At 58.9% G+C, this 43,442-nt stretch carries 40 protein-coding genes and 1 pseudogene (1 of these 41 only partly in view); 18 read left to right on the plus strand and 23 right to left on the minus strand.

What is annotated here, in order from left to right:
* Positions 1 to 959 carry the final stretch of a polysaccharide biosynthesis tyrosine autokinase gene (locus AC5DB9_RS04605; protein WP_272989115.1) on the plus strand. 1,291 nt of this gene lie to the left of the window's left edge, so only the last 959 of its 2,250 coding nucleotides appear in the window; the start codon falls outside the window, past its left edge; the stop codon is at positions 957 to 959.
* Positions 960 to 1,074: 115 nt separating this feature from the next.
* Entirely contained in the window at positions 1,075 to 1,890 is an 816-nt protein-coding gene (gene mutM / locus AC5DB9_RS04610; RefSeq protein ID WP_272989118.1) for a bifunctional DNA-formamidopyrimidine glycosylase/DNA-(apurinic or apyrimidinic site) lyase, read from the plus strand.
* A 264-nt stretch (positions 1,891 to 2,154) separates the two neighbouring features.
* Here the strand turns inward: mutM and ggt are convergent, their stop codons facing one another.
* The 7 genes from ggt to AC5DB9_RS04645 form a co-directional block, all read right to left on the minus strand.
* Positions 2,155 to 3,888 carry a gamma-glutamyltransferase gene (gene ggt / locus AC5DB9_RS04615; protein WP_272989121.1) on the minus strand — a complete coding sequence of 578 codons (1,734 nt, stop codon included), beginning with the start codon at positions 3,886 to 3,888 and terminating at the stop codon, positions 2,155 to 2,157.
* Between the two features lie 476 nt (positions 3,889 to 4,364).
* Positions 4,365 to 4,655 (minus strand): GIY-YIG nuclease family protein, encoded by a 291-nt coding sequence (locus AC5DB9_RS04620; protein WP_272989123.1) that lies wholly within the window; start codon positions 4,653 to 4,655, stop codon positions 4,365 to 4,367.
* A gap of 293 nt (positions 4,656 to 4,948) precedes the next feature.
* On the minus strand, positions 4,949 to 5,200 hold the full coding sequence (locus AC5DB9_RS04625; RefSeq protein ID WP_022959092.1) for a YfhL family 4Fe-4S dicluster ferredoxin: 252 nt from the start codon (positions 5,198 to 5,200) through the stop codon (positions 4,949 to 4,951).
* Between the two features lie 5 nt (positions 5,201 to 5,205).
* Entirely contained in the window at positions 5,206 to 5,688 is a 483-nt protein-coding gene (gene coaD / locus AC5DB9_RS04630) for a pantetheine-phosphate adenylyltransferase (RefSeq protein ID WP_272989131.1), read from the minus strand.
* Positions 5,689 to 5,804: 116 nt separating this feature from the next.
* Entirely contained in the window at positions 5,805 to 6,896 is a 1,092-nt protein-coding gene (locus AC5DB9_RS04635; protein ID WP_273010046.1) for a prenyltransferase/squalene oxidase repeat-containing protein, read from the minus strand.
* Positions 6,893 to 7,606, minus strand: coding sequence for a class I SAM-dependent methyltransferase (locus AC5DB9_RS04640; RefSeq protein ID WP_272989138.1), 714 nt, complete (start codon positions 7,604 to 7,606; stop codon positions 6,893 to 6,895). The genes AC5DB9_RS04635 and AC5DB9_RS04640 overlap by 4 nt, the downstream gene beginning before the upstream one ends.
* The gene (locus AC5DB9_RS04645) at positions 7,593 to 8,912 is read right to left on the minus strand and encodes a glycosyltransferase family 4 protein (protein ID WP_272989141.1); all 1,320 of its coding nucleotides are present in this window, start codon (positions 8,910 to 8,912) and stop codon (positions 7,593 to 7,595) included. Before AC5DB9_RS04645 ends, AC5DB9_RS04640 begins: the two co-directional genes overlap by 14 nt.
* 208 nt (positions 8,913 to 9,120) lie before the next feature.
* Between AC5DB9_RS04645 and AC5DB9_RS04650 the strand changes: the two genes are divergently transcribed.
* Entirely contained in the window at positions 9,121 to 9,567 is a 447-nt protein-coding gene (locus AC5DB9_RS04650) for a hypothetical protein (RefSeq protein WP_272989143.1), read from the plus strand.
* Positions 9,568 to 9,890: 323 nt separating this feature from the next.
* Here AC5DB9_RS04650 and AC5DB9_RS04655 read toward each other — a convergent pair whose 3' ends face one another.
* From AC5DB9_RS04655 to tfpB, 3 genes are read right to left on the minus strand one after another with little or no spacing between them, the layout of a single operon-like run.
* Positions 9,891 to 10,817, minus strand: a complete 927-nt coding sequence (locus AC5DB9_RS04655) for a branched-chain amino acid transaminase (protein WP_022959086.1) — start codon at positions 10,815 to 10,817, stop codon at positions 9,891 to 9,893.
* 25 nt (positions 10,818 to 10,842) lie between these two features.
* Positions 10,843 to 13,755: a bifunctional [glutamate--ammonia ligase]-adenylyl-L-tyrosine phosphorylase/[glutamate--ammonia-ligase] adenylyltransferase gene (gene glnE, locus AC5DB9_RS04660; protein WP_273010048.1), complete on the minus strand. Its 2,913-nt coding sequence runs from the start codon at positions 13,753 to 13,755 to the stop codon at positions 10,843 to 10,845.
* A gap of 23 nt (positions 13,756 to 13,778) precedes the next feature.
* Positions 13,779 to 15,566 (minus strand): type IV pilus assembly ATPase TfpB, encoded by a 1,788-nt coding sequence (tfpB, locus tag AC5DB9_RS04665; RefSeq protein WP_272991217.1) that lies wholly within the window; start codon positions 15,564 to 15,566, stop codon positions 13,779 to 13,781.
* A 158-nt stretch (positions 15,567 to 15,724) separates the two neighbouring features.
* Here tfpB and AC5DB9_RS04670 point away from each other — a divergent pair, with 158 nt between their 5' ends.
* The 3 genes from AC5DB9_RS04670 to argE all read left to right on the plus strand — a co-directional run bounded on the left by AC5DB9_RS04670 (position 15,725) and on the right by argE (position 18,970).
* Entirely contained in the window at positions 15,725 to 16,402 is a 678-nt protein-coding gene (locus AC5DB9_RS04670; RefSeq protein ID WP_022959083.1) for a TIGR00153 family protein, read from the plus strand.
* 33 nt (positions 16,403 to 16,435) lie between these two features.
* Entirely contained in the window at positions 16,436 to 17,701 is a 1,266-nt protein-coding gene (locus tag AC5DB9_RS04675) for an inorganic phosphate transporter (protein ID WP_022959082.1), read from the plus strand.
* Positions 17,702 to 17,815: 114 nt separating this feature from the next.
* A complete protein-coding gene (gene argE, locus AC5DB9_RS04680) occupies positions 17,816 to 18,970 on the plus strand; it encodes an acetylornithine deacetylase (RefSeq protein WP_272991214.1) in 1,155 nt (384 codons plus the stop codon).
* Between the two features lie 7 nt (positions 18,971 to 18,977).
* On the opposite strand, the gene ybaK is transcribed toward argE, so the two are convergent.
* On the minus strand, positions 18,978 to 19,448 hold the full coding sequence (gene ybaK, locus AC5DB9_RS04685; RefSeq protein WP_272991212.1) for a Cys-tRNA(Pro) deacylase: 471 nt from the start codon (positions 19,446 to 19,448) through the stop codon (positions 18,978 to 18,980).
* Between the two features lie 139 nt (positions 19,449 to 19,587).
* Between ybaK and AC5DB9_RS04690 the strand changes: the two genes are divergently transcribed.
* Positions 19,588 to 20,331, plus strand: coding sequence for a pteridine reductase (locus AC5DB9_RS04690; RefSeq protein ID WP_272991211.1), 744 nt, complete (start codon positions 19,588 to 19,590; stop codon positions 20,329 to 20,331).
* A gap of 2 nt (positions 20,332 to 20,333) precedes the next feature.
* On the opposite strand, the gene AC5DB9_RS04695 is transcribed toward AC5DB9_RS04690, so the two are convergent.
* Positions 20,334 to 20,693: a group I truncated hemoglobin gene (locus AC5DB9_RS04695; protein ID WP_272991210.1), complete on the minus strand. Its 360-nt coding sequence runs from the start codon at positions 20,691 to 20,693 to the stop codon at positions 20,334 to 20,336.
* A gap of 88 nt (positions 20,694 to 20,781) precedes the next feature.
* On the opposite strand from AC5DB9_RS04695, the gene AC5DB9_RS04700 reads away from it, so the two are divergent.
* Entirely contained in the window at positions 20,782 to 21,204 is a 423-nt protein-coding gene (locus AC5DB9_RS04700) for an Rrf2 family transcriptional regulator (RefSeq protein ID WP_022959077.1), read from the plus strand.
* On the opposite strand, the gene AC5DB9_RS04705 is transcribed toward AC5DB9_RS04700, so the two are convergent.
* The 6 genes from AC5DB9_RS04705 to rpmB form a co-directional block, all read right to left on the minus strand.
* Positions 21,205 to 21,930 carry a YebC/PmpR family DNA-binding transcriptional regulator gene (locus AC5DB9_RS04705; RefSeq protein WP_022959076.1) on the minus strand — a complete coding sequence of 242 codons (726 nt, stop codon included), beginning with the start codon at positions 21,928 to 21,930 and terminating at the stop codon, positions 21,205 to 21,207.
* Positions 21,931 to 22,015: 85 nt separating this feature from the next.
* Positions 22,016 to 22,630 carry a hypothetical protein gene (locus tag AC5DB9_RS04710; RefSeq protein WP_022959075.1) on the minus strand — a complete coding sequence of 205 codons (615 nt, stop codon included), beginning with the start codon at positions 22,628 to 22,630 and terminating at the stop codon, positions 22,016 to 22,018.
* Positions 22,623 to 25,946 carry a UvrD-helicase domain-containing protein gene (locus AC5DB9_RS04715; RefSeq protein ID WP_272991209.1) on the minus strand — a complete coding sequence of 1,108 codons (3,324 nt, stop codon included), beginning with the start codon at positions 25,944 to 25,946 and terminating at the stop codon, positions 22,623 to 22,625. Before AC5DB9_RS04715 ends, AC5DB9_RS04710 begins: the two co-directional genes overlap by 8 nt.
* Positions 25,943 to 28,588, minus strand: a complete 2,646-nt coding sequence (locus AC5DB9_RS04720; RefSeq protein ID WP_272991208.1) for a PD-(D/E)XK nuclease family protein — start codon at positions 28,586 to 28,588, stop codon at positions 25,943 to 25,945. Before AC5DB9_RS04720 ends, AC5DB9_RS04715 begins: the two co-directional genes overlap by 4 nt.
* A gap of 136 nt (positions 28,589 to 28,724) precedes the next feature.
* On the minus strand, positions 28,725 to 28,895 hold the full coding sequence (gene rpmG, locus AC5DB9_RS04725; RefSeq protein ID WP_022959072.1) for a 50S ribosomal protein L33: 171 nt from the start codon (positions 28,893 to 28,895) through the stop codon (positions 28,725 to 28,727).
* 11 nt (positions 28,896 to 28,906) lie between these two features.
* On the minus strand, positions 28,907 to 29,143 hold the full coding sequence (gene rpmB, locus AC5DB9_RS04730; RefSeq protein WP_022959071.1) for a 50S ribosomal protein L28: 237 nt from the start codon (positions 29,141 to 29,143) through the stop codon (positions 28,907 to 28,909).
* A 296-nt stretch (positions 29,144 to 29,439) separates the two neighbouring features.
* Between rpmB and AC5DB9_RS04735 the strand changes: the two genes are divergently transcribed.
* Positions 29,440 to 30,555, plus strand: coding sequence for an NADH:flavin oxidoreductase (locus AC5DB9_RS04735; RefSeq protein ID WP_272991206.1), 1,116 nt, complete (start codon positions 29,440 to 29,442; stop codon positions 30,553 to 30,555).
* Between the two features lie 32 nt (positions 30,556 to 30,587).
* On the opposite strand, the gene radC is transcribed toward AC5DB9_RS04735, so the two are convergent.
* Positions 30,588 to 31,262 (minus strand): RadC family protein, encoded by a 675-nt coding sequence (radC, locus tag AC5DB9_RS04740; RefSeq protein WP_272991205.1) that lies wholly within the window; start codon positions 31,260 to 31,262, stop codon positions 30,588 to 30,590.
* 102 nt (positions 31,263 to 31,364) lie between these two features.
* On the opposite strand from radC, the gene coaBC reads away from it, so the two are divergent.
* The 4 genes from coaBC (at position 31,365) to slmA (ending at position 36,688) form a co-directional block, all read left to right on the plus strand.
* Positions 31,365 to 32,570 carry a bifunctional phosphopantothenoylcysteine decarboxylase/phosphopantothenate--cysteine ligase CoaBC gene (coaBC, locus tag AC5DB9_RS04745; protein WP_272991204.1) on the plus strand — a complete coding sequence of 402 codons (1,206 nt, stop codon included), beginning with the start codon at positions 31,365 to 31,367 and terminating at the stop codon, positions 32,568 to 32,570.
* Between the two features lie 81 nt (positions 32,571 to 32,651).
* Positions 32,652 to 35,135 (plus strand): phosphomannomutase/phosphoglucomutase, encoded by a 2,484-nt coding sequence (locus AC5DB9_RS04750; protein ID WP_272991203.1) that lies wholly within the window; start codon positions 32,652 to 32,654, stop codon positions 35,133 to 35,135.
* Positions 35,136 to 35,176: 41 nt separating this feature from the next.
* A complete protein-coding gene (gene argB / locus AC5DB9_RS04755) occupies positions 35,177 to 36,094 on the plus strand; it encodes an acetylglutamate kinase (protein WP_022959066.1) in 918 nt (305 codons plus the stop codon).
* A gap of 9 nt (positions 36,095 to 36,103) precedes the next feature.
* A complete protein-coding gene (slmA, locus tag AC5DB9_RS04760) occupies positions 36,104 to 36,688 on the plus strand; it encodes a nucleoid occlusion factor SlmA (protein WP_022959065.1) in 585 nt (194 codons plus the stop codon).
* Between the two features lie 4 nt (positions 36,689 to 36,692).
* Here slmA and AC5DB9_RS04765 read toward each other — a convergent pair whose 3' ends face one another.
* On the minus strand, positions 36,693 to 37,355 hold the full coding sequence (locus AC5DB9_RS04765) for a hypothetical protein (protein WP_272994039.1): 663 nt from the start codon (positions 37,353 to 37,355) through the stop codon (positions 36,693 to 36,695).
* Between the two features lie 39 nt (positions 37,356 to 37,394).
* Entirely contained in the window at positions 37,395 to 38,048 is a 654-nt protein-coding gene (gene pyrE / locus AC5DB9_RS04770; protein WP_349676061.1) for an orotate phosphoribosyltransferase, read from the minus strand.
* A 360-nt stretch (positions 38,049 to 38,408) separates the two neighbouring features.
* On the opposite strand from pyrE, the gene AC5DB9_RS04775 reads away from it, so the two are divergent.
* Complete coding sequence (locus AC5DB9_RS04775; protein ID WP_272994040.1) at positions 38,409 to 39,191, plus strand: exodeoxyribonuclease III; 783 nt, start codon at positions 38,409 to 38,411, stop codon at positions 39,189 to 39,191.
* A 19-nt stretch (positions 39,192 to 39,210) separates the two neighbouring features.
* Here AC5DB9_RS04775 and rph read toward each other — a convergent pair whose 3' ends face one another.
* Positions 39,211 to 39,942: a ribonuclease PH gene (gene rph, locus AC5DB9_RS04780; protein WP_272994041.1), complete on the minus strand. Its 732-nt coding sequence runs from the start codon at positions 39,940 to 39,942 to the stop codon at positions 39,211 to 39,213.
* 81 nt (positions 39,943 to 40,023) lie between these two features.
* On the opposite strand from rph, the gene AC5DB9_RS04785 reads away from it, so the two are divergent.
* The 4 genes from AC5DB9_RS04785 to AC5DB9_RS04800 all read left to right on the plus strand — a co-directional run bounded on the left by AC5DB9_RS04785 (position 40,024) and on the right by AC5DB9_RS04800 (position 43,110).
* On the plus strand, positions 40,024 to 40,917 hold the full coding sequence (locus AC5DB9_RS04785) for a YicC/YloC family endoribonuclease (RefSeq protein WP_272994042.1): 894 nt from the start codon (positions 40,024 to 40,026) through the stop codon (positions 40,915 to 40,917).
* A gap of 92 nt (positions 40,918 to 41,009) precedes the next feature.
* Entirely contained in the window at positions 41,010 to 41,579 is a 570-nt protein-coding gene (locus AC5DB9_RS04790; protein ID WP_272994043.1) for a TetR/AcrR family transcriptional regulator, read from the plus strand.
* 46 nt (positions 41,580 to 41,625) lie between these two features.
* Positions 41,626 to 42,045, plus strand: a complete 420-nt coding sequence (locus AC5DB9_RS04795; RefSeq protein WP_272994044.1) for an MAPEG family protein — start codon at positions 41,626 to 41,628, stop codon at positions 42,043 to 42,045.
* Positions 42,046 to 42,198: 153 nt separating this feature from the next.
* Positions 42,199 to 43,110 (plus strand): DMT family transporter, encoded by a 912-nt coding sequence (locus tag AC5DB9_RS04800; RefSeq protein ID WP_272994045.1) that lies wholly within the window; start codon positions 42,199 to 42,201, stop codon positions 43,108 to 43,110.
* Between the two features lie 3 nt (positions 43,111 to 43,113).
* Here AC5DB9_RS04800 and AC5DB9_RS04805 read toward each other — a convergent pair.
* A pseudogene (locus AC5DB9_RS04805) lies at positions 43,114 to 43,442 on the minus strand (choline transporter); the annotation flags it as partial.

Here is a 43,442-nt window from a genome sequence, read left to right on the forward strand (position 1 = left end):
ATGCAGCGGTCGATGTTGAAGAGCCCGTTAAACCCAAAAAAGCTCTGATTGTGGTTGTTGCTACACTGTTGGGCGGCTTCCTTTCAGTCGCTTTGGTGTTGGTGCGAGCGGCACTGAATCGGGGCGTTACCAACCCAGATGATATCGAAGCGATTGGCCTGCCTGTGTATACCAGCGTGCCGCTGTCGGATGAACAGCGTAAACTGGATGGGCTTGGCCGCAGGCGCTCCGCGTTGCGTAAAAAGCAAAAAAACCAGCACCCCCACGATTTGTTGGCTCAGAAAAACCCCACCGATATTGCGATCGAAAGCCTGCGCAATCTGCGCACCAGCTTGCACTTTGCCATGCTGGAAGCTGACAACAATATCATGATGATTTCCGGTCCCAGCCCCAACGTGGGTAAGTCGTTTATCTCGGGGAACCTTGCTGCGGTAGTGGCCCAAGCCGGACAGAAAGTGCTCCTGATAGACATGGACCTTCGCAAAGGCTACCTGCATAAAATGTTCGGTGAAGAGCCCGAAGGGGGCGTCAGCGATGTGCTTGCCAAGCGCGTGAGTGTTGCGGACGCCATCCGCCCAACACGGGTTGGTGAGCTTTCGTTTATGTCTCGAGGAACCATTCCACCGAACCCATCGGAATTGCTGATGAGCAAAGGGCTGACGGAATTGCTGGAAGAAGTTAAAGACCAATTCGACCTGGTTATCGTCGACACACCACCCATTATGGCGGTGACCGATGCCGCGATTGTGGGCCGTCAGTGTGGCGTGACAATGTTGGTGGCTCGCTTCGGTCTGAACCCAGTTAAAGAACTGGAAGTGACCAAACAGCGCTTTGAACAAAACGGTATTGCAGTGAAAGGTGTCGTGCTGAACGCGATCGAGCGCCGGGCATCCGGTTACGGCTATGGCTACGGCTATGGCTACTACCACTACGAGTATAAATCGGACGGTAGCAAGTAAGCCTCTGCCTTCCCGCCCCGGCCTTCGAGCCGGGGCGCCACTCCACAACCACAATCCCCCTACTCGCTAGTGAGCTGAGCAGTGTAGAATTCCTCATTTTAAACCTGAGGTTCACGTGCCAGAGTTACCCGAGGTCGAAACGGTTTGCCGTGGCATTCGCCCACACCTGGAAGGCAAGCGCTTTACGCAGGTTACGGTTCGCCAGCCAAGTCTGCGCTGGCCTGTCCCTGCGGACCTTCCCACGCTGCTCAAGGGGCAGCGGGTCAAATCCATTACTCGCCGGGCAAAGTATGTGCTAGCAGAGCTGGATGAAGGGCATTTGCTCGTGCATTTGGGCATGTCCGGCCGATTGTATTTTGTTCCAAGTAATACTCCTGTGGGTAAACACGATCATGTCGACTTTCTCCTGGATAGTGGCCAGGTGCTTCGCTATACCGATCCGCGCCGTTTTGGTGCAGTTCTTTTTCTGGAAGGCGACACCACATCTCATTCGCTACTCAGCCACCTTGGTCCCGAGCCACTCTCATCCGATTTCAACGCGGAGTATTTGGTCGCCCGAGCAAAAGGGCGCAGTATGCCGATCAAGAGCCTGTTGATGGACGGCAGGATCGTCGTTGGTGTCGGCAATATCTATGCGAATGAAGCACTGTTTATGGCGGGAATTCGACCGGACCGTATGGCGGGAAAAATTAGTCCAGTGCGCTACGAGAGACTGGTAACCTGTGTAAAACAGGTGCTCCAGAAGGCCATTGCCGAAGGCGGAACCACCCTGAAAGATTTTGTAGGCGGAGATGGCAAACCGGGCTACTTCAAACAGGAGTTGCAGGTATATGGTCGTGCCGGCGAGCCGTGTTTGAAATGTCAGTCGACGTTACGCGAAATTAGGCAGGCGCAGAGAAGCACGGTGTTTTGCGGCCGCTGCCAGCGTTGATATAAGGGCTCTCCTGCTGTTCAGGCCGAGTTCAGGAATCTGACATAGCGCGGCGCCAACTTCAGGGCCTGCGGTACTGGACCCCGGCTCAAGGCCGGGGTGACGGAGTAGTAGCGTATCGACTATTGCTCCGTCGTCATGCCGGACTCGATCCGGCATCCAAGACCACGGAAAACTGACGTCTCACCGCGCCACTTTCAGGGTTAACGGTACCAGAGCCACCCGCTAAACGATCACAGGCTCAGGACCAACGACCCCACCCTGCTAAAAGCCGCGCACAACACCCTCGCGCCGGGGGTCAGCGCCACCAGTCAAACCCTGATCAGTAATTTGGATAACGTGGAGGCCGCTGGTCTGATCTCGCAGCACAATGTTGTGGCCTCTGCCTTCCATTCTCATCACTGTGGCGGTATCGGCCCGCCCCTGCTCCATTTCCACCCCATGTCCCATGGCAATGATGTGCCCCTCTGCGATGGCCTGCGCCACCGGCTCATTCAACGCGAGAATGCGGTAGAGACTGGCGGCGACGTAATCAATAATCCTGGCCCCGCCAGGGCTACCGATGGCGAGCTTGGCCTGCCCTTTTTCCATCACCAGCGTGGGCGCCATAGACGAACGCGGCCGCTTGCCCGCTTCCACGCGATTAGCGATAAGCTTGCCGCTGCTATTGCGTGGCGCAAAGGAGAAATCCGTAAGCTGGTTGTTCAACAGAAATCCACCCACCATAACTCGCGAGCCAAACGCAGTTTCGATGCTCGTTGTCATGCTGACCACATTGCCTTGAGGATCGACAACACTGAAGTGGCTGGTAGACGGCAGCTCCGGTGACGCCGCCGAGATTCGCGGCTCGGCCTCGGGAGGTAGCCCGGGTTTAGCATTGGAGATAACGGTCGAATTAGTGATTTGTGCCGCGCGCTTGTTGAGATAGCGCCGGTCAACCATCCCCGCCACCGGCACACTTACAAACGCCGGGTCACCCACGTAAGCATTTCGGTCGGCGAACGCCAGCTTGGACGCCTCAATAAACCCGTGTTGCCAGTCCGCCCGTATTCCATTCTGTTCTTCGTAGGCCTCCAACATACCGAGTATCGCCAACACCGTCGTGCCACCCGACGACGGTGGCGGCGCGCCACAAACGTCGTACTCCCGGAAACCTGCGCACACCGCAGCCCGTTTAACAGGGCTGTAGGCAGCCATATCCTCCATTGTCATCATGCCTTTGCGGTTTGGGTCTTGCTGAACTGCATTGACGATATCCTTCGCCAATTCACCGCGATAGAAATCCCTCGCCCCAAACTCCGCCAGGCGACGCAGCGTCTTCGCATATGCCCGATTTTTCAGAAGACTGCCCTGAGGTTTCGGCGCCCAACCGTCCTCTGTCTTTACAAAGAAGTAATCGCTGATCTGTGGATTGACGGCCACCTTGGGCATACGCTCCAGCAGGATGTGCAACCGCTCCGAGACAATAAAGCCTTGCTCTGCAAGCCGGATAGCCGGATCAAAAAGCTTGTTCCAGGGCAGCGCCCCATGCGCCTTGTGTGCAGCCTCCAGCATTGCAACAACACCGGGTACACCAACAGACTGCCCCCCGATAACGGCATCGAAGAAGTTCATCGGCTTGCCATCAGGAGTCAGAAAATACGCTTCCGTGGCAGCAGCAGGCGCCGTTTCCCGTCCATCCCACGACTGTAGCTCGCCACGAGCCTTGTCCCAATGCAACATAAAGGCACCGCCACCAATCCCGGAGGACTGCGGCTCAACTAAACCCAGCACCAACTGTGCTGCGATGGCGGCGTCCACGGCCGAGCCCCCCTGCTTCATAATGTTTACCGCCGCGTCGCTGGCATAGGGGTTTGCCGTCACGGCCATAGCATTGGGAAACGTCGCCGACTTTATTTCAGAAAAACCGCTGGCCGCTTCAGGCACGATAACGGGGTCGCTGGCCCAAGCAAAAGACGAGCTAATCAATAACAGTGCGAAAAACAGGCGTTGGCGCATGAGTCGGCTCCGCTGGAAGAATCAGGAGCACAGACTGCCACGACCATTAACAGCAGGCAAAGCGAATGAAAGAGAAAGACGCTTACTATCTAACACGATGCACTGTCTCAAACACCCGGCGCTGCCCCTCATGGCGCGATGAAGATCTAGGCCTCGGTGGTTTTGGATGCCGGATCAAGTCCGGCATGACGGGATAGCGAGGGCCGCTCAAGCCTGCCCCTACCAGCCGTCACCCCGGCCCCCGAGCCGGGGTCCAGAACCACAAAGCACAGACTTGGTAATGAGGAGAGCCAGGCCACGCTGGTTTTGGATATCGGATCAAGTCTGGCATGACGGAACAGTAGAGTAGTTCAAAGCTCGTAATCCGCCGCTCCGGCTTGGTATTTTGACCAGAGTCACGGAACGTTGACTTGGTATTTAGCGGGTCGTTTTCATGTGTTGTATGACGGTGCAGATAGGTTTGTCTCAGTCTTTCGTTAACTGGCAATGTCTTCCCAGAGGTCTTTCCATTCCGGGTTGTTCTCTTCTACAAGTTGAATTTTCCACGCTCGCCGCCAGCGTTTTAGCTGTTTTTCTCGGCTAATCGCAGAATACATATCGGCATATTGCTCGTAATAGACGAGCCGCTTAACCCGATACCTCTCAACAAAGCCCTCAATGCTTAAGTTCTTATGCTGCCATATTCGGCGTAGCAAGTTGCTGCTCACACCGATATAAAGCGTTCCTCTGTAAGCGCTTGCCAGGATATAAACACAGGGCTGCTTCATATATTCCCTCCTTGGACATATGTCACTTTAGAGTAGCTGCAGATTGGGCAAGCCGCGAGTCATAGTAACTGGCGCTTGCGGCCTAAACCTACAACCGCTCGCATCGACCTAGCGTCTGACGACAATTCGGCATAGCATTGGAATAGCCCAAGCCTCCCAGCTCGTCACCCCGGCCTCCGAGCCGGGGGCCAGTACCACTGGTCTTAAAATTGGCGCCTTACCGCGTCAGATCGCTGAGGTCTTGGATACCGGATCAAGTCCGGCATGACGGTTAGGAATTCGGATAGAGGGCTTCAGCCTTTAGCAATTAACTGCTGGTACTTCTCCAGCAGTTGCTCTTCGGTTTCCATGTGCTTGGGATCGAGGGGAATGCAGTCTACCGGGCAGACTTGCTGACATTGGGGTTCGTCGAAATGCCCCACACACTCGGTGCAGCGGTCGGGGTCGATCTCATAAATGACTTCGCCCATGTAGATGGCGTCGTTTGGGCACTCAGGCTCACAAACATCGCAGTTAATGCACTCGTCGGTGATTAACAGGGCCATTGAGTTTACTTGCCACCAAAGCGCGTATTAAGCGCAAGCATGACGTTATCGGGCACAAAGCGCGACACGTCACCGCCCATCGCGGCGATTTCACGCAGCAACGACGACGACACATAGGAAAGCGATTCACCCGGGGTAAGGAAGATGGTTTCCAGTCCCGGCGCCAGCGCGCGGTTCATATTGGCAAGCTGCAGCTCATATTCGTAGTCGGCAACGGTGCGCACGCCGCGCAGAATGCTGTGGCAGTTTTGCTCCTGAGCCAGCTCCACAGTCAGGCCGGTAAAGCTGCACACTTCGATATTGGGGAGGTGAGCCAGAGCTTCTGCACACAGATCCATACGCTGCTTTAGGTCGAACAGTGGCTGCTTTTTCTCGCTGTGGGCTACCGCCAGTACCACCGTATCGAAGAGCTTGCTGGCACGCTCTACCAGATCAATATGGCCGCGGGTAATAGGGTCAAATGTACCGGGGTAGACAATGCGCTTCATGGGTCACCGTTCCTTCACTGGGCGGCTGATGGTATCGAATTCACTGGCAGCGAACAACCGACAGGGGATGCCCTGCCTCCCATCAGCCCCGAGTCCAGACCCGCTTTCGGAACCCCTCAGCCGCGGTAGCGCTCGCTGGCTTCCGTCTCACGGCTTTCCGCTTCCCAGGGGTCGGGCAGCAGTCGCACTTCCTTAAACAGATGATGAGCCGGGGTGTATTCAGTCAAGGCATCGGCAGCAAGCAAAATCGCCGCGGCCGTCCAAGTGGGACGCTCGTCAGGCCACAGCAGGTCTTCAACAAACTGATAGCCGGTCCAATACTCGCCGTTGCTTTCCCGCCACTGATGTAACCAGCTATACACCGTTACGGCGCGGGCGTGATCGCCAGCGGCCAGCAGTGCCATGGTCAACTCGCAGGATTCCGCCACCGTCACCCAGGGCTCGTCAGACACGCAGCGACAACCCATGCCGGCTTCCACAAACTCGCCCCAGCGTTTTTGTAGATGAGCACTGGCTTTGGCGGTGGGAATAACCCCGGTAAGCACGGGATAAAACCAATCCATGGAGTAGCGGGCCTTGCTCTCCCAAGTACGATCGAAGCGCTCGGGCTTGTGGCGCATCGCCTCACCCAGCTTGTGACGCGCCTTGCACCAGTCTTTTCGCGGCTCGCCCAGTGTGACCGAAATATTCCAGGCACATTCGAGGCTTTTATAGATAGAAGCACAGCCGGTGACCAAGGCATCCACCATCGGTTTGCCATCGGCATCCACTGCCCAGTTAATCTCGCCGTGAGCGCTCTGTTGGCCTACGACAAACTCCATGGCGCGCTGTACACAGGGCCACATGCTTTTCAGGAAAGCGCGATTGCCACTGATCAGGTAGTGGTGCCAAACACCGGTGGCGATATAGGCCACGAAGTTAGTCTCGCGACGCTCGCGGTTATCGACTTCGCCCGCGCGATACGCTGCCCACCAGCTCCCGTCGGGCAACTGGCTGTCGCGCAACCAGCAGTAGGCGCGCTCTGCGGCGGGATACTCGCCGCCAATACTGAGCCCCATGGCGGACTCAACATGATCCCAGGGATCGGCATGACCACCATCAAACCAGGGAATACTGCCGTCAGCCTGCTGTTCTCTCAGCAGAAATTCGACGGTAGGCCGAAAAAAGTCTTCGGGATACAGTCCCTTGCTGAGAAACAGTCCACTCATGCCGCCTGCCCTTTCTGAAAGTACATCACTACGGATTTACCCATTACCGGGTTGAGCCCCCGCTCGATGGTGCGGGTCAGCAGCGGCCGGTCGAGCAGATCCCAGACCAGCAGCTTGTGATAACTCTTCACCAGCGGATTGTTGTCCTGCCCCCAGAAGGCGCATTTCAACCACCAGTAGGGGGAATGCAAAGCATGTGCCCAATGACGACGATAAAAGCGAAAACCAAGCCCCTGAATCTGTTTTCTCAGTTCAGAGGCCTTGAAGATACGCAGGTGACCGCCTTCGACCTCGTGGTAGGCATCGCTGAGTGCCCAGCAGATTTTCTCCGGCCAGGCACGGGGGACACTGGCGCAGAACAGGCCACCAGGCTTGAGAATCCGCTCGATTTCCACCAGTACCGCTTGATAATCGGGAATATGCTCCAGCACTTCAGAACAAATGATCTTGTCGAAACTGTTATCCGCAAAGGGCAGTTGCAGGGCGTTGGCATTGGCCAGACCGAAGGCTCGGTGGCCGTCATCCGCGTCCACGAAATCGGCGGCGCGCTCCTTCGCGGTCTGCAAATCCTTCAGGCAGAGGTCGACACCGACAGAGGTAATTTCTCCCTCCACGTAGGCAGCGATAACGTGGCGACCTTCGCCACAGCCGAGATCGAGCAGGCGATCGCCCGGCTTGAGTTGGAAATGTTTGAAATCAACCGTTTTCACTGCGTAATACCTGCTCGTAATAATCCAGCATCTGACCGGCAGCGCGCTGCCAGCAGAAAATATCTTCCATACGCTGGCGTCCCGCCAGCTCGTAGCGACGGCGCAAATCGGCATCGGCCAGCAAGGTATCAATCGCTTTTGCCATGGATGCACTGTCGCGCACCGGCACCTGAAGCGCTGCGTCGCCGGTAACCTCGGGCAATGCGCCACCATCGGTCGACACCAGCGCGGTGCCACAGGCCATGGCCTCGCCTGCTGGCAGGCCGAAGCCTTCATACACCGAGGGCACCACCGCCACTTCCGCTTCGTTGTAAAAATGTACCAGCTGCTCGGTACTGATACCTGACACGGTCACAATGTGTTCGCGCAGCTTGAGCCGCGAAATAAGCTGATCGACCTCACTGCCCTCGCGGATATTGCCCACCATCAGCAATTGCAGATCCGGGTAGCGCGGCAAGATTTCTGCCATCGCTTCCAGCAAATAGCGCATACCCTTCAGGGGTTGATCAGCAGACACTGTGGCCATCAGGCGTCGGGCAACCTTGGGCACATTGCCCAGCGGACGAAACTCATCGGTATCAATACCGCAGTGCACCAACTGAATCGCAGCAGGCTGCATCCCGAACGCAGCGGCGATATCTTCCCGGCTGCGTTCAGACACGGTCACCACATGGTGAAGCTGCGGGGCTACTTGGCGCTGCATCGCTATAAAACTGTGCCAACGTCGAATCAGTACGCGCTCACGCCAGTTCTTGGCCGCTTTAAGGGCAATATCGAGATCACTGGTGATGGGATGATGGATCGTGGTAATCAGCGGAAAGCCGAGCTTCTGCAGCGTCAACATGCCAAAGCTCAGGCTTTGGTTGTCATGAATGATGTCGTAGTGACGACCGTGGCGCTTGAGGTATTTCACCACACGGCGGCCGAAACAATAGGGCTCCGCAAACCCCCCGGTCAGTTTGCTGGTCCATTCAATCACGTTGGTCATCGACCGCAGGTGATGGGGGCGAATTGAGCCCAGTCCGGTCTCGAACAGATTCATACCCGGCATTTTTATCAGCTTGACCCGCGGGTCGAGGTGCGGATAGGGCTGGCCTGAAATGACATCGACCTGATGCCCCGCCTCCACCAGCGCCTTGCTGAGATACTTCAGATAAATGCCCTGACCACCACCAAAGGGCGCACTGCGGTACCCCAAAAGGCAGATGTGCAAGCGGCGATGAGGCCGTGCTTCATCGATAGGAATAACTTGGGCGGTACCGGTTGCCGCGGCATCCCGGGCCAGTACTGTCGGATCTGATGACATAGCCGTTATCGCTGTTTGTTAGGATTGTATCTGGCTTGCCCGGCGCCGATTCCGCAGCACCCCCGGCACCCCGGCCAGTGAAGACGCGGGCCATGGCGCCACCGCCGATTTGCGGGACATGTATTGCCACATTAAGTGATGGGATTCTAACCATCGCTTGTGGATAAATCCACCGAACCGCCCCCCTTGGGGGGATTAAGACTTTGTCATGTTACACTGCAAAATGCAGACATCTTGGGTGGATATTCCGGTAATGCGCAACTTTTCTCGCTACTCTTTACGCTTTGTCGTTGTGGCTTGGCTCGCTCTGCTGGCGGCCTGCAGTGGCGGGCCCGACCGCAAACCTCCCGCTCAGGGAGCCTTTACGCCGCTGGAACGGGGCGGTGGTCTGCGACTGTTTGAATACACATTGCGCGTTGCGCTGCCCCCTGCCCGCGCTATTCACCGCACCCCTGATGGCAACAACGCTCCCCAGCCACGTCAGCAGGATGATCGGGCTCTGCTCAAACAGGCGCATCGATTGCTGAACGACGACCCGCGACTGAACGACTACTGCCCCAATGGTTACATGACATTGGACGAGTATGCGCTGCTGGGCGAGTTAATGATCCGCGGAGAGTGCCGCTATGAACCGAGACAGGAAGCGAGCAAATAAGCCGGAGCCACCGTGCAGGGAAGAACGCGTCGCGCCTGTTTGAAGTATCGGGGATTTGGACCCCGGCTCAAGGCCGGGGCGACGAGCTAGAAGGTTTGAACTGTTCCATTGCCCCGTCATGCCGGACCTGATCCGGCATCCATAACCACCCAAATCTGCAGCACGAGCCGTGCTACATTCAAACACCGAGGGACTGGACCCCGGCTCAAGGCCGGGGTGGCCGGAATGCGGAGATCGGGCGACGAAAATGCGGGAAGCCCGATTGACGGAAATGCGGAGTTTGAGGTGAGAGAAAAGCGGGACACAGAGGTCCCGCTCAGCACTTAGGCGACGGGCGTCAGCCACTCTGGGAATTGCTCCCGGCGACCTTTTACCTGATCGAAGTAGCGGCTTTGCAGTTCGGTGGTGATGGGACCACGCACGCCACTGCCGATTTTGCGGCCATCCAATTCGCGGATCGGCAGAACCTCTGCGGCGGTGCCAGTGAAGAAGGCCTCGTCCGCGACATAGACTTCATCACGGGTAATACGCTTCTCGTGCAGCTCCAGCCCCAGCTCCTGACAGAAGGCGAAAATGGTGTTGCGGGTGATGCCATCGAGACAACTGGTCAGCTCGGGGGTGAACAGCTTGCCATCGCGAACGATAAAGATGTTCTCGCCACTGCCTTCAGCCACGTAGCCTTCGTTGTCCAACAGCAGGGCTTCTTCGCAGCCGCTGTCCAGCGCTTCACGCAGTGCCAGCATCGAGTTGATGTAGTGGCCGTTAGCCTTGGCCTTACACATGGAGATATTGACGTGGTGGCGGGTATACGAGCTGCAACGCACCTTGATGCCTTTATCTCGGGCTTCCGGGCTCATATAGCTCGGCCAGTCCCAGGCGGCCACAATCACGTGAGTGCGCAGATTGTCGGCGCGCAGCCCCATGCCCTCGGAGCCGAGGAAGACCATCGGGCGCAGGTAGGCTTCGTCGAGATTGTTGTCCCGTACCACCTGACGCTGGGCTTCGTTGATCACATCTTTGTCGAAGGGCATCGCCATATTCATGATATGGGCAGAACGGAACAGGCGATCGGTGTGCTCGTTCAGGCGGAAAATACAGGTGCCGCGATCAGCGGTTTTGTAAGCACGCACGCCTTCAAAGACGCCCATGCCATAGTGCAGTGTGTGGGTAAGAACGTGGACGCGAGCATCGCGCCAGGGAACCATTTCGCCGTCAAACCAGATTAGACCATCGCGGTCGGCCATGGACATTGTCATCTACTCCTGAAAATTGCTGTTATGCGCTTTGCTCACCGAAGATCTGCGTCCAGATCCGGCGCACAGCCGCGCGCTCCTCTACGAGGACCTCACCACTGAGTTGTCCCTTCTGCTCCTGCAGACTGGCCCGGTGCGACTGGCTGCGAAAAGCGATATAAGCCTCGATCAAGGCTCTGGCATCAGCCTCGGAAATCAGGCCTTCTTGTTGAAGGGATTCCAGGATCCGAATATTGTCGGTATAGGTGTGCAGTGGCGGGTGCTGATGCGACCAAGCTAAGACGGCATATTGCACCATAAATTCGATATCAACGATACCTCCCAGCCCCTGTTTGACATCAAATTCGCGGTTTTTTTCGCCACCGCCAGGCAGCAGATGTTTACGCATTTTATCGCGCATGTTCAGTACATCTTCGCGCAGCGCATCAGGGTCACGCTCACGCCCCAACACCTCGGCCCGCAGCGCGTCGAAATTGGCAGCCAGCACGGCATCACCCGCCACAACTCTCGCCCTGACCAGTGCCTGGTGCTCCCAAGTCCAGGCTTGGGCATTCTGGTACTCGGCAAACGCGTTGAAGCTGCTGACCAATAGACCGGAATTACCGGATGGTCGCAGACGCATATCCACTTCGTACAATGAACCGAGACGAGTCAGCGCCGTCAGGATATGGATGATGCGCTGGCCGAGGCGAGTAAAGAAAATATTGCCGTCCAAGGGCCGCTCACCGTCGGTGACCGCCCCGCCGGGCACGTCGTGCAGAAAGACCAGATCGAGGTCGGATCCATAGCCCAGTTCAATGCCCCCCATCTTGCCATAACCCAGAATGACAAAGTGGCGGCGCGGATCATCCACTGCCGGACTGCCGTGTTTTTCCACCATATTCTGCCAGGCGATATCCAGCACCGCTTCCAATACGACTTCGGCGATATAGGTGAGGTAGTCACTGACTTTCATCAGCGGCAAGGTACCACCAATTTCCGAGGCGGCAACCTTCAATACATGGGCCAGACGGAAGTAGCGCAGTGCATCCATCTGGCTTTCCAGATCATCCTGTGCAATGCGCAACAGGCGCTGACGCAATTCACTGCGCAGCCCCTCCTTATCCGGCACATTGAACAAGTTGTGGCCGTCCAGCAGCTCGTCCAGCAACGCCGGGTGCGAAGCTAGTTGCCGCGACACCCAAGGACTGGCATCACAGAGGGTCACAAGGCGCTGCAGGGCTGCGGGATTCTCCATCAAAAGCACAAGATAAGCCGTGCGCCGCAGCACCGACTCAATCAGCGGGATCAAGCGGATAACCGCGCGACCGCCGTCTTCGGCGTCCTGCGCCTGTTCGAGCAGACGCGGCAGGAAGTCATCCAGCCGTTCTCTCGCGGTGCCCTCCATGCGTTTAACCGCGCTGCTTTCCAGCAGGGCAACCAGTCGCCTGGCCAACTCCTCGGCATCACTGAACCCGACGTTCTGCAACTCATCCCTCAACGCCTCCTGTTCGGGCTGATCCAGCAGAGTCTCCCAGTGCGCCAGCGCCGAGTGATCGGTATTCGCCTCGTCCTCGGGGGCGGCAATCACATTGGCAAAGTGCTCGCTGACCCGCTCGCGATGCTGCTTCAGCACCGTGTGAAAATCGGCCCAACTGTCAAAGCCCATACTGTGCGCCAATCCCGCCTGCGGAAATGCGGAGTCAGGCAGTTGCTGCGTCTGTTCGTCGCGCCAGGCCTGAATGGCGTGCTCGGTGTTGCGCAGAAACACATAGGCCTCTTGCAGCTCCTGCACCACCGGCGCCGGCAGCAGTTCCATGTCGCGCAGCTCATTGAGAATGACCTGCAGCGGCCGCTGTTGCAGCGCGTCTTCCTGGCCACCGCGAATCAACTGAAAGCACTGGGCGATGAATTCGATTTCGCGAATGCCGCCCGCACCCAGTTTGATGTTGTCGTTCAGATTGCGACGCGCCACTTCCCGCTGAATCATCGCTTTCATATCGCGCAATGAATCGATGGCGGAAAAGTCGAGGTAGCGACGGTAGACGAAGGGTCGCAGGGTTTTCATCAGCACCTCGCCCGAGGCCATATCCCCGGCGATGCAGCGCGCCTTGATCAGCGCGTAGCGCTCCCAGTCGCGCCCCTGGTCCTGGTAGTACTCTTCCAGCGCATCAAAGCTGACGACCAGCGGCCCACTCTGGCCGTAAGGCCGCAGGCGCATGTCCACCCGAAATACAAAACCGTCCGCGGTGCGGGCATCCAGGGCCTTAATCAAGCGCTGGCCCAGCCGGATAAAAAACTGCTGATTGTCGACGCTGCGCGGACCACCCATGGTTTCGCCCGCTTCGGGATAGCTGAATACCAGATCGATATCTGACGACAGGTTCAGCTCGCCGGCCCCCAGCTTGCCCATGGCAATAACCAGCAACTGCTGCGGCACACCATCGTGGGAATGGGGCTCCCCCCACTCCTCGCAGAGTTCGCGATGCAGAAACGCCAGCGCCTCCTGAACACAGGCGTCGGCCAGCGCCGACAGTTCTGCCACCGTCTGTTGCATGGAGGCGAGTCGACTGAGGTCGCGCCAGACAATACGCAGCCAGTGACGATGACGGAAGCGGCGCAGACAGGCGGCCAGCTGATCGCGATTTTCACAGGCAGCACAGTCGGCGGCCAGGGCGGCGCGGAATTGTCCGGCGCTCAGTTCTGCATCGAGCTCACCGCTCTGCTGCAAGGCGGGTAACAGGCTGGGATAACGCTGACAGTAATCGAGAAAAATCGGGCTGCCCGCCAGCACGGTGAGCAGATGTGCGCGCGCCGATGACTGGGCGAAGTCGCGGTACCACAGCGCCTGCTCCTCGTCACAACGCTCCAGCAGTGTCTGCCAGCGCAGATCCAGCCCCTCAGCCAGCAGCGGGGGCAGTTCCTCGTGTTGAATATTCAGTTCGCTTGCGCTCATGGGATTCCTGAATTCGATTGGCATTATTGGCTGTGCACCGGCGGCGCAACGCGCAGAATTTCCGCAATGGTGGTCTCGCCCGCCGCGACTTTCCGCGCGCCGCTGAGACGCAGGGTGCGCATGCCTTTTTTCATGGCTAGCAGACGCATTTCATCCAGTGCGACGTCATCCTGTATCGCCGCCTGCAAATCCCCCTCAACGGTGAGGATTTCGTAGATGCCCTGACGCCCGTAAAAGCCAGTGTTGCGGCACTCAAGACAACCGGGAGCGTGATAATACTGCGCTGGCGGTGACAGTTTCCATGGCGCGGTCAGCGCCGCCCACTCGGTGCCGCTGGGATCCAGCTCATCGCTGGACTGGGGGGTTTTGCAGTGCGGGCACAGGGTACGCACCAGCCGCTGGGCCATCACGCCTAGCACCGTGGCACGGATCAAATACGCGGGCACCCCCAGCTCCAACAGGCGGGTAACCGCCGACGGGGCATCGTTGGTGTGAAGCGTGGAAATCACCAGATGGCCCGTCAGCGCGGCCTGAATCGCCATTTCAGCGGTTTCCAGATCGCGAATTTCGCCGATCATGATGATGTCCGGATCCTGTCGCAGCAGCGCGCGCACGCCGCTGGCAAAGTCCAGATTAATGTTGTGCTGCACCTGCATTTGGTTGAAGGCGTCTTCCACCATCTCAATGGGATCTTCGATGGTGCAGACATTCACTTCAGGACTGGCGATCTGGCGCAAGCTGGAATACAGCGTGGTGGTTTTCCCCGAACCAGTGGGGCCTGTGACCAGCACGATCCCGTGGGGCGCCCGAATCATCGACTGCCAGCGTTGCAGGTCTTCTCCGCGCAGGCCCAACTCATCGAAGCTGCGCAGCAGAACCTCGGGATCGAAAATCCGCATCACCAGCTTTTCGCCAAAGGCGGTAGGCAGAGTGGACAGACGCAACTCAATTTCCTGTCCGCTGGGATTCTTGGTTTTCAGCCGGCCGTCCTGCGGGCGCCGCTTTTCTGCCACATCCATGCGCCCCAGAATTTTCAGCCGGCTGACCACCGCCGTAAGCACGGGCGGCGGCAGCTGGTAAACTGTGCACAGCACGCCGTCGATGCGAAAGCGCACATTGCCCTGCTTGCGGCGGGGCTCAATGTGAATATCGCTGGCCCGCTGATCGTAGGCGTATTGCAGCAGCCAATCGACAATATTGACGATGTGGCTGTCGTTGGCATCCAGATCTTTGAGCTTGCTGATTTCCAGCAGCTGCTCCAGGTTTGTTCCCGCCCCACCGCGAGTATCACCACTGGCGCCCCGCACCGATTTCGCCAGACTGTAAAATTCGATGGTGTAGCGATCAATCGCCTCGGCATCGGCAATCACACGGCGAATTGGCCGGTTCAGCACCTGCTGCAGGTCTTCCACCCAGCCGTCGACAAAGGGCTCGGCGCAGGCAATCACCACCTCCTCCCGACTCGCCGACAGCGCCAGAATGCGGTGACGCTGGGCAAAGGCGAAGGACATGACTTCGGTGACCGACGGCACATCTACTTTCAATGGATCGATGCGCGCCGTCTGTAAATCGCAGTAAGCACTCAACCACCCCAGCAGGGTGTCTATACTCAGGGTTGCCCCCGGTCGCCGGGCATTGGCCAGTTGCTGACTGGCGAGGAAGTTGAGGGGGTGCTGCGGGCGGTCACCCTTGCGAGGCGGGTTGACGGCGGTGCGCCGGGCAAGCTCCGGCGCCAGAAGGCCGTCGTCGACTAACTGCCGGAGTACATTGGCGACATCCAAGGGACCGTGGCGGCTGAGCTGGCTGGGCATGCTGACTCCGAATTGTCATATTTATACCGCATCATTATGACAAGCCCCGGTGCCGCTATACCAGCGCGACATGCCATACCGCACAAAACTGGTGAGGGCGGCGATGCGTCCGTATAATCGCCGCATTTTAAACTCAAGCGCATGCAAGGAGCCCTGACGTGCCCCTCAACAAGCTGAATAACCTGTTTGGCAAGTCTCCCTTCGAGCCGATTCAGGATCATATCCAAAAAGCGGAACTCTGTGCGGCAGCACTCAAACCCTTTATCAGCGCCGTCATCGCCAAAGACTGGGAGGCAGCGGCGACAGCCCAGCAGGAAATCGTCAAGCTGGAAAACGAAGCCGATCAACTGAAAAAGCATATCCGCCTCAACCTGCCCAGCAACCTCTTCCTCCCCGTTCCCCGCTCCGACCTTCTCGACCTGCTCAGCATGCAGGACCGCATCGCCAACTGTGCCAAAGATATCGCCGGGTTGATGCTGGGCCGAAAAATGGAAATCCCTGATTCACTGGTCGACAACATGCGCACCTATGTCGACTTGGCGATTTCCACGTCCTCACAAGCAAAAAAGGCCATTGAGGAACTGGACGAACTGCTGGAAACCGGCTTCCGCGGCCACGAAGTGAAAGTCGTGGAAAAAATGATCGAGGAGCTGGACACGCTGGAATATGAAGCTGACCAGCTGCAGGTCACCATCCGCGCGGAGCTGTTTACCATTGAGCGCGACCTGCCACCCGTAGACGTGATGTTTCTGTACAAAGTCATCGAACTGATCGGCGAATTGTCAGATAAATCGCAAAAAGTAGGTTCACGCCTGCAAGTCATCATTGCCCGCTAAGCAGGGATAACCCGCATAATTTAAGGATTACACATGTCGATTATTGCTGAACACGGGCAGCTCCTGCTGTTACTTGCCTGTCTTTTCGGTTTCTTCATGGCATGGGGGGTCGGCGCCAACGACGTCGCCAACGCCATGGGGACATCGGTAGGTGCCAAGGCACTGACCATCAAACAGGCGATTCTCATCGCCATGCTCTTCGAATTCTGTGGCGCCTATCTGGCGGGCGGCGAAGTTACCGACACCATTCGCAAAGGCATCATCAACCCCGACTACCTGTCGGACCACCCCGACCTGCTGGTCTACGGGATGTTGTCAGCCCTGCTGGCCGCGGGCACCTGGCTGTTCGTTGCCAGCCTGATGGGCTGGCCGGTCTCCACGACGCACTCCATCGTAGGCGCCCTGGTCGGCTTTGCCGCCGTAGGCATCGATATGGACGCTGTAGCTTGGCCTAAAGTTGGACAGATCGTCGCCAGTTGGGTGGTCTCGCCGGTACTGGCGGGCACGATTTCCTTTGGTCTGTTTATCAGCGCACAGAGTTTAATCCTCCGAGCAGAAAAGCCCTTTGAAGCCGCCAAGCGCTACATCCCGTTCTATTTATTCCTCGTCGGTTTCATGATTTCCATGGTCACCATGGTCAAGGGACTGAAGCATGTCGGCCTGGGACTGAGCTTTGGACAAAGCCTGTTCTATGCGTTGCTGGCAGGTATCGTGATCACGGCGATCGGCCAATTCTTCCTCAATCGTATCAAGGATGTTCCCGACCCGACAGGCCAGTCCCGTTTTGCCAGTGTTGAGCGCGTATTTGCGGTATTGATGGTCTTCACTGCCTGCGCCATGGCCTTTGCCCACGGCTCCAACGATGTTGCCAACGCCATCGGCCCGGTAGCTGCGGTCGTCGCCGTGGTGCAATCTGGTGGCGAGATCGCCGCCAAAGCCGCGCTCCCCTGGTGGGTACTGCTGCTGGGCGCGGGCGGTATCGTCTTCGGTCTGGCCACTTACGGCTTTAAAGTCATCGCCACCGTCGGCACCAAAATCACCGAGCTGACCCCCAGCCGTGGTTTTGCTGCCGAACTGGGCGCGGCATCAACCGTCGTCGTCGCTTCGGCCACCGGTCTGCCGATCTCCACCACCCACACGCTGGTCGGTGCGGTGCTGGGTGTGGGTCTGGCACGAGGCATTGCGGCACTGAACCTCAGCGTTATCCGCAATATTTTCATGTCGTGGATCGTTACGCTGCCTGCAGGCGCGGGGCTGGCAATTGTCTTCTTCTACATTTTCAAAGCCACACTGGGCTGATTATAGATGGGCGTCGCCGAGCGGCGCCCATTTGCTCTACCCCTCCACTACCCGTCTGTTTTCTACCCACGTTCACGCCTACAATAGGGCCTCCTCCTGTTGTGAGCGGCGAGCATGAAGCAGCACCCCAAACTTGTTGAGATGATGCGTGAGCTCATCGCCATTCCCTCTGTCAGCGCCACCAGCCCACGCTGGGACATGGGTAACCGACGAGTGGTTGAGCAGCTCGGCAACTGGCTGGAAGCACTGGGCTTCAGCGTGCGCATCACTCCGCTGGCCAACCCCGACAAAGCCAATTTAATCGCGACCTACGGACGCGGTGAAGGCGGGCTGGTCTTGGCCGGACACACCGATACCGTGCCCTATGATGACAGCCGCTGGCAGTCCGACCCCTTTGCCCTGACTGAGCGAGACCAGCGCTTTTACGGTCTGGGGACTGCCGACATGAAAGGTTTTTTCGCGCTGGTCATTGAGGCCGTCAGCAACTTGCTCGACCAGCCGTTCAACGCCCCGCTGATTATTCTTGCCACCGCCGACGAAGAAAGCAGCATGGACGGAGCGAGGGCCCTGGTGCAGGCTGACGTGCTCGGCGCCCGCTACGCCATTGTCGGCGAACCCACCGGCCTGCAACCGGTGCGAGCCCACAAGGGCATCATTATGGAAGCCATTACCATTACCGGGCGCAGCGGCCACAGCTCAAACCCGGCACTGGGCAACAGTGCACTGGAAGCGATGCATGAGGTGATCGGCGAACTGATGGGGCTGCGCGGCGAGCTGCAAGCCCGCTATCACCACCCCGGCTTCGACATTCCCAGCCCCACGCTCAACCTCGGTTGTATCCACGGGGGTGACAACCCCAACCGTATCTGCGGCCAGTGTGAATTGCACTTCGACATTCGCGCCGTGCCGGGCATGGAAACCGATGCCGTGCGCCAACAAATAGAACAACGCCTGCAGCCCATCGCCGAACGCCGCCGCATCAATATCGGCCTGCGCTCACTGATTGGCGGTGTTGAGGCGTACGAGCAAGCTGAAGATTCTGAGCTGGTGAAGGTCTCCGAACAGCTGAGCGGCAAACGCTCGCGCACCGTTAACTTCGCTACCGAGGCGCCCTTCTTCCAAAAGCTGGGGATGCAAACACTGGTGATGGGGCCCGGATCGATTGATCAGGCCCACCAACCGGATGAGTTTATGGCTCTGGACCAGATCGAGCCGGGCGTGGAACTGCTGCGCAAACTGATCCAGCGTTTCTGCCTTGATGCAAAATAGCCGCTGACTAGTCCTGTGCAAGCGGCGCAAACCCGGCACGGGTCAGGCCCTGCAAATCCCGCGGCGAGAGGGCAATTTCCAAGCCCCGCCGCCCGGCACTGACATACATGACAGACAGGCGCTCTGCACTGCTGTCAATAAATGTGCGAAGCGCCCGCTTCTGGCCCAGCGGGCTGACACCGCCCAGCACATAGCCGCTGCTGCGCGAAACCGCTGATGCATCCGCCATCGCCGCTTTCTTCGCCCCCGCAGCTTTGGCCAGTGCCTTGAGGTTAAGCATCGACGAGACCGGCACGACAGCCACCACCAGCTCGCCGCCCTGCAATTCCGCCACCAGCGTTTTGAAGACCTCATCGGGATTCAGCCCCAGTTTCTCTACCGCCTCCATGCCATAGGCACTACTGCCCGGGTCGTGATCATATTCGTGAAGCGTAAAGGCGATCTTGGCGCGTTTGGCCATGTCTACAGCGGGGGTCATACTCAGTTCCGTCTTCAGTGATGCCTGGGCAGGCATTTTATCAAGTTCGCGGAGAACAGTGAGGCCGTATCGCGCTCACGGCTTTTGCCAGCGCGCCTCCCCTGCGATAATCCCCGCTTACCATCTTTCTGGAGTTCCCATGTCTCAGCCTCCCGTTGCTCTGGTCACCGGCGGCAGTCAGCGCATTGGCGCCGAGATCAGTCGGCAGCTGCATGCCCAGTCGTATCAGGTAATTGTGCATTGCCGACGTCATAACGACGCCGCGCAGTCTCTGTGCGATGAGCTCAATGCCCGGCGGGCAAACTCTGCGGCGGTATTGTACGCCGACCTCGAGGAACGCGGCGCCGCCGAAAAGCTGGCCACCGCAGCACTCGACACTTGGGGACGGATCGATGCACTGATCAACAATGCCTCCGGCTTCTATCCCACTCCACTGGGCACCGTGACTGACGCCGACTGGGACAGCCTGATGAACAGCAATGTCAAAGGCGCGTTCTTTCTGAGTCAGACCCTCTATCCGGCACTGGCAGAGCAGCGTGGCGCAATTGTGAATCTGGTCGATATCTACGGGGAACGGCCGCTGCCACAGCACCCGGTGTACAGCATGGCCAAAGCAGCACTGGCAATGATGACCCGCTCACTGGCCGTTGAAATGGCACCCGCTGTGAGGGTGAACGGGATCGCACCGGGGGCGATTCTACCACCCGTGGCGAGCGATGCCTTTGGTGAAGAGGAAGCGAAGAATGTTCGCGAGCGCGTGCCCTTGCAGCGCTGGGGCGGCGCGGCGGAAATCGCCGCCACCGTCCGCTTCCTGCTGCGAGAAGACAGCTACGTGACCGGGCAGATCATTGCCGTGGACGGCGGCCGCAGTCTGATGCTGTAAGCTCAGCGATTGAGCACATCACCCCGTACACTCTCCGCAATACCCGCCACCTCGGCAATGTCCGAGTCGGCAGCGCCCAGCTCCTTCAGCGTTGCCGCCAGGTCTTCCACTACCGCATCGAAGTGCTCGTCCCCCAATGCCAGATGGGCGTGGGCATTGCGCATATCCTGGCCGCTGTAGTCATTGGGACCACCGAATACCATCGTCAGAAACGCTTTCTGCTTTCTGGCCTGCGCGACCATGTCGATATTCTCGAAATAGTCGCGGATGCGCTCGTCAGCCAGCACTTTGTCATAAAAGATATCGACTGCCTTATCAACCGCCGCTTCACCGCCCAAACGTTCGTACAGTGTTGTCATCATTTTTCCTCTCTCTAATAGATGCATTTATTTTGCATGTTTGTGTGTGCTTATAATGTCCTCGATGAAAACCGATGTAAATAGGTAAAAGATGAAACTGAGTAAACAGACGGACTATGCCTTCCGCACACTGATCTTTCTGGCCGAGCAACCGGCGGGCGAGCGGGTCAGCATTCAGCAGATCTGCGATTTTTTCGAGGTATCCCCCAACCACGTATCAAAGGTGGTGATGCGTCTGGTGCGCCGCGGTGACGTGGAAGCCCTGCGCGGGAAAGGGGGCGGCATACGCCTCGCCAAACCGGCAAGTGACATTTCCCTGCTTGAGATTGTGAAGGAATTTGAAACCACGCTGCGACCGATCAACTGCGCGGAACAGCCCTGCCGCATTCTTAATGGCTGCCGCCTGAAGGGGCTGCTGGATGGCGCGGTGCGCGCCTATCTGGAGAGTCTGGCACCCTACAGTCTCGCCGACATAGCGGGCGGCGAGCTGCAGGTACTGCGCATCGGGGGCTGATCAGTCTTCCGGCAACTCAGCGCTGTGATAGACGTTCTGTACGTCGTCCAGCTCGTTGAGCATGTCCATGAATTTCTCGAACATCGGCAGGTCATCAGCACTGATTGGCGCAGTGTTCTGGGGAATGAACTGAATTTCTTCGACATCGAAATCGATGCCCTCAAAGGCTTCCTGCAGAGCCTGCTTGGCCTTGAAGAAATCAGTATTGGGCGCAAACACCGTGATTTTGCCGTCTTCACACTCGATATCACTGACATCGACATCGGCTTCCATCAAGGCTTCCAGCACTGCCTCTTCATCATCGCCGTCAAAGACGAAAATGGCGGAGTGGTCAAACATGTGACTGACACTGCCGGGGGTACCGATTTTGCACTTGGTCTTGGTGAAGGCCAGACGCACATCGCCAAAGGTACGGTTGGGATTGTCGGTCAGGCAGTCCACAATCACCATGCAGTTGCCGGGACCAAAGCCCTCGTAGCGTGCAGGAGAGAAGTCCTCACCGGCACCGCCCTGGGCTTTGTCGAGTGCGTTTTTAATGACATGGCTGGGCACCTGATCTTTCTTGGCGCGATCCATCAGACTGCGCAGGGCCAGGTTTCCATCGGGGTCAGCGCCGCCGGATTTGGCGACCACGTAGATCTCGCGACCGTATTTGCTGTAGACCTTGGTTTTTGCCGCGGCCGTTTTGGCCATGGAATCTTTACGGTTCTGATACGCTCTGCCCATTACCTGGCTCCGCCGTTCATACAAGAAATTAAAGGGTGGCGATTTTAGCCTGTCACAGCGGGCCTCGCCAAGGCCGCGTCCCCACTCAGAATTCGAACTTCAGCGGGGCTTCTTCCCGGCTTTCCAGCACCACTGGCAGACGGAAACTGTCGGGCATTTTCTTCATGGTATACACCCGGTCGTGGTCGAGGTGGCGATAGCGCATATGCGCGCTATTGAGCAGCTCAATACGGTAGGCATCGTAGTGACCGGGGTCGGTCGGGTCGGCGGGCTTCATGCCGTCCACCATGACCCAGCCGCGGAAAATACGGAAGTACACGTCGCCAGACAGCCCCCAAAAACCCACCTCGGACTGGCTGCTGATTTTGCCATCGGGCGAGGTGCTGCGGAAATCCGTGCGATAGGTACCATCGGCCGCGCGCTCTACCAGCCATTCCTTGCGCACACCGCTGCCTGTTTCATTGATGCCGTACCATTTACCCAACAGTGCCCGGCGGGCCTGGGCCTTTGACAGACCGGTGTCGATTTCCACACTCGGCTCGCTCAGTACCGGGGCATGATCAGCGAGCGTGCTGACCGGCATAGGCCGCGCCTGCAAGCGCTTATCGGCGTGGTCACCCACGCCCACGCAGGCGGTAAGAGGGGCCAACACCAGGAGGGCCATCGCAGCGCTGGCGCCGCGAAGTAGACGCTTAACCATTAATATCATCCAGACATAACAGGCGCTGATGAGCGGGAAAATACAGCGCCGCAGAAATCGGATATTCTAACCCAGTTGCCCGCAAAGCCTCCCGGTAAATCTGCATTTTATTTGCATAGCGCTCGACCTGCTGAGCGAAAAAGTCCTCCAGCGCTCCTTTGGCTTCGGCCGTTTTGTAATCCACAATCCAGCAGCGCGGCTGCCCCTCTGCCGGATCGACAAAGGCCCGGTCGAGGATCAGGGTCTGCCACTGTCCACCCATGCGGCGGCGAATAGTCTGTTCACTGGCCTGCCAGTCGTAGCTGCGCAAGATCCACTGCCCTTGCTCACAGTCCAGAGTGTTGTCCAGCAGCTTCAGCACCCTCGCCAAGCTGGCCTCCAGTCCGGGTTCCGGATGGCAGTGGTGTCGCAGGCGCTGACGCAGCGCCCCTTCCAGCCGGGCGCGGTCTTCAATCAGGCGTTTGCTGCCCTGTTGGCGGCCGAGGCGTTCCATCAATTCGTGGAAGACAACCCCCACTGCCCGCTCTTCAATGTTGTCCTCCAGCACCGCGTTTTCCGACTGTCGCTGTACCCTTTGGAGGGCCGACTCCTCAGTCAGCAGAGGCTGCCAAAGCGGATTCAGCGTCGCCGAAAACCCGCGCAGACGCGGCGCCAACGGCACCCGCATCGGCGCCTCTGCATCGCTCTCGTCAAGCAACTCTGCCGCTTCAAAGTCCGGCGCCACGACCGGCCACAATCGCTCAAGAAAACTTCCCGCGTCAGGCTTGAGATCGTCTTTGCTATTCATTTTCGCCACAGCAAACAGATGCAGCTCACCTTTGGCGCGAGTCAGGGCCACATAGAGCAGGCGGTCCAACTCTTCGCTCAGCGCCTGCTTTTGCACGCCGCAAAGATAGTCGTACAGACGCTGTTCATCGCCACCACTGCGCTGGGGCTTGGGGCCGAACAGCATATGCTGTTGCAGCCGCTGCCAGGCCAGCAGCGGGCGATCGTCGTTGCGACCGCGATTGCCCAACCCCGGCAGAATCACCACATCGAATTCCAGCCCCTTGGATTTATGGATCGTCATCAATTCAACCGTACTGCTTGGGGGCGCGGCGTAAAGCCTCGACAGTGCCGCTTCCAGCGCCGCGATATCTTCCAGCACACCCGACGGCGCGTGCTCATCCAGCACGGACAGCACCCGGTCAATATCCGCCTGCTGATGGGCTTCGATACAGGCCGGACCACCCAGCCGGTGCCAGAGACTGCGCAGCGCCCAGCGCAGGTCCCGACTTTCAGGGCGGGCATCAAGCCAGTTCAGCGCCTCAACCAGGTGGTCACAGGCCTTTCGCCCCTCCTCGCTCAGAGAACGGTGCAACTCCACCGTGAACAGCGCTTCGCGCAGCGGTAATCCGGTTTCACGCAGGCTGAGCAGATCATCCCAACTCAGTCCCACAAAGGGCGCCCGCAGCAGGCCGGACCAGGCCACATCATCGGCCTCGTGCCAGAGCGCCCGCAACATCGACAACACATCCATCACTGCCGGCAGCTCGGTGAGACTGTCGATATCCTGCCCGGAAAACGCAATATTGGCGGCCTTGAGCGCCGGGGTAATCTGCCGCAGATGACGGCGGCTGCGCACCAGAATGGCGATACTCGCGGCGGGATTTTCCTGCTGTGCGCGCTGGATAATGGCAACCACCGCCTCCGCCTCGCGCTGGGCGGCGCTGCCCGCGGCATCGACTCCTTTCGCCATGGCAATGGGATGGACTTGCACCCGACCGATGTTCTGCCGCTGGGGCAGGGCCTCCACATAGGCACTGTCACGCTCGGCAAACAGGCCCCGGAAACAATCGTTGACCCAGTTGACCAGAGTGGGCGAGGAGCGGAAGTTGGCACGTAACTGCAACAGACTCAGGGCCTTGCCCGCAAACCCCGCTGACTGCCTCAGCTCATCGAACAGGCTCACGAGGCTGCCCCGGAAGGCGTAAATGGATTGCTGCAAGTCCCCGCAGAAAAACACCGAGCGGTGATCATCCGGCGTCCAATCCTGACACAAGGCCTTGAGCAGCTCGATCTGGCTAACCGAGGTGTCCTGCATCTCATCCACGAGAATGTGCTCAATGCGATCTTCCAGCAGCATCGCCTCACTGACTTCACCGCCGCTCTCGGCGCGCAGAGCATGAATAGCGCGCAGAGCAATTTCGCCAAAGTCGACACCGCCGCGCTGTTCAAACACCAGCCGCAAATGCGCCAGCAGATAGCGCAGCGCGATACAGAAGTGGCCGACCAGCTCGCGGGAACCCTCAGGCAATACCGGCGGCGGCAGCACGGCGAGCGCCTGCCAGTCAGCGGCGATGGCATCGGGGTCATCGTCCTGCGCGCGCTTCAGCCAGTCTTTGGCCTGCTCCGTGCCCAGCTGGCCTTTCTTGAACTTGGCGTGTTGCACGGAGCCCGGCTTATAGAGCTGACCGTTGTTGTTACAGATACTTCGGCCTATCGCCGACAACAGGGGTAAATCCTCGACCGTCACCTGCTCAGGCACAGGCAGTTCCGCCGCCCAGCCGTGGTCGTCGCAGACGCCGGAAGAGTCGCGGTACGCGGCAAATAATTCCTCAACACCAAAGTCCTGCAAACGGGACCAGTGTACGTGGAAGGCCTCGCTGACCAGCGCCGTCAGTGCCGCATCCATCACTTCCAGATCGGCGCCGAGAATATCTTCCTGCCACTGGTCGCGCTTGGCGAGCAGCGCCGACAGCAGCGGCTGTAAAGTTTCGATGCGGTTGCTACCGTAGCGCAGCAAGCTTTCCAGTGCCTCGCGCAGCGGGGGTGGGCAACTGGGCTCATCGAGCTGGCGAAACAGCTCCAGAATCGCCTCCCGATACAGGGCTTCGCTATCGCTGACCGGTGCCGCCACGCCCAGCCCCGACAATAGCGGCAGCCGCCGCACCAGACTTCCACAAAAGCTGTCGAAGGTGGCGATGCGCAATCGCGCACTGTTTTCCAGCAGATTCCAGTTGAGCCGCGCCTGATGCTCACGCACGGCCAGCACTGCCTCGCGGATATCGCGATCAAACACGCTGTTGATCGGCATGGACTCCGCCGATTGCAGGGCGCCCATCACCCGCTCTTTGATTTCACCCGCCGCTTTGTTGGTAAACGTAATCGCCACCACATGTTCAGGGCGCTCAACACACAGCAGGCAACGCAGATAGCGCAGCAGCAGCACGCCGGTCTTCCCCGAACCTGCCGGGGCGCTCAGTAATACCGAGCGCGTCGGCTCCACCGCCTGTTCACGCTGGAGCTGATCGGGAGGGCTGAGTAATGCGCTCATGCCTCATCCTCCGCAGTAGCGGCATCACGCAGCAGCGGCAGCAGGTAAGCGCTGAAGCTGCGATCGAGCTGGGTGTTGTAGTCGTGGGCAATATTGCCCGCCAGAATGCCCTCGGCCATGCCCTGTAGCGCCCGCTCCCAAGCCCCCAGTTCAGCCTGCCATTTCTCGGGGCTGTCGACATCATTGTCATGGGCTCGCTTGGCAATCACACTGTTGGCCCAGTTGCTGCGCAGGTGCACCTTCAGGTCGTCGGGACTGCGCAACTGCGCCAGCATCACGCCATCGACCGGCGCCTCATCGTTGGCGGTCAGCGCGTAAATGGGCAACTGCGGCTCAGTTAACGAATCACTGTTCAGCGCCTTGCCGTCGATGCTGCCGGTTTTGTAATCAATGACCAGTCGCTTGTCGCCAATCCGATCAATGCGGTCGATACGAAGCTTGAGTGGAATCCCCATCAGCTGGGCATCCATCGCTGTTTCCAGCGCCTCAATTTCAAAATCCTGTAGCCTCGCTTTTTCCTTGTACTCCAGCCAGTGGCTGATCAGCGCAACGACCCGCGTTTTTTCCAGGCGCAGCAGGGATTCGCCAAAACGCTGGGGATTAATCTCTGAATGTTGCAGCGCCTCGTCGACACACTGCCCCACCAGCGCCTCAATACGCGGAAAATCCAGTGCATCCAGCGCCGCCTTGTTACCCAGCCGCTGCCAGACCTTTTCCAGACTGTCGTGAACGAGAATACCCTGCAGGCGGTGATCCAGCCCTTCTGCGGGCCGGGGAAACTCCTTCAGTCGCAAGCGGTATTTCAAAAAGGCGAGGAAGGGACTTTGGGCATATTCCTTGAACAGACCGCTGCCACCACGCAACTGACTGCGCTGCGCCACGGCTACCGGGCGCACATTGTCCTCCTCGGGCAGCGACAGGTCTCCCGCCAGCTGGCAAACCGCCGCTGGAGAAATACCGTCCGCCTGCGGCAACTCGGGCAGCAGGCTGCACGGCAATCTCGGGGTACCGCTGAGGTCTTCGGCGGCATAGCTGCACTGCAACTGCGGCGCGCTGCGCAGCAGGTCTTGCAGCAGGCGGCGGTCGCGCTGCAAACACAAACCGGCTTCACAACCTTCTACCCCGGCATTTCGCTGGAGTTGCTGGGGCAGAAATGCCGACGGCTCGGCGCGACGCGGCAAGGCAGCGTCGTCCAAACCGGCGATCCACACGCCGTCAAATTGCAGGGCAAGTGCGTCGTCATAGTTCATGATGCGCACCGGCGGCGGTTGGCGACGGCTGACCGCAAAGCGCTTGGTGGTAAGGATGTGATGCAGCCAGCGCAGGGCTTCATCCTGTGGAATCTCGCCAAGCTGGCGATCCAATGCGCGGAATACGTCCATCGCCTGACTGAAGCCGCGTCGGCAATCCGCTACCACCGGGTCGTCGCTATCCGCATTGGGCCAGCCTGCGGCCAACAGCATCTGATCAAAACGCCGTACCCAGGCCGAGGGTAATTGCCGCGGCGGCAGCGCCTGAAGCTGCTCCTGCAGCGCCTGCAACACGCCCACGCCCGCGTCATCGGAGAAGTATGGCGCCAACGCCAGCATTTCCCCGAGCTTGCACTGCGCTGCCAAACGGTCCCGGCAGAAGCGGTCAAACTCCGCGCGGGGCTGACGCAAGGCGGGCCAGTCAGCAACAAAGCGACTGCGCAACACCCGGCTCAACTGTTCCAGCGGCAGCGCCGTGTGCCGCAGAGAAATGACATCCCAGGCGGCGCGGATCAGCGGGTAGGCATAAAGACTTTCGCTGCCCTCAAAAACCCAGGGCTCTTCAAGCGCGTCAGCGCCCACGTAGAGTGACTGCGGATAGAGCTGGCGGCGCAGGGCGCGCTCCAGGGGGGGCCGGTAGGCGTTCATATCCGGCAGCAGAACCGCCAGGCTGGCTTGAGGTTCACGGGCAAGCTGAGCCGCCAACCAGTTGGCGATAGCTTCGCATTCGTCATCGCCATGGGTCGCAGCCCATAGCTGCGGTGAGGCAATCGGGCGCTCATCATCAAGCCTGTAGGACTGCACACCTTCGACCACGCACTGATCGACAAACTGCCGGGCAGCCGACGGCAGGCTGAGCGCAGGCGACAGAATCAATTGATCAGGCAGTTGCAGTTCACCTCGATTCAGCGCTTGGGAAAGCGCCGCCGGTAGTTGCTCACTGCTCAGCGCATGCAGCTCATCAAAGGCCTGTTGCATGGCCTCACGCCAGTGGAAGAACGCCAAATATTCGGAGGAAAACAAATAGTCATCACGGTCACTGCCGAGCTGGTAAGCGGCGTGAAGCTGAAAAGCATCGACAAACTGACGGACGATAGCGAGGCTGTTGAGGCAATCACCGGGAAACAGTTCGCTGCCTTCAATAATCCGCCGTGCGATAGCCAGCAATTGAATCGGACGCAGCACCTGCTGACTGGGCAGGCTGGCATCCCAGAGTTCGGCCAACCATTGCCCGAGAGGCATTACGGTGATGGTTTCCAGAAAGGCCTGATCGTGCTCACCGCGCTGGGTGGCGATCCGGTCCCGCAGTTGGCGCGCGCTGGCATCGCTGGGCATCAGCACCACACTGTGGCCGGGCAAAGCCAGCAGTGCCTCTAGGCGAAGGTGACGCATTCAGCCTCCCTGTGTTGTCAGCCAGTCTCGCAAAGCCGCTATTCTGCCATGAATTCCCAAACCGGGCCGGAACAGAAACCGCGGCCATAAAAAAAGCCGCGACCAGCGCGGCTTTTCGCAATCGGGCAAAGCAGCCTTACTTGATTTTGGCTTCTTTGTAGATCACGTGCTTGCGAACCACCGGATCGTATTTCTTGAATTCGAACTTGTCGGGGGTGTTACGCTTGTTTTTAGTGGTCGTGTAGAAGTGACCAGTACCCGCGCTGGAGACCAGACGGATTTTATCGCTAGCGCCTTTCTTCGCCATGACGGTTCTCCTTAGTATTTCTCGCCGCGGGCACGCAGATCAGCCAGAACAGCATCAATGCCCTTTTTGTCGATGATACGCATACCCTTTGCAGACACGCGCAGGGTTACGAAACGTTTTTCTGCCTCAACCCAGAAACGGTGGCTGTGCAGGTTCGGCAAAAAACGACGACGGGTGCGGTTTTTTGCGTGAGATACATTGTTTCCGGTTACCGGACGCTTGCCAGTAACTTGACATACTCTGGACATGGTTTTCCTTCGCCTCTTGAGGCTTTTTACGCAAAAAAGCCCGATGAATTCTGCAAACTTCGCCTAAAAATTCTGGGTCTCAGCACCGAAAATCGGCGCCGGCAGCAGGCTTGCACGACACTCGGCCGAGGTCGGACCCAAATAGAGCGCGACTTTATACCAGAAGCCCGCCCCCTAATCAACGAAACTGGCGAAAATTCCATCATTCCGATCCGGCAGCCCTTCTGGTAGCCTTGCTGTTTTTATCGCGCGCGATATAAACCACAGCACATCGCCGCCCAAGGAGACTTTCCAGCATGTCACGTGAAGCTCTGTTCCACGCGTTTTCCTGTAAATCACTGACCGTGCGCAACCGCATTGCCATGGCCCCGATGACGCGCTCCCACTCCCCCGGCGGCATTCTGTCTGACGCCATGTGCGCTTATTACCAGCGCCGCGCCGAGGGCGGCGTCGGCCTGATTATTTCCGAGGGCACCGGCATCAACCGTCCCGGCGCGCTGCACGACAACAAGGTGCCACGCTTTCATGGCGAGGCGGAACTGGCTGCCTGGAAACGCGCCGTCGACGCCGTTCACGCTGCCGGGGGCGCCTTTGCCCCGCAGCTTTGGCACGTGGGGTCAATGCACACGACCGGTGACAGCGATGTGATTCCGGATGAACAACTGGAAAGTCCATCGGGACTGGCCATGCCGGGCAAACCACGGGGTAAGGTGATGAGTGACAGCGACATTGCCGACACGATTGCCGCCTATGCCGACGCCGCCCGCAACGCCAAAGCCATTGGCTGCGATGCCGCCGAATTTCACGGTGCCCATGGCTATCTGATCGACGAGTTTTTTTGGCCCGCCACCAATGAACGCAGCGACCGCTTTGGCGGCAAGACACTGGTCGAACGCAGCCGTTTTGCGGTCGAAATCCTCAAGGCCGCCCGGGCCGCTGTGGGTGAGGACTTCACGCTGATTATTCGCCTCTCCCAATGGAAGCAGCAGGAGTACACGGCGCGGCTGGCAGAAACACCGGAAGAGATGCAGTGTTGGCTGGGCGCCCTGAGCGACGCAGGTGCCGATATCTTCCACTGCTCTCAGCGCCGCTTCTGGGAGCCGGAGTTCGAGGGATCTTCGCTGAATTTTGCTGGCTGGGCGAAAAAGCTCACCGGCAAGCCCAGCATCAGCGTCGGCTCTGTCGGCCTTGCCAGCGACTTCATAGAATCACTGGCACAGGGCAAATCGTCAGAGCTGGCGGCGGAACAGAGTCTTGAAAACCTTGCCAAGCGGGTGGCCGATGGCGAGTTCGACCTGATTGCCGTGGGCCGCGCCCTGCTGCAAGACCCCAACTGGGTCGCCAAGCTGGAGCAGGGGCGCGACGACGAGTTCGAGCCCTTTGACGTGCGCAGTATGATGAGCCTGAGCTAAGCCTTCTTCATTTCCGCAAATGGCGGGGCGGCTTACAGCAAACCGCGCTCCGCCAACGACACCACCTCCGGTCCGGCCACCACGCAATGATCCAACAGGCGCATGTCCAACAGCGACAAGGCCTCGCGGATACGTGCCGTAATTCGCACATCGGCATCGCTGGGTTCGGCCACCCCGCTGGGATGATTATGCGCCACGATCAGCGCAGCCGCGTGCAGCTCCAGCGCACGTCGGGCAATCTCTCGCGGGTAAACGGCCGCCCCGTCAATCGTGCCGTAAAACAGAGGTTCGTAGGCAATCAGCCGGTGCTGATTATCGAGGTAGAGGGCGGCAAATACTTCGCGATGTTCGCCGCGCAGCTGGGCACAAAGGAACTGCTTGGTGGCCGAGGCACTGGCAAACACCGCATCGCGCTGCAGGGCCTCACCCAGATAGCGGCGGGACATTTCGATCACCGCCTGCAGCTGCACATATTTCGCATCGCCCAGTCCCTTAGAGGCACAGAACTGAGACTGGGACGCCGCCATCAGAGCCGTCAATCCACCGTGCTCGGCCAACAGCTCTCTGGCGAGGTCCACCGCCGACTTGCCGCGCACGCCGGTACGGAGAAATATCGCCAACAGTTCGGCGTCGGAAAGGGCTTCGGCGCCGCGCGCCAGCAGTTTCTCACGGGGGCGCTCGGCCTCCGGCCAGTGATTAATCGCCACATCACCCTCCTTGGCGTGGCAAACGCAGATCGCAGGCGGCGGTAGTCCCCACCGCCCTGAACGTTCATAATAGCTGCTTGATTTGCAATATCGAGCCCCGGCATGAAGCAGCTCAGTAACCGACATATTCTCCTCGGCATCAGCGGCGGGATCGCCGCCTATAAAAGTGCCGAGCTGGTGCGCCGCCTGAAAGACCACGGCGCCGACGTGCGCGTCGTCATGACCGCCGCCGCCATGGAGTTCATCACTCCGCTGACCCTGCAAGCACTGTCGGGCAATCCGGTGCATACCACGCTGCTCGATCCGGAGGCTGAAGCGGGCATGGGGCATATCGAACTGGCGCGCTGGGCCGACCTGATTCTGGTGGCCCCTGCCAGCGCCGATCTGATGGCGAGGCTGGCCAGCGGTCGAGGCGACGACCTGCTGACCACCTTGTGTCTTGCCACCCCGGCGCCCGTTGCCCTGGCACCGGCCATGAATCAGGGTATGTGGCGCGACCCGGCCACGCAGGCCAATGTCGAGATTCTGCGCGAGCGCGGCATTGCGCTGTTTGGACCAGCGGCCGGCGAGCAAGCCTGTGGCGATGTCGGGCCGGGGCGGATGCTGGAAGCCGAGCAACTGGCCGAACTGGCGGCGGGGCTATTTCAAAGCCGTGCGCTGGACGGCGTAAAATTGTGTATCACTGCCGGGCCAACGCGCGAAGCGATTGATCCGGTGCGTTACATCAGCAACCACAGCTCGGGAAAAATGGGCTATGCCCTGGCCGAAGCGGCCGCCGATGCAGGGGCGCAAGTCACGCTGATCAGTGGCCCCACACAGCTTCCCTGCCCGGAGCGCGTCACCCGTATCGACGTCATCAGCGCGCAGCAGATGTACGACGCCAGCCTGGAAAAAATGGGTAACTGCGACATTTTCATCGCCTGCGCCGCGGTGGCTGACTACCGGCCCGCGAACGTGGAAGAACAGAAGATCAAGAAGCACAACGACGCCATGCGCATTGAGCTGGTACGCAACCCCGACATCGTCAGTGCGGTTGCCAGCCATCCCAAACGCCCCTTTACGGTGGGCTTTGCCGCAGAAACACAGGATGTGGTGAGCTATGCGCGGGACAAGTTGCAACGCAAAAAGCTGGACCTGATCGTGGCCAACGATGTGTCGGACAGCCGCATCGGCTTCAATACCGACGACAACCGCGTGACCGTGATCGGCGCCGATACCGAGCAGCACATCGAACAGATGAGCAAGCGCCAGCTCGCCCGGCAACTGATCGCCTTGATTGCCCAGCAGCACAGAGAACCGGCAGACTGAGAGCCGCGTTCTGGACAGCCGCCTCAAGGCCTTCCATGATAATGCAACGCCCAACTGGCAGGGATTACCGATAACACCATCATGCTTACGTCGCGCCGCTCACCGAAGAACACCGCCACAAAAGTCTCACTGACACCCGCCCGGCGGGACATTCTGCTTTCCGGACTGGCCTGTGTGGCACTGATCATGGCGGCTTTTTACTGGATTCAGAACATCGAGTTGCCGCGCAGCACCAGCCAGCGCGTCGCCGCGGTCACCAGCGACATCGCCGACAAAGAGAAACGGGTGCTCGACGACCTGCTTGCTGGTATCGGCGAGCGAGTCACCGCCCAGTCCAGCAAACCCGACATTATCGCCGCATTTGACCAGGGCGATGCTGCAGCGCTGAGCAAAGAAGCGCTGGATCTGCGTCGCAGCTTTCCCGCAGCCACCGACAGCAAGCTGATCCGTATCGGCCCTCAGGGTATCGCCGACGAAAGCACTGAAACCAAGCGCCTGCGCAACCATATTGAAATCGACATGTTGCGCAAGGCCATCGACAGTCAGCAGCTCATTATCGAGGCCTACCAGCACGACAAGCGCTGGCTGATTTCGCTCTTGCAAGTCGCCGGTGACCAAGGGGCGATCATCGTCAGCTTCGATGCCGAATTCTTCGCCCGGATTCTGCGCAATATCGCGGGGAACTCCGTCAGTAACCAGCTGGTGCAACGCTACAAGGGCAGCGAAAGCGTGGTCATTGCCGCCAATGGCCAGCAGTACAAGCAATACATGGTCAGTCGCGCCCTCACCATCCCCGGCTGGTCACTGGAAGTCTTTCCACAGCAGGTAACGGTCAATGCGCTGACCATCGACAGCACCCTGATCTGGCTGGTTTGTCTGCTGTGCCTGGCACTGATTACTGCCAGCCACAGCATCTTTTTCCTGCGCGCCAGCGCCGCGCCCCTGCGTAAAGCCCTGAGCAACGAGAGTACCGCCTCACCGGATATTCCCGATATCGACAGCTTGATGGGCAAGGACAAAACCGTTGAGAAGAAACCGCTGCAAAGCCAGCACGGCGGACGCTTTGATCCCACCGCCGACCTGCGGCCACCGCTGCCTGAGGCCAAACCCCTGACGTCCAAGAAAACCGCCTCCAAACCCGACAAGCCAGCGCCGCAATCGAGCGCCAAAGAACCCGCCGCCGATACTCCGCCACCCAATCGCCGCAACTGCTTCCGCGCCTATGACATTCGCGGGATTGCCGATCGCGACCTGGACAGCGATTACTGCCGCCACATTGGCCGCGCCCTGGGCAGCGAAGCCCTCGCCCGTGGCCAGCAGAAAATCTTGCTGGGGCGCGATGGCCGGGAGAGCAGCCCGCGTATTCGCGAGGCGCTGATCGAGGGCTTGCTGAGCTGCGGCGTTGATGTTGTCGATCTTGGACTGATCGCCACGCCCATGCTGCACTTCGCCTGCCACGACCTGAATATCGGCAACGCGGTGATGATTACCGGCAGTCACAATCCCGCCGAATACAACGGCATGAAAATGTTGCTGGGCTTTGAAAGCCTGAGCAGTGAAGAGATTCAGGCCCTGGCCGACCGCGTTGCCGAGCAACGCTACGAGCAGGGCGAAGGACAACTCAGCAGCGACAGTATTGAACAGCGCTATATCGACCGCATCTGCGGCGACGTGGTTATTGCGCAGACGCTGAAAGTGGTTATCGATGCCGGCAACGGCGCTACCTCAAATATCGCCGTTCCACTGTTTGAGGAGCTGGGCTGCGAGGTCACGCCACTGTTCTGTGAGGTGGACGGCCGCTTCCCCAACCGCAACCCCGACCCTACGATTCCCGAAAACCTCGACGCGCTCGCCGCTGCGGTGGCCGAGCAAGGCGCCGATATCGGCATTGCCTTTGACGGCGACGGTGACCGAGTGGCGGTGGTCAGCGCATCCGGACGCCGCCCCCGCGCCGACCAGTTACTGATGGTGCTGGCCGACGACATGGTGAGCCGCAATCCCGGCTGCGAAGTGCTGTTCGACGTAAAATGCAGTCGCTTGCTCGGCCAGCTGGTGTTGGACCGTGGCGGCCGCCCGGTGATGTGGAAATGTGGCCACTCGCATATGAAACGCAAGATCGCCAGCAGTGACGCACTGCTCGCAGGCGAGTTCAGCGGCCATATCTTCTTCAAAGAACGCTGGTACGGCTTCGACGACGGCCTGTATGCCGCCGCCCGCCTGCTGGAAGCCCTGACACTGGCCGGCACCACACTGGACGAAGAGCTGGTCAGCTATCCCAAGCTGTTCAGCAGCCCGGAGATTCTGCTGCCCGTGGATGACGAGCGGAAATTTGATGTGGTGAATGCCTTTGCCCAGCAGAACGATTTTCGCGATGCCAAGCTGATCGATATCGACGGTCTGCGCTATGAATTCCGCAACGGCTGGGGCCTGCTCCGGGCCTCCAACACCGGCCCGGCGATCACCCTGCGCTTTGAAGCCGAGAGCGAAGCCGCCCTGGACGGAATTCGTGAAAGCTTCGCACAAACGCTGGCGAAGATTGATCCCAACTTGGCAGATAGTCTTTAATACCGCCTTTTCACCTGCGAACCCAGAGCATGAGACCAGCTATGTCACTAAGCCGCGACGCTGCGGGCGATATCGCCCGCGTTCTGACCGAAGCCCTGCCTTACATCCAACGTTTCACCAATAAAACGATTGTGGTGAAGTTTGGTGGCAATGCGATGATCGACGACGAACTGAAAGAGCATTTCGCCCGCGATATCGTACTGATGAAGCTGGTCGGCATGAACCCGATTGTGGTGCATGGCGGCGGCCCTCAAATCGGCGACCTGCTCAAGCGATTGCAGATTGAGTCCCATTTTGTAGAGGGCATGCGCGTTACCGACAGCGATACCATGGACGTGGTGGAAATGGTGTTGGGCGGCAGCGTGAATAAGGAAATCGTCTCGCTGCTGAATCATAACGGTGGCAAGGCCGTGGGCCTGACCGGCAAAGACGGCCAGCTCATTCGCGCGCGCAAACTCAAGGTTCGCCACAAGACGCCAGAGATGTCGGCCCCGGAAATTATTGATATCGGCCATGTTGGCGAAGTCGCCAGCATCAGCACTGATGTGCTCGAAATGCTGATCAACAGCGATTTCATCCCGGTGATTGCACCGATTGGCGTCGGCCCGGATGGCGCGTCATATAACATCAATGCCGATCTCGTGGCCGGCAAAGTGGCCGAAGTCCTGAAAGCCGAAAAACTGATGCTGCTGACCAACATCGAAGGGCTGAAAAACAAGGAAGGCAAAGTCCTGACAGGACTGAGCACCGAGCAGGTAGATGCGTTGATCGAAGACGGCACCATCTACGGCGGTATGCTGCCCAAGATCGGCTGCGCCTTGGACGCAGTAAAAGCGGGCGTGAACAGTGCCCATATTATCGATGGCCGCGTGCCCCACGCCGTACTGCTGGAAATCTTCACCGATACGGGTGTAGGCACCCTGATTACCAACCAGAGCCTGCAAGCCGAAGACGCATAAGGATTTTTCATGAACAAGCGTCCCTCGCGTCGCGACGATATTCTGCAGGCGCTGGCTACCATGCTGGAAACACAGCCCGGCAGCCGGATCACCACGGCCAAACTGGCGGCAGAAGTGGGTGTCTCGGAAGCCGCGCTTTACCGCCATTTCCCCAGCAAGGCGAAGATGTTTGAGGGCCTGATTGAATTTGTGGAAGACGCGGTATTCAGCCGTGTAGCCCAAATTGTCGAGCACAGCGACCAAGCCGACGACGCCATCGCCAAGCTGCTACACCTGCTGCTGGCCTTCACCGAGCGCAACCCCGGCATTACCCGCATTTTCAATGGCGATGCCCTGGCGGGAGAACACGAGCGTCTACGCGGCCGCGTGCAACAATTTTACGACCGTCTGGAAATGCAGTTGCGACAAATTCTTCGCGAGGCTGAACTGCGTGAAGGCAAACGTACCCGCGCCACCGCGAATGCCACTGCGAATCTGCTCATGGCATTTGCCGAAGGGCGTATCGGGCAATTTGTGCGCAGTGATTTCAAGCGCGCGCCAACGCAGGACTGGGAAGAACAGTGGGCCCTGTTACAGGACATGCTGTTCCGCTAGGACATCAATCGCGCGGCTCTGACTGCCGGGAATAGCTGCGGCGACGCAGCACCGTTTCCAGCTGAGAGAAGCGCTCTTTATCCCGCTCATAGGCGGCATCGACGTCATCCAGCTCCACCAGCCGCCGCCCGATCTGCTGCTCGGTAGTACTGACTTCGTGACGCAAATCCGCCAGCGTTTTACTCAGCGCCGCAGGCACCGCCTGACCACGGCGCTCCAGCTCTGCGGCTTCGGCCTGATTGTTCAGCACCTGCTGTTTCACGGTGGAAAGATTACTTTTCAATATGGAGATGCGCACCCGAATGTCGGTCAGCGCGCGCTGCTTGGCGTGCTCAATATCATCGATATTGCTGTAGCGCAGCAGCAGGGATTCGTCCCAGGCCCGCAACTTTTCCTCAGCCTCTGCCCGGGCGCGGGCCACCGCCTTTTCTCGGCGAAGGGCTTCACGCTCTTCTTCAGTCAGCTGCGGGGCAACGCTTTTCACCACACTGCCGTCGGCACGAATCACATCGTAGCCGCGCGGCACCACATCGGGTGGCAGGCGATCGAGAATCACCACTTTATTGCTGGCATCCACATAGCGGTAGAACAGTTTTTCCGCCGCCTGCGCTGAAACAGCGCCAACAGACAGGAAAATGCCCAACAATACTGCGACTCGCTTTAACAAATCTGCCTACCCTCGTTGCTGCCCTACTTACCTTTTAACTTACAGTGTAACGCCGTATTGGGTCCGGTAATCACTGACCCTGCTCAGCAGCGCCGGGTCGTTGGCGGCACTGCGCAGATACTCGATGATATCCGCCAGACCGACAATGCTTATGACCTGCAGTTGGCGCTCCTGTTCCAGTTCCTGTATGGCCGAGAGCTCGCCTCGCCCACGCTCCTGGCGATCCAGACCGATCGCTACCGCCGCGACGTCTGCGCCAGCCGCTTCGATCATGGTGATGGCCTCGCGAATGGCGGTACCGGCCGTGATCACATCATCAATAATCAGTACTCGGCCCTTCAGCTCCGCACCCACGATGGTGCCACCCTCGCCGTGATCCTTGGCTTCTTTGCGGTTGTAAGCGAAGGGGACGTCGCGCTGGTGGCGCTGCGCCAGCGCACAGGCCGTTGCCGCAGCAAGTGGAATGCCTTTGTAGGCCGGCCCGAACAGCAGATCGAATTCGACACCCGAATCCACGATCGCATCGGCATAACAGGCCGCCAGCGCCGCCAGTGATGCCCCGCTGCTGAACCGCCCCGCGTTGAAAAAATAGGGGCTGATGCGGCCAGATTTAAGCGTAAACTCGCCAAAACACAGCGCGTTGCTGTCGATGGCCTGGGAAATAAACTGCTGCTGATACGGTTTGATGCTCATGAAAGGCGATGACTCACTGACAAAAACGTTGGCATATTGACGGTATTGTACGCCCCGGAACTTCGTCGTCACAGCCACTGGCCCGCTTTATGCAGAGCAATATGTGGGAATATGAAACGAAAAAGCGGATTTTGGCGGTGTTTTTACGGACATTCACCGCTTGCAGATTGTTGTCCAATGGGTTTCATTGTAGTCTAACATGCTGTTTACAGTGGGAATTGCCGACCGGATACGGGCAAGATAACTACCCGCCCTGCCAGCGGCAAAGTACAACCTCCCTCTGCCAAGACCGTAATTGGCGGACAGTTTCAATACACATAGCCTGGGCGACTTTGCCCACACCAGACGTACGAGAACCGCATGAGAATCATCAGCTTTTGCGCTGACAGCATCACTGATGCCGCCGAGAAAGGCTTTTTTGACTGGGTCGTGAAGCAGGATGCCGACATCATCTGCCTGCAGAACCTGGGCATTGCCGAGTACAAACTCCGCGACGACGTGTTCTTTCCCCGTGAATACAACCCCTACTTCTTCGATGCCGCCGATGGCAAGAGCAACGGCGTTGCTATCTACTGCCGTCAGCTCCCCAAAGCGATTATGACCGGGCTGGGCTTTCTCGATTTCGATATGGAAGGCCTCTACATTCAAGCCGACTTTGACAACATCAGCATCGGCAGCCTGTTGTCACCCTCAGTACCGGACGGCGATGCCGAGGCGCAAATTCGCAAGAGCCAGTTTTTTGAGCAGTACTACAACCACCTGCACAAAGTGCGCAACAAGCGCCGCGATTTCATCATTTGCGGCAACTGGGGCATCGCCCACAAAAGCATCGATATTCAGGATGTGAAAGGCAATCACGGCGTTTCCGGCAGCCTGACCGAAGAGCAGCAGTGGATGGAACGCCTGTTCCACGACGAGCACTACGCCGACGCCTTCCGGCTGGTCAACAGCGATGCCGACGAGTTCAGCTACTGGCCCGACGGTGAGCCGGGTAAAAACGGCTGGCGGGTTGACTACCAGGTGGTATCAGAACGCCTGCAAAGCCGCGTTGAGCATGGCGCCATCTACAAGGTTCAGCAGTTCGGCAAGCACGCCCCGCTGATTATGGATTACGACTACGAACTGCCGGAGAGCGCCTTCTAAAAAGGCGCCCTCCGCTGGCTTACTCGACCAGCGCGGCCCGCTGTGCAGAGATCAGCTCAGCAATACCCTGCTCAGCCAAATCCATCATCGCATTCATTTCTGAGCGACTGAACGTCGCTCCTTCTGCAGTGCCCTGCACTTCAATCATGCCGCCACTTTCGTCCATCACCACGTTCATATCCGTCTCGGCACTGGAGTCTTCCAGATAATCCAGGTCCAGCACGGGCTGCCCCTGATAGACGCCGACCGACACAGCAGCCACCATCTGCTTCAGCGGATCACCGGCAATCGCGCCGCTGCGCTGCAGTGAACGGATGGCATCGACCATGGCCACACAAGCGCCGGTGATCGACGCGGTGCGCGTGCCGCCATCGGCCTGAATGACATCGCAGTCCAGCGTAACGGTGTGTTCGCCGAGCAAGGTCAGGTCGACAGCCGCGCGCAGCGAGCGGCCAATCAGTCGCTGAATTTCCTGCGTCCGTCCGGACTGCTTGCCTCTCGCCGCTTCTCGCGCCATACGAGACCCGGTAGAACGCGGCAGCATTCCGTATTCCGCCGTCACCCAACCTTGGCCCTTGCCGCGCAGAAACGGGGGCACACTGGCCTCAACCGAGGCGGTACACAGCACTTTGGTGGCGCCGGTTTCCACCAGTACCGAACCCTCAGCGTGACAGGTGTAATGGCGGGTAATACGGGTTTCGCGCTTTTCGTTACCGGCGCGACCGCTGGGTCGAACAACAGTCATAATCATCTCCTATGTCTCAGCCGCAAAGTATACCGGCTAGGGAGGGCCTGAAGCGAAGGCCGTTTACCGATACAATGGCTGTTCAACATGAAGCTATTGAGCACTGAGGTTACCGTGACCATTTCCAGCATGACCGCCTTCGCCCACCGCCGCAGCGAACACCCCTGGGGCACCGCCATCTGGGAGCTGCGTTCGGTCAATCATCGCTACCTGGAGTTGTCATTCAAGCTACCTGAAGGCTGGCGGCAACTGGAACCCGAATTGCGCGACCGCCTGCGCAACGCCCTGCAACGCGGCAAGGTCGAATGCTCATTGCGATTGAGCCTGCAGGATCATAACCAACAACTGCAGCTCAATAAGACCCTTGCTCAGCAACTGCTGGACACCGCCCACCAGCTGCGCACCGATATCGCTCACGCCGCACCGATTGATGTGCTGGACATCATGCGCTGGCCTGGCGTCATGCAAAGCGGCGAACTGGATGGCGACACCATTACCAAAGACCTGCTGGCCGCCTTTGTCGACGCCCTCGACGACCAGCGCGCCAACCGCCAGCGCGAAGGCGACGAACTCGCGCTGCTCATTGAACAGCGCCTCAGCAGTATCAGCGAGATCGTCACCGACCTGCGCGCCCGCATGCCAGAGATCGTCAGCGGTCAGCGCGACAAACTGCGCAGCCGCCTGGCCGAACTGCAGGCTGAACTCGACGCGGAACGCCTCGAGCAGGAAATGGCACTGATCGCTCAAAAGGCCGATGTCGACGAAGAGCTGGACCGCCTCGACACCCACGTAAAAGAAGTGCGCCGCGTCCTCAAGAAAGGCGGCGCGGTCGGCCGACGCCTCGACTTCCTCATGCAGGAACTCAACCGCGAAGCCAACACCCTGTCCTCCAAAGCCGTCGTTGCCGAAAGCACCCAAGCCGCCGTTGAGCTGAAAGTACTGATCGAACAGATGCGCGAGCAGATCCAGAATATCGAATAAATCTTCTAGCACGCGAGTTCAGCGTCGGCTTGCCTCGCCTACCTACCAAATGGTAGGCTCTCCAGTAACAAGCCAATGAGAGCACACGCGAGATGAACACCCGGGAGCAATTACTGAATCAGGCTGAATTTCTGCTCAGGGAACGCGGCTATGCGGCATTCAGCTATGCCGATCTCGCCAGTGCGGTGGGTATTCGCAAGGCGAGCATTCATCACCATTTCCCAACCAAGGAAGCCCTCGGCATCACAATCGTGGAGTCTCACCTGGCGGAACTGACGTCCCGCCTGCAACAGATTCAAACGGAACAGCCGACGCTGGCAATGCAGATTATGGCCTTCAGCACACTGCTCAGCGAGAAATCCGCAGACCGCACACTGCCGCTGTGCGCCGCCCTCGCCGCCGAGGTCACCGTGCTGCCGGAGCGCCTGCAAACACTGACCCGGCGCTTTTTCGATATTCAACTTCAGTGGTTACAGACGGCCATTGCCAGCGCAATAGCTCGCGGCGAATGCACGCTGGACGCCCAGCGCATCGGCGTGGAGGCGGAACATCTGATGGCACTGATTGACGGTGTGGCGCTGGTTGCGCGCGGAACCGGAACGGCTTATGCCCTCGACAGCGAGATCGTAAACCGGCTGCTGGGCATCTCTGCAAACCGCTAACCGCTCTAACACCAAGCTTCTAATCCTGCCTGAAAAGGACGCCACTATGAGTATTCCCGTTGCCTCGGCCCTCGGCTTCGCCCTGTGGACACTGGTCATTCTGTTTTCGACTGTAGGTGTTTACCGCTGGAGCCGCATTTTCACCGGACGCGCCAGCATCAGCCAATGGACCGCGAATCCCGACGATGGCTCAGCCTGGTATGGCCGGGCAATGCGTGCACACATGAACTGCATTGAAAACCTGCCAGTGTTCGCCTGCATTGTCTTTGCCGTGGAAAGCGCCGGCGTCGCATCCGCCACGCTCGACACGCTGGCGCTAACGGTTCTGGGAACCCGCGTAGTACAGAGTACGGTGCACATTGCCCTGCCACAGAGCGAGCGCATCGCGACCCTGCGTTTTCTCGCCTTTTTTTCCCAGATTCTGGCAATGTTCGCGATGGTGGGCAGCTTGCTGGTGTCGCTGTAGCACCCTCACCCCACTATTTCTCGCGACCGCGGAGCCGTATCGTAAATCGAGAGTAGCTGCCGGAAGGGCTGAGGGGGAGTATACTGGCGCGATGCATGCCGTTAATTCTCAGCGCGGTCGTCGCCCTGTTCATTCAGTCGTAGTAGGCAACACGTGAACGCTCGCCAAAACTCCTCCGCTTTTCAAGCCGACCTACTCCTGCTGCTGGTAACGATTGTTGCGTCCACTGGCTGGATTTTTTCGCGTGAAGCGGTCGCCGGACTCCCGCCACTCACGTTTATGGCACTGCGTTTCGGCGGCGCGTCGTTGATCCTCGGCGCCCTGAGCTATCCCAGCCTGAAAAAACTGACCGCAAAACAGTGGCGCGCCGCCAGCCAGGTGGGCGGCCTGTTTGGTATTTCAATGATTTTCTGGGTACTCGGCCTGAAGCTGACCTCGCATGTGGGCATTGGCGCCTTTCTTACCAGTTTGGGTTTACTGCTTGTGCCACTGATCAGCCGCCTGTTTGGCGAGCGCCCCGGCCCCTATGTGTATTTTGCCCTGCCTTTTGCCATGGCCGGACTGGCCTGTCTGTCGCTGGATGGTGAGTTCCACATCGGTATTCCGGAGCTGTGCTTCCTCACGTCGGCGTTAATCATGAGCCTGATGTTTGTGCTGAACAGCCGCGCCGCGACGTATATCTCGGCCATGCCGCTGACCGCCATTCAGCTGTTTTGGACGGGCATCATCACCGGTCTGTGTGCCGTATTCTTTGAGCCACCCGCCTTCCAGCAACCCGCGGCGATCTGGGGCTGGTTTGCCGCCAGTCTGTTTATCGCCACCTGTCTGCGTTTTGTATGGCAAACCCACGCGATGGGCAAAACCCTGCCCAGTCACAGCGCCATTATTATGATTCTTGAGCCAGTCTGGGCTGCCGTATTGGCAACCCTGTGGCTGGGTGAGCGCATGAGTGGACTGCAACTGGCCGGTTGCGGACTGATTTTTACCGCCATGCTGGTCAACCGCTGGCCGGCACTGCAGCAGTCCATCAAGGGAGCGCTGAAGCGCCGTCACGCGGCAAGCTGATCGCTAGTCCTGCTCTGGCGGCGCCAGCATGTCATCGTGCTCGTCCATCTCCCAGGGCAGATGTCCCGGCGACACATGCACAAAGTGCAGATATTTCTCAAAGTGATCGAGAATGTCCGTCGCGATCTCGTGCTTGTTGAAACCGTAAATGTCGTAGGACTGGCCACCGCGCCGTAAGAACACCTCAGCGCGGCAGTAGTGCAGATCATCGCTTTCCTCTCGACGCATTTCCGGATAGGCATACCCCGGCAGCTCGTGCTCCACCAGGCGAATTTCATAGATGAAATTCACGTCGCCCTGCCGCTGAACCTCCAGGCAGATCCGCGGCATAG

The organism is Spongiibacter sp., from assembly GCF_984394615.1.

Coding starts and splice junctions, on each gene's coding strand:
- AC5DB9_RS04710 (WP_022959075.1), bottom strand. CDS start 22,630: ATGGTTAAGCGTCTACTTCGCGGCGCCAGCGCTGCGATGGCCCTCCTG.
- argB (WP_022959066.1), top strand. CDS start 35,177: ATGTCACTAAGCCGCGACGCTGCGGGCGATATCGCCCGCGTTCTGACC.
- argE (WP_272991214.1), top strand. CDS start 17,816: ATGAAGCAGCACCCCAAACTTGTTGAGATGATGCGTGAGCTCATCGCC.
- AC5DB9_RS04705 (WP_022959076.1), bottom strand. CDS start 21,930: ATGGGCAGAGCGTATCAGAACCGTAAAGATTCCATGGCCAAAACGGCC.
- AC5DB9_RS04645 (WP_272989141.1), bottom strand. CDS start 8,912: ATGTCATCAGATCCGACAGTACTGGCCCGGGATGCCGCGGCAACCGGT.
- AC5DB9_RS04625 (WP_022959092.1), bottom strand. CDS start 5,200: ATGGCCCTGTTAATCACCGACGAGTGCATTAACTGCGATGTTTGTGAG.
- AC5DB9_RS04650 (WP_272989143.1), top strand. CDS start 9,121: ATGTTACACTGCAAAATGCAGACATCTTGGGTGGATATTCCGGTAATG.
- AC5DB9_RS04690 (WP_272991211.1), top strand. CDS start 19,588: ATGTCTCAGCCTCCCGTTGCTCTGGTCACCGGCGGCAGTCAGCGCATT.
- AC5DB9_RS04655 (WP_022959086.1), bottom strand. CDS start 10,817: ATGTCCATGGCCGACCGCGATGGTCTAATCTGGTTTGACGGCGAAATG.
- ybaK (WP_272991212.1), bottom strand. CDS start 19,448: ATGACCCCCGCTGTAGACATGGCCAAACGCGCCAAGATCGCCTTTACG.
- tfpB (WP_272991217.1), bottom strand. CDS start 15,566: ATGCCCAGCCAGCTCAGCCGCCACGGTCCCTTGGATGTCGCCAATGTA.
- coaBC (WP_272991204.1), top strand. CDS start 31,365: ATGAAGCAGCTCAGTAACCGACATATTCTCCTCGGCATCAGCGGCGGG.
- AC5DB9_RS04785 (WP_272994042.1), top strand. CDS start 40,024: ATGAAGCTATTGAGCACTGAGGTTACCGTGACCATTTCCAGCATGACC.
- AC5DB9_RS04715 (WP_272991209.1), bottom strand. CDS start 25,946: ATGAGCGCATTACTCAGCCCTCCCGATCAGCTCCAGCGTGAACAGGCG.
- AC5DB9_RS04675 (WP_022959082.1), top strand. CDS start 16,436: ATGTCGATTATTGCTGAACACGGGCAGCTCCTGCTGTTACTTGCCTGT.
- AC5DB9_RS04720 (WP_272991208.1), bottom strand. CDS start 28,588: ATGCGTCACCTTCGCCTAGAGGCACTGCTGGCTTTGCCCGGCCACAGT.
- rpmG (WP_022959072.1), bottom strand. CDS start 28,895: ATGGCGAAGAAAGGCGCTAGCGATAAAATCCGTCTGGTCTCCAGCGCG.
- AC5DB9_RS04620 (WP_272989123.1), bottom strand. CDS start 4,655: ATGAAGCAGCCCTGTGTTTATATCCTGGCAAGCGCTTACAGAGGAACG.
- rpmB (WP_022959071.1), bottom strand. CDS start 29,143: ATGTCCAGAGTATGTCAAGTTACTGGCAAGCGTCCGGTAACCGGAAAC.
- rph (WP_272994041.1), bottom strand. CDS start 39,942: ATGATTATGACTGTTGTTCGACCCAGCGGTCGCGCCGGTAACGAAAAG.
- AC5DB9_RS04700 (WP_022959077.1), top strand. CDS start 20,782: ATGAAACTGAGTAAACAGACGGACTATGCCTTCCGCACACTGATCTTT.
- AC5DB9_RS04775 (WP_272994040.1), top strand. CDS start 38,409: ATGAGAATCATCAGCTTTTGCGCTGACAGCATCACTGATGCCGCCGAG.
- ggt (WP_272989121.1), bottom strand. CDS start 3,888: ATGCGCCAACGCCTGTTTTTCGCACTGTTATTGATTAGCTCGTCTTTT.
- pyrE (WP_349676061.1), bottom strand. CDS start 38,048: ATGAGCATCAAACCGTATCAGCAGCAGTTTATTTCCCAGGCCATCGAC.
- AC5DB9_RS04735 (WP_272991206.1), top strand. CDS start 29,440: ATGTCACGTGAAGCTCTGTTCCACGCGTTTTCCTGTAAATCACTGACC.
- coaD (WP_272989131.1), bottom strand. CDS start 5,688: ATGAAGCGCATTGTCTACCCCGGTACATTTGACCCTATTACCCGCGGC.
- AC5DB9_RS04750 (WP_272991203.1), top strand. CDS start 32,652: ATGCTTACGTCGCGCCGCTCACCGAAGAACACCGCCACAAAAGTCTCA.
- AC5DB9_RS04795 (WP_272994044.1), top strand. CDS start 41,626: ATGAGTATTCCCGTTGCCTCGGCCCTCGGCTTCGCCCTGTGGACACTG.
- AC5DB9_RS04695 (WP_272991210.1), bottom strand. CDS start 20,693: ATGATGACAACACTGTACGAACGTTTGGGCGGTGAAGCGGCGGTTGAT.
- slmA (WP_022959065.1), top strand. CDS start 36,104: ATGAACAAGCGTCCCTCGCGTCGCGACGATATTCTGCAGGCGCTGGCT.
- glnE (WP_273010048.1), bottom strand. CDS start 13,755: ATGAGCGCAAGCGAACTGAATATTCAACACGAGGAACTGCCCCCGCTG.
- AC5DB9_RS04635 (WP_273010046.1), bottom strand. CDS start 6,896: ATGAGTGGACTGTTTCTCAGCAAGGGACTGTATCCCGAAGACTTTTTT.
- AC5DB9_RS04790 (WP_272994043.1), top strand. CDS start 41,010: ATGAACACCCGGGAGCAATTACTGAATCAGGCTGAATTTCTGCTCAGG.